This window comes from Acidovorax sp. GW835-FHT14G06, from assembly GCF_058793595.1.
Genome location: NZ_JBXAGA010000003.1, coordinates 403276 through 459732, shown reverse-complemented (window position 1 = coordinate 459732; position 56457 = coordinate 403276). Strand labels below are relative to the sequence as shown.

Annotated in this window: 51 protein-coding genes (2 of these 51 cut by a window edge); 35 read left to right on the top strand and 16 right to left on the bottom strand. The window is 61.6% G+C overall.

Annotation, left to right across the window (positions count from 1 at the left end; all coding sequences use genetic code 11):
• A protein-coding gene (gene zwf, locus AC1Q64_RS07320; RefSeq protein WP_291436245.1) for a glucose-6-phosphate dehydrogenase crosses the window boundary here: on the bottom strand, window positions 1–1016 show its 5' portion. 439 nt of this gene lie to the left of the window's left edge; the window shows 1016 of its 1455 coding nt (coding positions 1–1016); it begins with the start codon at window positions 1014–1016; its stop codon lies beyond the left edge, outside the window.
• 174 nt (window positions 1017–1190) lie between these two features.
• Here zwf and pgi point away from each other — a divergent pair, with 174 nt between their 5' ends.
• The 3 genes from pgi (at window position 1191) to AC1Q64_RS07305 (ending at window position 4460) form a co-directional block, all read left to right on the top strand.
• Window positions 1191–2759: a glucose-6-phosphate isomerase gene (pgi, locus tag AC1Q64_RS07315; RefSeq protein WP_492250892.1), complete on the top strand. Its 1569-nt coding sequence runs from the start codon at window positions 1191–1193 to the stop codon at window positions 2757–2759.
• A 113-nt stretch (window positions 2760–2872) separates the two neighbouring features.
• On the top strand, window positions 2873–4102 hold the full coding sequence (locus AC1Q64_RS07310) for an AGE family epimerase/isomerase (protein ID WP_492250891.1): 1230 nt from the start codon (window positions 2873–2875) through the stop codon (window positions 4100–4102).
• 49 nt (window positions 4103–4151) lie between these two features.
• On the top strand, window positions 4152–4460 hold the full coding sequence (locus AC1Q64_RS07305; protein WP_492250890.1) for a hypothetical protein: 309 nt from the start codon (window positions 4152–4154) through the stop codon (window positions 4458–4460).
• Window positions 4461–4538: 78 nt separating this feature from the next.
• Here the strand turns inward: AC1Q64_RS07305 and AC1Q64_RS07300 are convergent, their stop codons facing one another.
• The gene (locus AC1Q64_RS07300; protein WP_492250889.1) at window positions 4539–5468 is read right to left on the bottom strand and encodes an SMP-30/gluconolactonase/LRE family protein; all 930 of its coding nucleotides are present in this window, start codon (window positions 5466–5468) and stop codon (window positions 4539–4541) included.
• 98 nt (window positions 5469–5566) lie between these two features.
• On the opposite strand from AC1Q64_RS07300, the gene edd reads away from it, so the two are divergent.
• From edd to AC1Q64_RS07285, 3 genes are all read left to right on the top strand, one after another.
• Window positions 5567–7336, top strand: a complete 1770-nt coding sequence (gene edd / locus AC1Q64_RS07295) for a phosphogluconate dehydratase (protein WP_492250888.1) — start codon at window positions 5567–5569, stop codon at window positions 7334–7336.
• Window positions 7327–7983, top strand: a complete 657-nt coding sequence (gene eda, locus AC1Q64_RS07290) for a bifunctional 4-hydroxy-2-oxoglutarate aldolase/2-dehydro-3-deoxy-phosphogluconate aldolase (protein WP_291436255.1) — start codon at window positions 7327–7329, stop codon at window positions 7981–7983. The genes edd and eda overlap by 10 nt, the downstream gene beginning before the upstream one ends.
• A 227-nt stretch (window positions 7984–8210) precedes the next feature.
• Window positions 8211–8510, top strand: a complete 300-nt coding sequence (locus AC1Q64_RS07285; RefSeq protein ID WP_056744079.1) for a DUF805 domain-containing protein — start codon at window positions 8211–8213, stop codon at window positions 8508–8510.
• A 129-nt stretch (window positions 8511–8639) separates the two neighbouring features.
• Here the strand turns inward: AC1Q64_RS07285 and groL are convergent, their stop codons facing one another.
• The 3 genes from groL to argC all read right to left on the bottom strand — a co-directional run bounded on the left by groL (window position 8640) and on the right by argC (window position 11807).
• A complete protein-coding gene (gene groL / locus AC1Q64_RS07280) occupies window positions 8640–10292 on the bottom strand; it encodes a chaperonin GroEL (protein WP_056058489.1) in 1653 nt (550 codons plus the stop codon).
• A 97-nt stretch (window positions 10293–10389) separates the two neighbouring features.
• Window positions 10390–10680 (bottom strand): co-chaperone GroES, encoded by a 291-nt coding sequence (locus tag AC1Q64_RS07275; protein ID WP_108615608.1) that lies wholly within the window; start codon window positions 10678–10680, stop codon window positions 10390–10392.
• Window positions 10681–10871: 191 nt separating this feature from the next.
• Window positions 10872–11807, bottom strand: coding sequence for an N-acetyl-gamma-glutamyl-phosphate reductase (gene argC, locus AC1Q64_RS07270; protein WP_291436266.1), 936 nt, complete (start codon window positions 11805–11807; stop codon window positions 10872–10874).
• Between the two features lie 108 nt (window positions 11808–11915).
• Between argC and AC1Q64_RS07265 the strand changes: the two genes are divergently transcribed.
• Window positions 11916–12803 carry a LysR family transcriptional regulator gene (locus AC1Q64_RS07265; protein WP_291436268.1) on the top strand — a complete coding sequence of 296 codons (888 nt, stop codon included), beginning with the start codon at window positions 11916–11918 and terminating at the stop codon, window positions 12801–12803.
• 66 nt (window positions 12804–12869) lie between these two features.
• Here the strand turns inward: AC1Q64_RS07265 and petA are convergent, their stop codons facing one another.
• Complete coding sequence (gene petA / locus AC1Q64_RS07260) at window positions 12870–13496, bottom strand: ubiquinol-cytochrome c reductase iron-sulfur subunit (protein WP_291436269.1); 627 nt, start codon at window positions 13494–13496, stop codon at window positions 12870–12872.
• A gap of 365 nt (window positions 13497–13861) precedes the next feature.
• Between petA and AC1Q64_RS07255 the strand changes: the two genes are divergently transcribed.
• The gene (locus tag AC1Q64_RS07255; protein WP_492250887.1) at window positions 13862–15217 is read left to right on the top strand and encodes a sigma-54 interaction domain-containing protein; all 1356 of its coding nucleotides are present in this window, start codon (window positions 13862–13864) and stop codon (window positions 15215–15217) included.
• Between the two features lie 89 nt (window positions 15218–15306).
• On the opposite strand, the gene AC1Q64_RS07250 is transcribed toward AC1Q64_RS07255, so the two are convergent.
• The gene (locus tag AC1Q64_RS07250) at window positions 15307–16014 is read right to left on the bottom strand and encodes a TetR/AcrR family transcriptional regulator (RefSeq protein WP_291436273.1); all 708 of its coding nucleotides are present in this window, start codon (window positions 16012–16014) and stop codon (window positions 15307–15309) included.
• Window positions 16015–16196: 182 nt separating this feature from the next.
• Between AC1Q64_RS07250 and AC1Q64_RS07245 the strand changes: the two genes are divergently transcribed.
• The 6 genes from AC1Q64_RS07245 to AC1Q64_RS07220 all read left to right on the top strand — a co-directional run bounded on the left by AC1Q64_RS07245 (window position 16197) and on the right by AC1Q64_RS07220 (window position 23701).
• A complete protein-coding gene (locus tag AC1Q64_RS07245) occupies window positions 16197–16346 on the top strand; it encodes a hypothetical protein (RefSeq protein WP_291445432.1) in 150 nt (49 codons plus the stop codon).
• Entirely contained in the window at window positions 16346–17695 is a 1350-nt protein-coding gene (locus AC1Q64_RS07240) for an NAD(P)-dependent oxidoreductase (RefSeq protein WP_492250886.1), read from the top strand. Before AC1Q64_RS07245 ends, AC1Q64_RS07240 begins: the two co-directional genes overlap by 1 nt.
• 33 nt (window positions 17696–17728) lie before the next feature.
• Complete coding sequence (gene preA, locus AC1Q64_RS07235) at window positions 17729–19042, top strand: NAD-dependent dihydropyrimidine dehydrogenase subunit PreA (protein WP_492250885.1); 1314 nt, start codon at window positions 17729–17731, stop codon at window positions 19040–19042.
• Window positions 19043–19429: 387 nt separating this feature from the next.
• Window positions 19430–20887 carry an NCS1 family nucleobase:cation symporter-1 gene (locus tag AC1Q64_RS07230; protein ID WP_492250884.1) on the top strand — a complete coding sequence of 486 codons (1458 nt, stop codon included), beginning with the start codon at window positions 19430–19432 and terminating at the stop codon, window positions 20885–20887.
• A gap of 79 nt (window positions 20888–20966) precedes the next feature.
• Window positions 20967–22418 (top strand): dihydropyrimidinase, encoded by a 1452-nt coding sequence (gene hydA / locus AC1Q64_RS07225; RefSeq protein ID WP_291434815.1) that lies wholly within the window; start codon window positions 20967–20969, stop codon window positions 22416–22418.
• 26 nt (window positions 22419–22444) lie between these two features.
• Complete coding sequence (locus AC1Q64_RS07220; RefSeq protein ID WP_492250883.1) at window positions 22445–23701, top strand: Zn-dependent hydrolase; 1257 nt, start codon at window positions 22445–22447, stop codon at window positions 23699–23701.
• A gap of 79 nt (window positions 23702–23780) precedes the next feature.
• On the opposite strand, the gene AC1Q64_RS07215 is transcribed toward AC1Q64_RS07220, so the two are convergent.
• Window positions 23781–24818, bottom strand: coding sequence for a bifunctional nicotinamide-nucleotide adenylyltransferase/Nudix hydroxylase (locus AC1Q64_RS07215; protein ID WP_492250904.1), 1038 nt, complete (start codon window positions 24816–24818; stop codon window positions 23781–23783).
• Between the two features lie 558 nt (window positions 24819–25376).
• Between AC1Q64_RS07215 and AC1Q64_RS07210 the strand changes: the two genes are divergently transcribed.
• Window positions 25377–26618, top strand: coding sequence for a diguanylate cyclase (locus AC1Q64_RS07210; RefSeq protein WP_291434811.1), 1242 nt, complete (start codon window positions 25377–25379; stop codon window positions 26616–26618).
• A gap of 34 nt (window positions 26619–26652) precedes the next feature.
• Here the strand turns inward: AC1Q64_RS07210 and AC1Q64_RS07205 are convergent, their stop codons facing one another.
• The 3 genes from AC1Q64_RS07205 to metK form a co-directional block, all read right to left on the bottom strand.
• Window positions 26653–27111: a hemerythrin domain-containing protein gene (locus AC1Q64_RS07205; RefSeq protein ID WP_492250882.1), complete on the bottom strand. Its 459-nt coding sequence runs from the start codon at window positions 27109–27111 to the stop codon at window positions 26653–26655.
• A gap of 41 nt (window positions 27112–27152) precedes the next feature.
• Complete coding sequence (locus tag AC1Q64_RS07200) at window positions 27153–27338, bottom strand: DUF1328 family protein (RefSeq protein ID WP_492250881.1); 186 nt, start codon at window positions 27336–27338, stop codon at window positions 27153–27155.
• 384 nt (window positions 27339–27722) lie between these two features.
• Window positions 27723–28904, bottom strand: a complete 1182-nt coding sequence (gene metK, locus AC1Q64_RS07195; RefSeq protein WP_291434808.1) for a methionine adenosyltransferase — start codon at window positions 28902–28904, stop codon at window positions 27723–27725.
• 132 nt (window positions 28905–29036) lie between these two features.
• Between metK and AC1Q64_RS07190 the strand changes: the two genes are divergently transcribed.
• Window positions 29037–29900 (top strand): lysophospholipid acyltransferase family protein, encoded by an 864-nt coding sequence (locus AC1Q64_RS07190; protein ID WP_492250880.1) that lies wholly within the window; start codon window positions 29037–29039, stop codon window positions 29898–29900.
• A 5-nt stretch (window positions 29901–29905) separates the two neighbouring features.
• Window positions 29906–30778, top strand: coding sequence for a lysophospholipid acyltransferase family protein (locus AC1Q64_RS07185; RefSeq protein ID WP_492250903.1), 873 nt, complete (start codon window positions 29906–29908; stop codon window positions 30776–30778).
• Window positions 30779–30829: 51 nt separating this feature from the next.
• Here AC1Q64_RS07185 and AC1Q64_RS07180 read toward each other — a convergent pair whose 3' ends face one another.
• Both AC1Q64_RS07180 and yihA read right to left on the bottom strand, forming a co-directional pair.
• Window positions 30830–31735 (bottom strand): alpha/beta fold hydrolase, encoded by a 906-nt coding sequence (locus AC1Q64_RS07180; RefSeq protein WP_492250879.1) that lies wholly within the window; start codon window positions 31733–31735, stop codon window positions 30830–30832.
• Between the two features lie 50 nt (window positions 31736–31785).
• Window positions 31786–32544 carry a ribosome biogenesis GTP-binding protein YihA/YsxC gene (gene yihA, locus AC1Q64_RS07175; RefSeq protein ID WP_492250878.1) on the bottom strand — a complete coding sequence of 253 codons (759 nt, stop codon included), beginning with the start codon at window positions 32542–32544 and terminating at the stop codon, window positions 31786–31788.
• A 72-nt stretch (window positions 32545–32616) separates the two neighbouring features.
• Between yihA and AC1Q64_RS07170 the strand changes: the two genes are divergently transcribed.
• The 5 genes from AC1Q64_RS07170 (at window position 32617) to msrQ (ending at window position 38787) form a co-directional block, all read left to right on the top strand.
• Window positions 32617–33246 carry a c-type cytochrome gene (locus AC1Q64_RS07170; RefSeq protein ID WP_015012649.1) on the top strand — a complete coding sequence of 210 codons (630 nt, stop codon included), beginning with the start codon at window positions 32617–32619 and terminating at the stop codon, window positions 33244–33246.
• Between the two features lie 138 nt (window positions 33247–33384).
• Window positions 33385–35538 carry a cytochrome c biogenesis protein ResB gene (locus AC1Q64_RS07165; RefSeq protein WP_492250877.1) on the top strand — a complete coding sequence of 718 codons (2154 nt, stop codon included), beginning with the start codon at window positions 33385–33387 and terminating at the stop codon, window positions 35536–35538.
• Entirely contained in the window at window positions 35535–36884 is a 1350-nt protein-coding gene (gene ccsB, locus AC1Q64_RS07160; protein WP_492250876.1) for a c-type cytochrome biogenesis protein CcsB, read from the top strand. Before AC1Q64_RS07165 ends, ccsB begins: the two co-directional genes overlap by 4 nt.
• Window positions 36885–37070: 186 nt before the next feature.
• Window positions 37071–38075: a protein-methionine-sulfoxide reductase catalytic subunit MsrP gene (msrP, locus tag AC1Q64_RS07155; RefSeq protein WP_291434791.1), complete on the top strand. Its 1005-nt coding sequence runs from the start codon at window positions 37071–37073 to the stop codon at window positions 38073–38075.
• 61 nt (window positions 38076–38136) lie between these two features.
• Window positions 38137–38787, top strand: coding sequence for a protein-methionine-sulfoxide reductase heme-binding subunit MsrQ (gene msrQ / locus AC1Q64_RS07150; protein ID WP_291434789.1), 651 nt, complete (start codon window positions 38137–38139; stop codon window positions 38785–38787).
• Between the two features lie 73 nt (window positions 38788–38860).
• On the opposite strand, the gene AC1Q64_RS07145 is transcribed toward msrQ, so the two are convergent.
• Together AC1Q64_RS07145 and lptM are read right to left on the bottom strand one after the other, a co-directional pair.
• Complete coding sequence (locus tag AC1Q64_RS07145) at window positions 38861–39688, bottom strand: oxygen-binding di-iron domain-containing protein (protein WP_291434787.1); 828 nt, start codon at window positions 39686–39688, stop codon at window positions 38861–38863.
• Between the two features lie 115 nt (window positions 39689–39803).
• A complete protein-coding gene (lptM, locus tag AC1Q64_RS07140) occupies window positions 39804–40010 on the bottom strand; it encodes an LPS translocon maturation chaperone LptM (protein ID WP_291434785.1) in 207 nt (68 codons plus the stop codon).
• Window positions 40011–40022: 12 nt separating this feature from the next.
• On the opposite strand from lptM, the gene cyaY reads away from it, so the two are divergent.
• Entirely contained in the window at window positions 40023–40352 is a 330-nt protein-coding gene (cyaY, locus tag AC1Q64_RS07135) for an iron donor protein CyaY (protein ID WP_291434783.1), read from the top strand.
• Between the two features lie 53 nt (window positions 40353–40405).
• On the opposite strand, the gene AC1Q64_RS07130 is transcribed toward cyaY, so the two are convergent.
• The gene (locus AC1Q64_RS07130; protein ID WP_291434781.1) at window positions 40406–42799 is read right to left on the bottom strand and encodes a penicillin-binding protein 1A; all 2394 of its coding nucleotides are present in this window, start codon (window positions 42797–42799) and stop codon (window positions 40406–40408) included.
• Between the two features lie 266 nt (window positions 42800–43065).
• Here AC1Q64_RS07130 and AC1Q64_RS07125 point away from each other — a divergent pair, with 266 nt between their 5' ends.
• The 12 genes from AC1Q64_RS07125 to AC1Q64_RS07070 all read left to right on the top strand — a co-directional run.
• Window positions 43066–44145, top strand: a complete 1080-nt coding sequence (locus tag AC1Q64_RS07125; protein WP_056640973.1) for a pilus assembly protein PilM — start codon at window positions 43066–43068, stop codon at window positions 44143–44145.
• The gene (locus AC1Q64_RS07120; protein WP_291434776.1) at window positions 44142–44762 is read left to right on the top strand and encodes a PilN domain-containing protein; all 621 of its coding nucleotides are present in this window, start codon (window positions 44142–44144) and stop codon (window positions 44760–44762) included. Before AC1Q64_RS07125 ends, AC1Q64_RS07120 begins: the two co-directional genes overlap by 4 nt.
• A 1-nt stretch (window position 44763) precedes the next feature.
• Window positions 44764–45426: a type IV pilus inner membrane component PilO gene (locus AC1Q64_RS07115; RefSeq protein ID WP_291434774.1), complete on the top strand. Its 663-nt coding sequence runs from the start codon at window positions 44764–44766 to the stop codon at window positions 45424–45426.
• Window positions 45426–45968 (top strand): pilus assembly protein PilP, encoded by a 543-nt coding sequence (locus AC1Q64_RS07110; RefSeq protein WP_291434772.1) that lies wholly within the window; start codon window positions 45426–45428, stop codon window positions 45966–45968. Before AC1Q64_RS07115 ends, AC1Q64_RS07110 begins: the two co-directional genes overlap by 1 nt.
• Complete coding sequence (locus AC1Q64_RS07105) at window positions 45965–48100, top strand: type IV pilus secretin PilQ (protein ID WP_291434771.1); 2136 nt, start codon at window positions 45965–45967, stop codon at window positions 48098–48100. Before AC1Q64_RS07110 ends, AC1Q64_RS07105 begins: the two co-directional genes overlap by 4 nt.
• 26 nt (window positions 48101–48126) lie before the next feature.
• Window positions 48127–49635 (top strand): Ig domain-containing protein, encoded by a 1509-nt coding sequence (locus AC1Q64_RS07100; protein WP_291434770.1) that lies wholly within the window; start codon window positions 48127–48129, stop codon window positions 49633–49635.
• Between the two features lie 376 nt (window positions 49636–50011).
• Window positions 50012–51115 (top strand): 3-dehydroquinate synthase, encoded by a 1104-nt coding sequence (gene aroB / locus AC1Q64_RS07095; RefSeq protein ID WP_291434768.1) that lies wholly within the window; start codon window positions 50012–50014, stop codon window positions 51113–51115.
• Between the two features lie 68 nt (window positions 51116–51183).
• Entirely contained in the window at window positions 51184–52359 is a 1176-nt protein-coding gene (locus AC1Q64_RS07090) for a deoxyguanosinetriphosphate triphosphohydrolase (protein ID WP_492250875.1), read from the top strand.
• A 300-nt stretch (window positions 52360–52659) separates the two neighbouring features.
• Window positions 52660–53322 (top strand): DUF1415 domain-containing protein, encoded by a 663-nt coding sequence (locus AC1Q64_RS07085; RefSeq protein ID WP_291434824.1) that lies wholly within the window; start codon window positions 52660–52662, stop codon window positions 53320–53322.
• Window positions 53319–54254: a class I SAM-dependent methyltransferase gene (locus AC1Q64_RS07080; protein ID WP_492250874.1), complete on the top strand. Its 936-nt coding sequence runs from the start codon at window positions 53319–53321 to the stop codon at window positions 54252–54254. Before AC1Q64_RS07085 ends, AC1Q64_RS07080 begins: the two co-directional genes overlap by 4 nt.
• 147 nt (window positions 54255–54401) lie before the next feature.
• The gene (locus AC1Q64_RS07075; RefSeq protein ID WP_492250873.1) at window positions 54402–55127 is read left to right on the top strand and encodes a transposase; all 726 of its coding nucleotides are present in this window, start codon (window positions 54402–54404) and stop codon (window positions 55125–55127) included.
• Between the two features lie 152 nt (window positions 55128–55279).
• A protein-coding gene (locus tag AC1Q64_RS07070; RefSeq protein WP_492250872.1) for a glutamate synthase-related protein crosses the window boundary here: on the top strand, window positions 55280–56457 show its 5' end (the start). 3556 nt of this gene lie beyond the right edge of the window; only the first 1178 of its 4734 coding nucleotides appear in the window; the start codon lies at window positions 55280–55282; the stop codon falls past the right edge of the window.

Here is a 56457-nt window from a genome sequence, read left to right as displayed (position 1 = left end):
CGCCCCGCCAGCCGCTTGCCGGTGCGGATGTAAAACGGCACACCCGCCCAGCGCCAGTTGCTGATCTCGGTGCGCAGCGCCACAAAGGTTTCGGTGGTGCTGCTGGCGGCCACGCCTTTCTCTTGCGCGTAGCCGGGCACGGGCTGGCCCTGGTGGTTGCCGGCCGCGTACTGCCCACGGATCACGTGCTGGCCGATGGTCTCCAGCGTCCAGGGCTTGAGCGACTGCAGCACCTTGAGCTTTTCGTCGCGGATGGCGTTGGCGCTGGAGTTGATGGGGGGCTCCATGCCGATCGCGCACAGCAGCTGCAGGGCGTGGTTCTGCACCATGTCGCGCAGTGCGCCGGTCTGGTCGTAGAACGCGCCGCGCGACTCCACACCCAGCTCCTCGGCAATCGTGATCTGGATGTTGGCAATGTTCTCGCGCCGCCACAGGGGCTCAAACAGTGCGTTGCCAAAACGCAGCGCAAACAGGTTCTGCACCGAGGGCTTGCCCAGGTAGTGGTCGATGCGAAAGACCTGCTCTTCCTTCAGCACGCGGCGCAGCGTGTCGTTGATGGCCTGGTTGGACTGCAGGTCGTGGCCCAGAGGTTTTTCCAGCACCACGCGGGTGGTGGGGCCGTTCAGGCCCACGGCGGCGATCTGCTCGCACACGTTGGTGAACAGGCTGGGAGCTGTGGCCACATACATCACCACCGAGTCGGCGCCGCGCGCCTTCAGGGTATCGGCCAGGCGCTCGTAGTCCTGGGTTTGGGACAGGTCCATGCGCAGGTAGTGCAGCAGCGCGGCAAAGCGTGCAAACTCGTCCGGACTAGGGCGCTTGGCCAGCTCCACGCTGTCGAACCGCGACTGGATCAGGCTGCGGTATTGTTCGTCGCTCAGGTCGTCGCGTGCCACCGCGATGATGCGTCCCCCCTCAGGCAGCGTGCCATGCCGAAAGGCCTGAAACAATGCGGGCATGAGCTTGCGCCAGGCGAGGTCGCCGGTGCCGCCGAACAGGACGAGGTCAAAACTCATGGTGTCTCCGTGATGGGGTGGTTCGTTTTGTTGCGTGGGATTGTAATCACGTTACATGATTTTCCAAAGGAGAGTGCCTTGTTTCTACCGCTTGTAACCCAAAAGAACCTGTTAATAGGCCACTTCGTCTTGTAATCAAGTTACTATCTCGGCGCTTTTCACCTTACCCGTTTGATGACCATGCCTCTCCGTTGCGACCAGTCTGCGCTGTGGCCTCAGTTGGCAGCCCACTACGCCTCCCACGGCCAGCACCTGGACATGCGCCAGGCTTTTGCGCAGGACGCCCAGCGGTTTGCAGCCTTCAGCCAGTCGGCCCCGCATGTATTTGCCGACCTGTCCAAGAACCTGTGGGACCGCGACACCGAAGCTCTGCTGCTGGACCTGGCCCGCGACTGCGGCCTGGTGCAACACCGCGATGCGATGTTTGCAGGCGACGCCATCAACACCACCGAAAACCGCGCCGTGCTGCACACGCTGCTGCGCCGCCCTGCGGGCGTGTCTTTGCCCGGTGATGCGCCCGAGACCGCGCAACGCCTGGCCGACGTGCACCACACGCTCGATGCCATGCTGCATTACGCCGAGCAGGTGCGCAGCGATGCAGACATCACTGACGTGGTGAACATTGGCATCGGCGGGTCGGACCTGGGGCCGCACATGGCCGTGCGTGCGCTGGAAGAGTTCCGCATCCCCGGCAAGCGCTTTCACTTTGTCTCGAACGTGGACGGGTACGAGCTGTACCACGTGCTCAAGGGTCTGCGGCCCGAGAGCACGCTGTTCCTGGTGGCGTCCAAAACCTTCACCACGACTGAGACCATGACCAACGCGCGCTCTGCCCTGGCGTGGTTTGGTGCCCAGGGCGGGCGCGATGTGGCCCGCCACTTTGCTGCGCTGACCACCAACATCGAAGCTGCAGGTGCGCTTGGCATCACCACCACCTTCGGCTTTTGGGACTGGGTGGGCGGCCGCTACTCGCTGTGGTCGGCGATTGGCCTGCCGATCGCCATCGCGATTGGTGCGCAAGGTTTCCGTGAATTCCTCGCGGGCGCGCATGCCATGGACGAACACTTCCGCACCGCGCCACTCGCGCAGAACCTGCCGGTGCGCCTGGGCCTGCTGGATGTCTGGTACCGCAACTTCCACGGCTTTACCAGCCGCTGCATCGCGCCCTACCACGCAGGGCTGGGGCGCTACTCGGCCTACTTGCAGCAGTTGGAGATGGAGAGCAACGGCAAACGTGTGGCGCAAGACGGCAGCACGCTCGCCTGCGTGACCTCTCCCGTGCTGTGGGGCGAGCCCGGCACCAACGGCCAGCATGCGTTCTTCCAGATGCTGCACCAGGGCGCCGACGTGTTACCACTGGAGATCGTGGCCGTGCGCAAGGCCTCGCACCCGCTGCCCGGCCACCAGCAAAAGCTGCTGGCCAACGCGCTGGCGCAAACGCAGGCGCTGATGGTGGGCAAGGCCAGCGACGACGGCCACCGACACTTCCCGGGCAACCGCCCCAGCACGCTGATGCTGCTCGAATCACTCACCCCCACATCGCTGGGCGCGCTGATTGCACTGCAGGAGCACCGCGTTTTTGTGAGTGGCAGCCTGTGGGGCATCAACAGCTTTGACCAGTGGGGCGTGGAACTGGGCAAGGTGCTGGCCAAGGACCTGGAGGCCCGGCTGGAGAGCGGTGATGTGGCGGGGCTCGATGGCTCCACCGCTGGCCTGCTGGGCCTGCTGCGCAACCGTGCCTGACCCTCACGGCACAGCACAGTCCTTGGGGTAGCTCTGGCGGAAGACCGGGCGCCCCACCGGCAGAAACCGGCACGGTTGCTGGCCGACAGCCAATGCATCAGGAGACACACCCCATGGCGATTCCGCCCCTGCCGGACTTCCGGTCCGCTGCCTTTTTGCGCCAGCATCTGCGTGACACCATGGCGTTCTATGCCCCCGTGGCCACCGACCCGAGCGGCGGGCAGTTCCACTTCTTTCTGGACGACGGCACGGTCTACAACACGCGCACCCGCCATCTCGTCAGCGCCACCCGTTTTGTGGTCACGCACGCCATGCTTTACCGCACCACGGGTGAGGCACGCTACCAGGCGGGCATGCAGCACGCGCTGCAGTTTTTGCGCACCGCATTCCTCGACCCCGCGACGGGCGGATATGCGTGGCTGATCGACTGGAATGATGGCCGTGCCACCGTACAAGACGCCACACGCCACTGTTACGGCATGGCCTTTGTGATGCTGGCCTGTGCCCGCGCTTACGAGGCCGGAGTGCCCGAGGCACGCGAGGGGCTGGCCCAGGCGTTTGACGCTGCCGAACAGCACTTCTGGCAACGCAGCACAGGCTTGTATGCCGACGAGGCCAGCCCTGATTGGCAGCTCACAGGCTACCGGGGCCAGAACGCCAACATGCACGCCTGCGAGGCCCTGATCTCGGCCTTTCGCGCCACGGGAGAGTGCCGCTACATCGAGCGTGCCGAACAACTGGCGCAAGGCATCTGCCAGCGGCAGGCCGCGTTGTCCACACGCGCCCTTGCGCCCGCAGCCGAAGGTTGGGTGTGGGAGCACTTCCATGCCGACTGGTCGGTGGACTGGGACTACAACCGCCACGACCGCAGCAACATCTTCCGCCCCTGGGGCTATCAAGTCGGCCACCAGACCGAATGGGCCAAGCTGCTGCTGCAACTCGATGCGCTGCTGCCCGCCGACTGGCACCTGCCATGTGCGCAGCGCATGTTCGATACCGCTGTGGAGCGCGGCTGGGATGCTGAACACGGCGGCCTGTACTACGGCATGGCGCCTGACGGCAGCATCTGCGACGACGGCAAATACCACTGGGTGCAGGCCGAGAGCATGGCCGCCGCTGCCGTGCTGGCTGTGCGCACGGGCGACGCGCGCTACTGGCAGTGGTACGACCGTATCTGGGCCTACTGCTGGACCCACTTTGTGGACCACGAACATGGCGCGTGGTTTCGCATCCTGCGCCGCGACAACCGGAACACCACCCGCGAGAAGAGCAATGCGGGGAAGGTGGACTATCACAACATGGGGGCGTGTTGTGACGTGCTGGGAGCGTTGGGGGAGGTGTGAGTGAGAATGGTGGCTATCGGCGGCGGAAGCCGCCTATCGAAGGATCCGAATGCACGCATCCGAATTTGTGGGGAATTGGTATTCCCTCAAAGGCGAATTGGTAGCAGCCTTTACCAAAGCCGATAGCGAGACATCTAGGAAGATAGTTGCCTTGAATTTGACGCCTAGTCAGTACAAGCAGGTCGAAAGCATCGTTGATGACGTTATACGCGACACCATGTACACGCTGCTGCTGGGACTTGATGGCGCTGCCAGGATTGGGAAAGATCAACAGCACTTCACAATTGCGTGCGAGGATGGTCACCCGATCGAAAATCTTGCGGACGAGGCTTGGAAGCGCTTCCAAGGCAATCGGTAGCCAAGGGCTTCGGTCTGCTATGGGCCCAAACCCGAAGCCCGGAACCTCTCTCTCTGTGCAGAAACCCGTACCACGCACTCAGCCTGCGAAGAAATTCACCGGTAGTCCCTCCATCTCCACCCGAATGCTGAACAGCGAGCCTGCCGGAATCGCTGCCTCCTGCTCCTCAATCGGCCTCCCCGCCCTTGCCGACGTGATGAACAACGTCCGCAAATCCTCCCCCCCAAAACACACCATCGTCGGGCACTGCACTGGCACTGCAATGCACTGCAGTACATCCCCCGATGGCGAGAGCTGCAGCACACACGCCCCTTCATACATCGCGACCCAGTAGTTCCCCTCCACATCCACCGCCGCGCCATCGGGCCGCCCGCCGTAGGGCTGGCCTTCCACCTTGCGGTCAAACTGCACCCAGGGGCGGCGGTGGGTGATCTCACCCGTGGTCACATCAAAGTCAAACCGATCGATGCGATGCTCCGGCGTGTTCGACCAGTACATCGTGCGGTTGTCGGGGCTGAAGGCCAGGCCGTTGGCGGTGAAGTTGTCGCCCGCCATGTGGCCCACGCGGTAGCCCGTGGCGCTGGCCGGGTCGGCCTGCAGGCACCACAACGCGGCATCAGGCGCAGTGCGGGGCGTGATGACCGAGCCCGCCCAGAAGCGGCCTGCGGTGTCGCACCGGCCATCATTCAGGCGCAGCACAGCGGTGTCGTGCTGCTCAGGTGGCAGCAGGGCCAGGCAGGTGAGGGCGGTGGGGGCCGCGCTGTCCTTCGTCGTATCCAGAAGATAGAAACCGTTTCGTAACCCGATTACCAACCCGCCGCCCGCCGCAGGGACGCAGCAGCCGGGCTCGCTGGGCACGGCCCATTGCCGGTGTTGCCCAGTGCTGGGGCTCCAAGCATGCACGGCAAAGCCCTGAATGTCGCACCAGTAGAGCTGTTGCTCCTCGGGGTGCCAGAAGGGGGATTCGCCCAGTTCGGACGGCGGCAGGGGCAGCGTGTGCAGGGTCATGGGTTGAAACGGGGTGGTTATCGAGTTACATTTTAGGGCCTCAGACAACAGGCCTTGGCGCAATGCACGGGCCGAGCCACCCACCGATGGAGACTTCCATGCACCCAGTTGTAGCGCGCGTGACCGAGCGCATTGTCCAGCGCAGCGCAGACACCCGCGGCGCTTACCTTGGCGGCGTTGACGCCATGATCGCCCGCAAGCCCGCGCAAGACCGCATGGGCTGCGCCAACCTGGCCCACGCCTATGCGGCGCTGCCGGGCTCGGACAAGTTCAAGGTCACCGTCGAAAAGGCGCCCAACATCGGCGTGGTCACGGCCTACAACGACATGTTGTCAGCCCACCAGCCCTACCAGAGTTACCCTGCCGTTTTGCGCGACGAAGCTGCCCAGCACGGCGCGACGGTGCAAGTGGCCGGCGGTGTGCCTGCGATGTGCGACGGCGTGACGCAGGGTACGCCCGGCATGGAGCTGTCGCTGTTCTCCCGCGATGCCATTGCCATGGCCACTGCGGTAGCGCTGTCCCACGATGTGTTCGATGGTGCGCTGCTGCTGGGCGTGTGCGACAAGATCGTGCCGGGCCTGCTGATCGGTGCGCTGCACTACGGCCACCTGCCCTGCGTGTTTGTGCCCGCAGGCCCCATGGGCACGGGCCTGTCGAACAAAGACAAATCCAAGGTGCGCGAGCAGTACGCACAAGGCCTGGTGGGCCGCGAAGAGCTGCTCAAGGCCGAGTCCGCCGCGTACCACAGCCCTGGCACCTGCACCTTCTACGGCACTGCCAACAGCAATCAGATGCTGCTCGAAGCCATGGGCCTGCATGTGCCCGGCGCGGCGTTTGAAGCGCCTGGCACCGAAGCGCGCGAGGCCTTCACCCGCCAGGCGCTGCGCACGGTGCTCGACATCGGCAAGCGCGGCAGCCGCTTCACACCCATTGGCAAGCTGGTGGACGAGCGCTGCATCGTCAACGCCATGGTGGCGCTGCTGGCCACAGGTGGCTCCACCAACCATCTGATCCACTGGGTCGCCATTGCGCGCAGCGCGGGCATTCTGATTGACTGGACGGACTTTGACGAACTCTCGTCCGTGGTGCCGCTGCTGGCCCGCGTGTACCCCAATGGCGATGCCGATGTGAACCAGTTCCAGGCGGCAGGCGGCCCGGCGTGGATCCTGCGCGAGCTGCTGGCGGGGGGCTTCATGCACCCCGATGTGATGAGCGTGAACGCAGGCGGTATTGCCGATGGCGGCAAGAGCGCGCCCGCCGTGTCGGGCGACACCTCGGTGCTGCGCCCCGTGAGTGAGCCCTTCTCGCCCACGGGCGGCCTGCGCCTTCTGCAAGGTCGCCTGGGCCGTGCGGTGATCAAGGTGTCTGCCGTGCCCGAAGACCGCCACGTCGTCCAGGCCCCGGCCCGTGTATTCGATTCGCAAGAGGCCTTGCTCGCCGCTTTCAGTGCGGGCGAGGTGAACCAGGACATGGTGGCCGTGGTGCGCTTTCAGGGCCCGCAGGCCAATGGCATGCCTGAGCTGCACAAGCTCACGCCGCCGCTGGCGGTGCTGCAGAACCAGGGCTTCAAGGTGGCGCTGGTTACCGATGGCCGCATGAGCGGCGCGTCGGGCCGCGTACCCGCTGCCATCCACGTCACGCCCGAGGCACTGGCCGGGGGCCCGCTGGCCAAGGTGCGCGATGGCGACATCGTGCGGGTGGATGCGGTGGCTGGCACGCTCGATGTGCTGGTGGATGACGCCGAGTGGGCGGCACGCGCCCTGGCACCCTACAACGCCCCTGCACCGACCGGCTTCGGCCGCGAACTCTTCACCAACTTTCGCCGCCACGCAGGCGGTGCCGAACAAGGAGCCTGTACATGGCTGTAACCACAACACCCGCCCCCATGAACCCGCTCGACATCGCCAGCCACGGCCCTGTCATCCCCGTCATCGTGATCGACCGCGTGGAAGACGCGCTGCCCCTGGCGGAAGCACTGCTGGCTGGGGGTGTGAAGGTGCTGGAAGTCACGCTGCGCACCGCTGCGGGCCTGCCCGCCATTGAAACCATTGCGCGCCACCTGCCCGAAGCCGTGGTGGGCGTGGGTACCGTGCTCAACGCCGATGACGCCCGCCGCGCGAGCGAAGCCGGCGCGCGGTTTGCCGTGAGCCCTGGCTACACCTCGGCCGTGGGCAGCGCCTGCAAGGGCCTGAACCTGCCGCTGCTGCCCGGCGTGGCCACGTCGAGCGAGATCATGGCGGCGCTGGCCGATGGGTTCTCGTTCCTCAAGCTGTTCCCGGCCGAGGCCGTGGGGGGGATTCCGCTGCTCAAGTCCTGGGCCAGCCCGTTTGGTCAGGTGAGCTTTTGCCCCACGGGTGGCATCACCAATGCCACCGCCCCCAATTACCTGGCGCTGCCCAACGTGCGCTGCGTGGGTGGCTCTTGGCTCACGCCCACCGATGCAGTGCGTGCGGGCGACTGGGCGCGCATCACGCAACTGGCGCGTGACACCCAGGCGCTGCGCAAAGCGGCTTGAGCGGTCGCTGCAGCGGGATTGGTAGCGAAAACCGCTGGATGCGCTAGTGCAATATGCACTGATAGCTATAAAAATAAGAGCAATTGACGCCTCGTCGCGTGGCATTGGCGGCACAGCGAGGCTGCTGTGCACGCCAAGCCCGCTGGACTTGTCGTAGCGCCCCCCTATCATGGCCACGCGGGGTAACCCGTGACCAAGCAATGATTGTTCAAGAGAGGGAGTTCGCTATGGATTTTGTTTCGGCTGTCAAAAGCTGCTTTGCGCAGTACGCAGGGTTTTCGGGCCGTGCGCCACGTTCCGAGTTCTGGTGGTTTGCTTTGTTCCAGTTCGGGGTGCTGGTGATTGCCACCATGATCAGTCAGGTGCTTTACGGCATTGCCGCCCTGGCCCTGCTGCTGCCTGCGCTGGCCGTGGGGGCTCGACGCTTGCATGACATTGGCCGTTCTGGCTGGTGGCAACTGCTGTCGCTCACCGGTATCGGCACCCTGGTGCTGATTTACTGGTGGGTGCAACCCAGCGGGGAGTAAAGCCACGGCATGCCAGCGTCTTGAGTTGGCCCTGTAGAAAAAGAAAAAGCCCGCAGACCGTAAGGCCTGCGGGCTTTTGTGTGATGGGCTGCGCAGTCAGCACCAGGCCGCTGCGCAGGGGCCTGGCAATTACATGCCCATGCCGCCCATACCACCCATGCCGCCCATGTCTGGCATGCCGCCGCCAGCACCGGCTTCTTCCTTGGGTGCTTCTGCAACCATGGCTTCGGTCGTCAGCAGCAGCGATGCCACGGAGGCCGCGTTTTGCAGAGCCGTGCGGGTGACCTTCGTGGGGTCCAGAATGCCCAGTTCGAGCATGTCGCCGTAGGTGTCGTTGGCAGCGTTGAAGCCAAAGTTGCCCTTGCCAGCCAGCACTGCGTTCACCACCACGGAGGCTTCGCCACCGGCGTTGTTCACGATTTCGCGCAGGGGAGCTTCCACCGCCTTCAGCACCAGCTTGATACCGGCGTCTTGGTCAGCGTTGTCGCCCTTGATCGAGTCGCCCACGGCTTGCTTGGCACGCAGCAGCGCCACGCCGCCGCCAGCCACAACGCCTTCTTCCACCGCTGCACGGGTAGCGTGCAGTGCGTCTTCCACGCGGGCCTTCTTTTCCTTCATTTCGACTTCGGTGGCAGCGCCGACCTTGATCACGGCCACACCGCCGGCCAGCTTGGCCACGCGCTCTTGCAGCTTTTCGCGGTCGTAGTCGGACGTGGCTTCTTCGATCTGCACGCGCACTTGCTTCACGCGGGCTTCGATGTCAGCAGCAGCGCCGGCGCCGTCGATGATGATGGTGTTTTCCTTGCCCACTTCGATGCGCTTGGCCTGGCCCAGGTCGGCCAGGGTCACCTTCTCGAGGGTCAGGCCCACTTCTTCAGCGATGACCTTGCCGCCCGTCAGGATGGCGATGTCTTCCAGCATGGCCTTGCGGCGGTCGCCGAAGCCAGGAGCCTTCACAGCCACAACCTTCAGGATGCCGCGGATCGTGTTGACCACCAGCGTAGCCAGGGCTTCGCCTTCGACTTCTTCGGCAATGATCAGCAGCGGACGGCCGGCCTTGGCCACTTGCTCCAGCGTGGGCAGCAGGTCGCGGATGTTGCTGATCTTCTTGTCGAACAGCAGCACGAAGGGGTTGTCCAGAATCGCGGATTGCTTTTCGGGGTTGTTGATGAAGTAGGGCGACAGGTAGCCGCGGTCAAACTGCATGCCTTCCACGACGTCCAGTTCGCTGTCCAGCGACTTGCCGTCTTCCACGGTGATCACGCCTTCCTTGCCAACCTTGTCCATGGCGTCAGCGATCAGCTTGCCGATGGTTTCGTCGGAGTTGGCGGAGATCGAACCCACTTGGGCGATTTCCTTGGAGGTGGTGGTGGGCTTGGAAGCCTTCTTCAGCTCGGCAACCAGGGCCGTCACAGCCTTGTCGATACCGCGCTTGAGGTCCATCGGGTTGATGCCAGCGGCCACGTACTTGAAGCCTTCGCGCACGATGGCTTGTGCCAGCACCGTGGCGGTGGTGGTGCCGTCACCAGCGTTGTCGCTGGTCTTGGAGGCCACTTCCTTCACGAGCTGGGCGCCCATGTTCTGCAGCTTGTCCTTGAGTTCGATTTCCTTGGCCACGGACACACCGTCCTTGGTCACGGTAGGGGCGCCGAACGAGCGCTCCAGCACCACATTGCGACCCTTGGGGCCCAGCGTGACCTTGACCGCGTTGGCCAGGATGTTCACGCCTTCAACCATGCGAGCGCGGGCTTCGCCGCCGAAAACTACGTCTTTTGCTGCCATTTTGGAGCTCCTAAATTTGGTTCAAATTGGCTGCTGGCGCTTATTCAATAAGCACTAGCAGCTATGAAAAGATGAGTGATTCAGAGGGGAAGAGAAATTACTTCTCAACCACTGCAAACAGGTCGTCTTCCTTCATGACCAGCAGCTCGTCGCCGTTGACCTTGACGGTCTGGCCCGAGTATTTGCCGAACAGAACGCGGTCACCGACCTTCACGTTCAGGGCGAGCACTTCGCCCTTGTCGTTGCGCTTGCCGGGGCCGACGGCCAACACTTCACCTTGATCGGGCTTTTCGGCGGCGTTGTCAGGGATCACGATGCCGGAAGCGGTCGTGGTTTCGCTTTCAATACGCTTGACGATCACGCGATCGTGCAGAGGGCGAAGGTTCATTGCAATGCTCCTGTTTTCAGTAAAAAAAGCTGAGGGACTCAATCAGCCCCGGCCATCCGGGGCCACCAAACTGCCAGCAGAGAGCACAGTGTTAGCACTCGTCTGCGGTGAGTGCTAATGATACGGGCATTTGTGGCCATTTCAAGACACCCCCCAGAACATGTGGGGGAAGTTTCTTGTCTCCGCGGCTTTCAGGTGGTGCCATCCAGCATCAGATCCAGGTTCTGCACCGCTGCCCCCGAGGCCCCCTTGCCCAGATTGTCAAACACGGCGGTCAGCAACATCTGACCGTGACGGGCGTTGCTGAACACACCCAGCTGCAGCCGGTTGGTGCCGTTCAGGGCTTGCGGGTCCAGATGCTCGGTTGCTTCGGTGGTGGCGATGGGCATCACCTCGACGAAGGCGGCGTCGGCGTAGTGCTGCTGCAGGCAGGCGTGCAGGTGTTCGCCTTGCGTACCCGGCGCGAGCTGCCGCAGATGCAGCCCGATGGTCAGCACGATGCCCTGGCGGAATGCGCCGTACGAGGGCAGGAAAAACGGGCGCTGCGACAGCCCGGCGTGTTGCGCGATCTCGGGCGTGTGTTTGTGCTCCAGCTGCAGCCCGTAGACCTGGAGGGCGGGCGCATGGGCTGCCTTGGGGCCTTCGTGGGCTTGCACCCGGGCACGCCCACCGCCGGAATATCCCGACACCGCGTGGATGTTGAGCGGGTGGTCGGCAGGCAGCAGGCCGGCCTGCACCAGGGGCCGCAGCAGGGCCACGGCGCCGGTGGGGTAGCAGCCGGGGTTGCTGACGCGTTGCGCCTTGGCGATGCGTGCGGCCTGCGCCGCATCCATCTCCGGAAAACCATAGACCCATTGCGGGGCCGTGCGGTGGGCCGAGCTGGCGTCAATCACGCGCACGGCGGGGTTGTGGATGGCGGCGACGGCTTCACGCGCAGCGGCGTCGGGCAGGCACAGGATGGCGATGTCGCAGCTGTTGATGGCCTCGGCGCGGCGCGTGGGGTTCTTGCGGTCGGCCTCGGGCAGTGTCAGCAACCGCAGGTCTGTGCGGCCGTGCAGGCGCTGGTGGATTTGCAGGCCGGTAGTGCCTTGGTCTCCATCAATGAAGACGAGAGGTCGGGTGGTCATGGTGCGGACTCCTGGCAGGGGTGGGGGTGGGATGTGGAATCTTCAGCCCCGATCTAAAATTTGAAAAGTTGAATTTCACAAACATCAAGATCAGTTCTGCTGAACGTCATGCGCGAACTCAATCTCGACCGGCTGCGCACCCTGGTCACCATCGCTGACCTCGGGTCCTTTGCGGAAGCTGCCCGCACGCTGCACCTGGCACCGCCCACGGTCAGCCTGCACATTGCGGACCTGGAGGCGCTGATTGGTGCGCCGTTGCTGGTGCGCAAGCGGGGCGAGGTGCGGCCGTCCGGCGCGGGGGAGGTGCTGGTGGAGCGGGCCCGGCGCCTGCTGGCCGATGCCGATGAGGCGATGGACCTGGTGCTGCGCCAGGTGCAGGGGCTGGAGGGGCGTGTGCGGTTGGGCGCCTCCACCGGCGCCATTGCGCACCTGCTGCCCCAGGCGCTAGAGGTGCTGGGCCAGCACCACCCCGGCATTGATGTGCAGGTGGTGGTGCTTACATCGCAAGAGACGATGTCGCGGCTGGCCCTGGGTACGCTGGATGTGGGGTTGGTCGCCTTGCCGATGGCCTCGGTGCGCGGGGTGACGGTACTGCCGTGGCGGCGCGACCCGGTGATGGCGTTCGTGCCGTCCGCCTGGACAGCACCCCGGCGGGTCACGCCGCAATGGCTGTCCGGTCAACCGCTGATCCTGAACGACAACGGCACCAGTCTGTCGCGCCTGACAAGCGATTGGCTGGCCCTGGCGGGCGAACACCCCAAGGCGCGCATCCAGCTCAACTACAACGATGCCATCAAGAGCCTGGTGGCGGCCGGGTATGGGGCCACGCTGCTGCCCCACGAGGCATCAACCGCCACGCCGCTGGATCCGCGCATCCGCATGCTGCCTGTGCAGCCCCGGCTGTGGCGGCCCCTGGGCATTGCGCACCGTGCGGGGGCTGTGGAGCGCGCTACCCAGCATGTGCTGGACGTGCTGTGGCAACAAAAGCAGGTGTGACACCAGTCCATGTAACCCGCTGAGGGCAGCGTCACCGGCCTTCTTCCCATGGCTGCTGGCCACTGCTCAGGCTGCGTCATCCCCGATGCGCAATTGGGTGTCGGACACATAGCGATGTGGCGGCACCTCCAGATTGGTGGGCGCAGGCTTGTTCTTGAAGACGCGGCCCGCCAGGTCGAAGGTGGAGCCGTGGCAAGGGCAGAAGAAACCACCTTGCCATTGGTCACCCACGCTGGGGTTGGCAGTGCCAGCAGCCACGGCCGTGGGCGAGCAGCCCAGGTGGGTGCAGATCCCCACCGTGACAAACACTTCCGGGCGGATGGAGCGTTGCGGGTTGCGGGCGTACTCGGGTTGCTGGTCCTTGCGCGAGGCGGGGTCGGCCAGTGCTGCGTCTTGCTGCGGCAGGGCGGCCAGCATCTCGGGCGTACGCCGCATGACCCACACGGGCTTGCCGCGCCATTCCACCGTCTTCACGCCGCCGGGCGGCAGGTCGCTGATGTCCACCTCCACACTGGCGCCCATGGCCCGCGCGCGTTCGCTGGGGGCAAAGCTGGACACCAGGGGCACGGCAACCCCCGCAGCTGCCACGCAGCCAGCGGCGGCCGTCAGCAGCACCAGCTGCCTGCGCTCTGCATCGCGGTCGCCGTCAGGGCCTTGCAGGCGACCATTGGGGGTGGCAGGAGTGAGGGGCATGGGGCGCTTTCAGAGAGGTGGAATGGGGCCCGCCATCGCAGGAAAAATGCTTTTCCGACTGGGGGAGGGCTGCCGTCCGCAACGTTGCCGGGCGGCAATCGCTTACCGCAAACGGCGTGCCATTACCCACCAGCTGCACGACACGCTGGGCGCCGTGCATGAAAAGCCTTTGCATTCAATGGGTTGCATGGGTGGAACGGTCGGGACCGTTGTGCTGTCAGGCCGGTGGGTGCCAGACTCACTGCCATCGGGGCTGCCAAACCGACTGCCAACTGCCATCCATTGCAGCCCACATGGCATAGATCAAATGTCCGCTGGCGAAACGGGTGCACCGTCGGTGCACTTGCATGTACCGAGGTTTTGCCATGTCCCGTCTTCCCGCTCCGCCTTCCGAACTGGTGTCTTTTCTGGAAGGGCTGACCGAGCCGCACATCTTGCTGGACGACCGCCACCACATCCTGGCAGCCAATGGCGCCTATCGCCGCCAGTTCGGCGTTGCAGGCTGCGTGGTGGGCCTCACTTGCCACGCCGTGTCCCACCATGCCAGCGTGCTCTGCGATCAGGCGGGCGAGTCCTGCCCCATGGCGCAGGCGCGCGCCTCGGGGCAACGCGAAAGGGTGCTGCATGTGCACTACACGCCCCAGGGTGAGAAATATGTACAGATCGAACTGACCCCGGTGGCAGGGGTGGAGGGCGCCCCCGGCTTCTTTGTGGAAAAAATGCTGCCCCTGCCCGTCGCGGCGCAGCCGGTGTCTGCGGCGCAAGGGCTCATCGGGCGTTCGCCCGCGTTCCAGAAGATGCTGGGCCTGGTGGCGCGGGTGGCGCCGTCGCGCGCTGCGGTGTTGCTGCTGGGTGAGTCGGGTACGGGCAAGGAGCTGGTGGCCCATGCCGTGCACCAGGGGAGCGTGCGGGCGCGGCGTGCGTTGGTGCCGGTGGATTGCTCCAGCATGCCCGAAGCGCTGTTCGAGTCCAAGCTGTTTGGGCACGAAAAAGGGGCGTTCACCGGTGCGACCCAGGCCCGGCCGGGGCTGATGGAGGCCGCAGACGGCGGCACGCTGTTTCTGGACGAGGTGGGGGACATCCCCCTGCCGCTGCAGGTCAAGCTGCTGCGCCTGCTGGAGACCGGCACCTACCGCCGCGTTGGCAGCACCGAGCAGCGGCACGCCGACCTGCGCGTGGTGTCTGCCACACACCGCAACCTGCAGCACATGGTGGCCGAAGGGCGCTTTCGTGAAGACCTGTACTACCGGTTGAGCACCTTCCCCATCCACCTGCCTCCGCTGCGCGAACGTCAGGGCGACACAGCCCTGCTGGCACGCGCGTTGCTGGAGCGCGTGTCACCGCCACCCCGCATGCTGCACTTGTCCGGTGCTGCGCTGGCCTTGCTGGATGCACAGCCCTACCCAGGCAATGTGCGTGAGCTGCGCAACCTGCTGGAGCGCACCGCCTTGCTGTGCGATGGCGACACCATCGACGCGGAGCATGTGCAGCAAGCGCTTGCCTGTGGCCTGCCACCGCTCGCGGGCGGGGTGGCGCAGGGCGCAGGGGGGGCGCCTGGCTTGGCTGCTTTGGCGGGGTTGCCACGCCGCCGCCCCGCGCTTGACGACGAGGCCCTGCGCCATGCCGTGGCTGCCCACCAGGGCAGCCGTGTGGCGCTGGCGCGGCGGCTGGGCATCAGCGAGCGGTCGCTGTACCGGAGGCTGAAAACATTGGGTGCTTGACGCCGAAAAGTGAAGGAATTGGCCCCAAGCGCATATATTGATTATGCTGGTTGCTATTGTTTATATAGCATCTGGTGTACCGTTCTCGCTTACACCACTGCATCGGTCGCCAGCGCGCTCAGCACCATGCGCACGATCAGCTCCTCGGCCTTTTCGTAGTCACGCTCGGTGAGCGCAGGCTTGCCCAGCAACAGGGCGAACTGGGCTTCCTGCTCAGCATACGCCTGGGTGACCGACCAGATGATGAACATCAGGTGTGTGAAGTTGACCTTGGCAATGCGGCCCTCGCGCGCCCAGCGCTCGAAGGTGCGCACCTCGGTCTTGAGCAGCGGTGCCACGCGTTCGGTGATGGCCGTGCCATACCGTGGTGCGCCCGCAATCACCTCTTTGGTGAACACCTTGGCGCCCTGGGGGCGCGTGCGCGAGTAGTGCAGCTTGGCGCGGATGTAGCGCCGCAGCGCCTGCTGGGGATCGTCGCTGTGCGACAGGTCTTCCATGCCCGCCAGCCACTGGGTGAGCACATCGTCCAGCACCCGCTGGTACAGCGCCTCCTTGCTCGGGAAGTAGTACAGCAGGTTGTGGCGGCTGATGCCGATGGCGGCGGCAATGCTCTCCAGCGATGCCCCCTCAAAGCCGAATTGCGCAAACTGGTTCTCTGCCTCGGTGAGGATGCCCTGCTCCTTGAGCAAGCGCGAAGCCGTGGGGGCGCGGGGCGCGGTCTCGTCATTGGCGGGTGGACGGACCGCCTTGCGGGGGCGGGGAGGCGGGTTGGCAGGGGACGGGCGGGCTGCAGTCATTGCACCATTGTGGAACAAGCTGGGGCCTGAAAACTGGCCGTTGGCTGGCTGGAGGCTGGCACGCGGTTTGCTGTAGGGATTTTACCAATTGGTAAATTTTTACGGGTTGGTAAATTGATCCACAACGCAGGGCACTGCTGCAACAACGCAGCGGGCACCTGCCCCCCACAGCGAGGACCACGATGAAACCTCCGAAGTTTGCGGGCACCAGCATTCACGCCGGTGCCGCATTGGTTGGCGCCACTGGCTGGCGCTCCAACGCTGCGCGGCGTGCGCTTGCACGCCCCCTGGGCGCCCAGACCCCCACCCTGACCCTCTCGGAGGAAACCTGATGGACACACCCGCAAGCCGTGCCTGCGGCATTCATGCCGCACGCCTGAACCTGGCCGACTACGCCGTGAACTTCAGCGACGCACACCCGCCGCTCACCCGCCCGCAAGCGCTGATCGAGGCCGAGCGCTGCTATTACTGCCACGACGCTCCCTGCGCCACGGCCTGCCCCACCGGCATCGACATCCCGTCGTTCATCCACCGCATTGCGCAGGACAACAACCGGGGCGCGGCCCGGGCCATCCTGGAGGCGAACCCGCTGGGCGGCATGTGCGCCCGCGTGTGCCCCACCGAGGTGCTGTGCGAACAGGCCTGCGTGCGCAACACCAACGAGGACAAGCCGGTGGAGATCGGCTCGTTGCAGCGCTACGCCACCGACGCCTTCTTTGCCCAGCCCGGTGCACCGCTGTTCCAGCGTGCAGCCGCCACCGGCAAGCGCGTGGCCGTGGTGGGCGCCGGGCCGGCGGGCCTGGCCTGCGCGCATGGCCTGGCTGTGCGTGGGCATGACGTGGTGCTGTTCGAGGCGCGCCCCAAGCTCGGCGGCCTCAACGAATATGGCCTGGCCAGCTACAAGACCACGCACAACTTCGCGCAAAAGGAAGTGGAGTGGCTGTTGTCCATCGGCGGTATCGAGGTGCGCACCGGCCAGCAACTGGGCCGTGACATCACGCTCGACAGCCTGCTGGGCGCGTACGACGCTGTGTTCCTGGGCTTGGGCCTGCAGGGCGTGAACGCGCTGGGCGTGGCTGAGCCCACGGTCACCGGTCTGCGCAATGCGGTGGACTTCATCGCCGAGCTGCGCCAGAGCACCGACCTCTCGACCCTGCCGGTGGGCCGCCGCGTGGTGGTGATTGGTGGCGGCATGACGGCGGTGGATGCTGCCGTGCAGTCGCGCAAGCTGGGCGCCGAAGAAGTGACCATCGTCTACCGCCGCGGCGCCGAGGCCATGTCGGCGTCTGCTGTGGAGCAGCAGTGGGCGCAGACGAACGGCGTGACGATCCGCCACTGGGCGGCACCGAAGGAGGTGCTGAGCGAAAACGGTGCGGTGACGGGTGTGCGGTTCGCCGCCACGGCGCTGAGCGGCGGCAAGCTGGTGGAAACGGGCGAAACCTTCACGCTGGACGCCGACATGGTGCTCAAGGCCATTGGCCAGACCTTTGTGGCCGAACCCGTGGGCAACCGCATTGCACTGGAGGGCGGGCGCATCGCCACCGATGCCGAAGGCCAGACCAGCCTGCCGCGTGTATGGGCGGGTGGCGACTGCCGTGTGGGCGGCCGCGACCTCACGGTGGAAGCGGTGGAGCACGGCAAGGTCGCCGCTGTGTCCATCCACGCCGCACTGATGGCTTGAACCCCTTCACCCCAGTTTTCACGGGAGCACCCCATGGCAGACATTCGCAGCAATTTCCTGGGCATCCAAAGCCCCAACCCCTTCTGGCTCGCGTCCGCACCGCCCACCGACAAAGAGATCAACGTCACCCGCGCCTTTGAAGCGGGCTGGGGCGGCGTGGTGTGGAAGACGCTGGGCGAAGACCCGGCCGTGGTCAACGTCAACGGCCCGCGCTACTCCACACTCATGTCGCAAGACCGCCGCGTGATCGGCCTGAACAATATCGAGCTGATCACCGACCGGCCTCTGCAGACCAACCTCGAAGAGATTAAACGTGTCAAACGCAACTGGCCGGACCGCGCGATGATCGTTTCGCTCATGGTGCCGTGCGAGGAGCAGAGCTGGAAGGCCATCCTGCCGCTCGTGGAAGACACCGGCGCCGACGGCATTGAACTCAACTTCGGCTGCCCCCACGGCATGAGCGAGCGCGGCATGGGCGCGGCCGTCGGTCAGGTGCCCGAGTACATCCAGATGGTCACGGCCTGGTGCAAGCACTACAGCAAGCTGCCAGTGATCGTGAAGCTCACCCCCAACATCACCGATGTGCGCCAACCCGCGCGCGCGGCCAAAGCGGGTGGCGCCGATGCCGTGTCGCTCATCAACACCATCAACTCCATCATGGGCGTGGACCTGGACCGCATGGTGATGAGCCCGAGCACCGACGGCTGGGGCTCGCATGGCGGCTACTGCGGCCCGGCCGTCAAGCCGATTGCGCTGAACATGGTGGCCGAGATTGCACGCGACGCGCAGACCGCGGGCCTGCCCATCAGCGGCATCGGCGGCATCACCACCTGGCGCGATGCGGCCGAATACATCGCGCTGGGCTGCGGTACGGTGCAGGTGTGCACCGCCGCCATGGTCTATGGGTTCAAGATCGTGCAGGACATGTGCGATGGGCTGTCCAACTTCATGGACGAGCACGGGTATGCCACGCTCGACGACTTCAAGGGCCAGGCCGTGCCCACGGTGAAGGACTGGAAGAACCTCAACCTCAACCACATCGAAAAGGCCGTCATCAACCAGGATGCCTGCATCCAGTGCGGCCGCTGCCATGTGGTCTGCGAAGACACCTCGCACCAGGCCATCACCTTCACCAAGGAGGGCGGCGTACGCAAGTTCGAGATCAACGAGGCCGAATGCGTGGGCTGCAACCTGTGTGTGTCGATCTGCCCCGTGCCCGAGTGCATCACGATGCGCGCGCTGGAGCCGGGTGAAGTCGATGTGCGCACGGGCAAGACGGTGACGGGCGAATATGCCAACTGGACCACGCACCCCAACAACCCGCAGCGCGTGTCTGCCGCAGCTTGATATGCGCCCCCTGCGTGCGTTTGCCACAGACCTTGCAAGGCGTTGTGACTGCACCCGTTGTGGTGCCGATTTGCAACGCATGCTGCACTGCATCTGGTGCAGTTCTTGCGTGATCTCTAGCATCGCTCGCTTCCCTTTGCCCGCCATCTGCCAGCGCTGGGAGCCTGTCGGACTTGGAGCGTCGATCGCGAAAATTGGCCCCAGCGAGGACAGTTTTTGCCGACTTTGCAGCCCCATAGCTTGGCTATGGGGCAAGAAGGCGGTGAAGACTGGACCGCTGCGGTCAATTTGCAGCCGACGATTTCCAAGTCCGACAGGCTCCTGGGGCGCTGGACCAGACAGCGGGTTGTGTGCAACCCCAACGACGTCTTTGACAGGAGTACAGGCATGACCAACAGTACCGGCAGCGCGGCCCATGTGGCGGGGCTAATGCCCGGCGGAGCATCCAACACGCTCGCCAATGAAGATCTGCTCCCCACCACCGCCGCGCAGCGACACTGGACCTGGAAAGACTTTGCCGCACTCTGGGTGGGCATGGTCGTGTGTGTGCCCACCTACACCATGGCCAGCTCCATGCTGGACCAGGGCTTCACCTGGCAGATGGCGGTGTGGCTGGTGTTCCTGGCCAACTGCATCGTGCTGGTGCCCATGGTGCTCATCGGGCGCGTGGGGCCCAAGTACGGCGTGCCGTTTCCGGTGCTGGCGCGCGCATCGTTTGGCGTGAAAGGCGCCAACTTGCCCGCTGTGCTGCGCGGCCTGGTGGCGTGTGGCTGGTTTTCCATCAACTGCTACTTTGGCGCGCTGGCGCTGCATGGTTTCCTGAACATCCTGGGCATGGGGCTCGCGGGGCCGGCGGATGGGCAGACCATCAGCACCTCGCAGTTCATGTGTTTCCTCGCGTTCTGGGCGGTGCACATCTACTTCATCTGGAAGGGCCCTGAGTCCATCCGCAAGCTCGAAGTGATTGCTGCGCCGCTGATGATCATTGCGTCCATCGTGCTGGTGGTGGTGCTGATGATGAAGGTGCCCTCTGGGCAACTCTTCAACCTGCCCGCCAAAGTGGTCGAGGGTGGCCCCAAGACCTGGGCGGCGTTGACGGGGCTGGTCGGCTTCTGGGCCACGCTCGCGCTCAACATTCCCGACTTCACGCGCTTTGCCAAGACGCAAAAGGACCAGGTCATGGGCCAGGCCATCGGCCTGCCAATCCCCATGGCGCTGTTCTCCATGGTGGGCGTGATCGGCTTCTCGGCCTCGGCCATCCTGTATGGCAAGGCCCAGCTGTTCCCCGACGGCCTGCTCACCCAGATGGGCAGCGTGGCTGCGGGTCTGGGCCTGCTGGTGATCCTGCTGGCCAACCTGACCACGAACGTGGCCGCCAACCTGGTGTCGCCTTCGTACGACTTCAGCCAGTGCGCCCCATCCAAGATCAGCTTCCGCATGGGCGGCCTGATCGCTGCAGGGCTGGGTTTGCTGTTCATGCCCTGGAAGCTGCTGGCCACCTCGGGCGGCTACCTGTTCACCTGGCTGGGCGGCTACGGCACCCTGCTGGGCGCCATCGCGGGCATTCTGCTGGTGGACTACTACCTGGTGCGCAAGAGCGAGCTGAAGGTGGACGACCTGTACCGCCGTGGCGGCGAGTACGAGTACAGCAACGGCTGGAACCTGCATGCACTCATCGCCTTTGCGCTGGGCGTGCTGCCCTGCCTGCCCGGCTATCTGGCGGTGTCGGGCGTCGTGGACAAGGCGGGCATGCCTGCGGTCTGGCTCACGCTGTTCGACTCGGGCTGGTTCTTCAGCCTGGCGGTGGCTGGCACCTACTACTACCTGACAGCCAAGAAGAAGTGACCCCCTGGACCCCGCCTGGGCCTGGTGCCAGTGCAGGGTCCCTTTTTTGAATTGATCCGTATCCCTGAAGGAGACCCCCATGAGCCAAGCCCTTGTGATCCGCGGTGGCACCGTGGTCAACGCCGACCGTGAACAGCGCGCCGATGTGTTGTGCGTCGATGGCCGCATCGTGGCCGTGGGGGATGACGCTGCGGCCCAGGCCCCCGCTGGCGCGCAGACGCTGGATGCCAGCGGCCAGTACGTGCTGCCCGGCGGCATCGACCCGCACACGCACATGCAGCTCCCGTTCATGGGCACCGTGACCATGGACGACTTCTTCACCGGCACGGCCGCCGCGCTGGCGGGCGGCACCACGAGCATCATCGACTTCGTGATCCCCGACCCGCAAGAACCCATCCTGGACGCCTACCGCAAGTGGCGTGGCTGGGCGGAGAAGTCGGCCGCCGACTATTCGTTTCACGTCGCTATTACCTGGTGGAGCGAGCAGGTGCGCGCCGACATGGGCACGCTGGTGCAGGAGGAGGGCGTGAACAGCTTCAAGCACTTCATGGCCTACAAAAACGCCATCATGTGCGACGACGAAACCCTGGTGAACAGCTTCAAGCGCGCGCTGGAGCTGGGCGCCATGCCCACGGTGCATGCCGAGAACGGTGAGCTGGTGTACCTGTTGCAGCAGGAGGTGGCCAAGATGGGCATCACCGGCCCCGAGGGCCACCCGCTGTCGCGCCCGCCCATGGTCGAGGCCGAGGCTGCCAACCGTGCCATCGCCATTGCCGACGTGCTGGGCGTGCCCATCTACGTGGTGCATGTGAGCTGCATGGAATCTGCCGACGCCATTGCCCGCGCCCGTGCGCGCGGCCAGCGTGTGTACGGCGAGGTGCTGGCCGGCCACCTTCTGGTGGACGACAGCGTGTACCGCGACCCCGACTTTGCCAAGGCCGCCGCCTATGTGATGAGCCCACCCTTCCGCCCCAAGGGCCACCAGGAGGCGCTGTGGCGCGGCCTGCAATCGGGCCAGCTGCACACTACGGCCACGGATCACTGCACCTTCTGCGCTGCGCAAAAGGCCATGGGCAAAGAGAACTTCGCCAAGATCCCCAACGGCACGGGCGGTGTGGAAGAGCGCATGGCTGCGCTGTGGGACGGTGGCGTGAACACCGGGCGCCTCACGCCATCCGAGTTCGTGGCCATCACATCGGCCAACGCGGCGAAGCTGTTCAACATCTACCCGCGCAAGGGCTTCATTGGCGAAGGCGCCGATGCCGACCTGGTGCTGTGGGACCCGCAAGGCACCAAGACCTTCTCGGCCCAAACCCAGTTCAGCAAGGGCGACTTCAACATCTTTGAAGGCCGCACTGTGCGCGGCATCCCCAGTCACACTGTGAGCCAGGGCCGCGTGGTGTTTGCCAACGGCGACCTGCGGGCCGAGCAGGGCACAGGCCGCTACATCAAGCGCCCTGCGTTTGGCGCCAACTTCCAGGCCGTGCAAAAGCGTGCAAAGGACCTGGCCCCTACCGCCGTTGCGCGCTGACCGCTGCAATGCATCCGGAGAACACCATGGACACCAAAGTGAAGACTGACATCGAGAACCTGCGCATCAACGGAGACCGCCTGTGGGCGTCGCTCATGGAGCTGGCGCAGATCGGCGCCACCCCCAAGGGCGGCGTGTGCCGCCTCACCCTCACCGACCTGGACAAGCAGGGCCGTGACCTCGTCACCCGCTGGGCGCGCGAAGCAGGCATGACGGTGACCATCGACAAGATCGGCAACGGCTTCATGCGCCGCCCGGGCCGCAACAACAGCCTGCCACCCATCATGACCGGCAGCCACATCGACACCCAGCCCACCGGCGGCAAGTTCGACGGCAACTACGGCGTGCTGGCGGGCATCGAGGTGGTGCGCACACTGAACGACCACGGCATCCAGACCGAGGCACCCATCGAAGTCGCCTTCTGGACCAATGAAGAAGGCAGCCGCTTCGTGCCCGTCATGATGGGCTCGGGCGTCTTTGCCAAAGCCTTCACGCTGGAGCACGCCTACGCCGCCACCGACACCGAAGGCAAGACCGTGAAGGGTGAGCTGGAGCGCATCGGCTACATCGGCGACCAGGAGCCCGGCGACCACCCCATCGGCGCCTACTTCGAAACCCACATCGAACAAGGCCCGGTGCTCGAAGACAACAACAAGACCATCGGGGTGGTCAGCGGCGTGCTCGGCATTCGCTGGTTCGACTGCACCGTGACCGGCATGGAAGCCCACGCAGGCCCCACCCCAATGGCCCTGCGCAAGGACGCGATGCTGGCCGCCACGCGCATCATGCAAGACGTAGTCGCTGCCGCCCACCGTCACCCGCCGCACGGGCGCGGCACCGTGGGCATGGTGCAGGTGTTCCCCAACAGCCGCAACGTCATCCCCGGCCGCGTCAAGTTCAGCATCGACCTGCGCAACAGCACCGATGCGCTGGTGGATGCGATGGCCGCCGAGGTCAAGGCCTTTGCCGATCAGGTGGCCCAAGAACACGGCGTGCAGGTGCACATCGAGATGGTGTCGAGCTACCCGGCGCAACTCTTCCAGCCCGAGTGTGTGGAGGCCGTGGGCCGCGCTGCCGCCAAGCTGGGCTACAGCCACATGCCTGCCGTGTCAGGGGCGGGGCACGACGCGGTCTACATGGCCAAGCTCGCCCCCAGCGGCATGATCTTCATCCCCTGCAAGGACGGCATCAGCCACAACGAGATCGAGGACGCCAAGCCCGAGCACATCGAGGCGGGGTGCAATGTGCTGCTGCATGCCATGCTGGAGCGGGCTGGGATGTAATGCTATTTAAATGATAGCTTTCGGCGCTTTGTGCGCAAACGCTAGAGTCTGTTTTTGCTTGAAATCCGGCTGTGCGTTGTCAGTGCAACTCCGTCAGTCCCAGAAAGTGATCCAGCATGTGGAAGTGGTCTTCAAAGAACTCCTCTTCCAATCCGGCCAGCTGGTCGATGGGCGTCCACTGCACCAGCGCCGCATCGTCATCGGCCAACACCGCAGGAAAGGATGCGTCCCCCAAGTCAAAGTAGTGCGCGTGGGTGATGGTGCGCCCGCGCTGGCTGCGGTCGGGGTGGTCGAACACGGCGACCGATTGCAGCGCGCTGCGCATTCTGGCCTCGGGCAGGCGGCAGTGGGTTTCTTCCACCAGCTCGCGCAGGCACGACTGCCACACGGTTTCGCGCTGCTCGATGAATCCCCCGGGCACGGCCAGCTGGCCCTTGCCGGGCGCGTGGGCGCGGCGGATCAACAGCACGTGGTCCTGGCAGCGCAGCACGGCGTCCACCGTCACGAACACAGGCGGGTAGGGCGCGGCTGCCCAGGCTTCGCGGTAGCCGCGCAGCATGCGCCACTCTTCCTGCAGCGCGGGGTAGTGTGGGGTCTGCGCAAAGTGCTCCAGCGTGGCGACGGTGCTCTCGGGAATCTCGTCGGCCAGTGGCGCCACGGCAGCACGCGCGGTGGCGGAGGTGGCGCCAAAGTACGCGTCGCGGATGGCGGTAGCATCAATGCGGCCCTGGCGTTCTAGGTGGATGAGCTGCCAGCCAGGAAAGGCGCTGAGGTAGCCGCTGGTGGCGTCCTTGAAGTGGCCCACCAGGCCGATGCGTGCGTCTGGCGCAGTCATGTGCGCCACGCCACGCCGCACGGCCTGCACCCACACGGTTTCGTTGTAATAGTCGCGCATGGGCAGCACCTGCATACGGGCACTGTCTGCAGGGGCCAGGGCCGCGCGCAGCATGGCTTCGCGCTCTTGCCAGGTGAAGGGGTTCTTGGGCGAGCGCGCCTGCCACGCCGAGCCGATCACCACAATGACCTGCGGGGCGCTGTCCAACGCGCGTTGCAGCAGTGCCATGTGGCCGCTGTGCACGGGCTCAAAGCGTCCGATGTAAATGGCGGTATCGACCATATGTCTCCGGCTGGTGGTGCGCATCAGGGCCCTTCACTTCGCTGGCGTTGGGGTTGCCCGGGTCCTTGCGCTGGCCGTGGTTCAGCCAGGTCTGATCCGGGCGTTGAAGCGGCTTACGAGCAGGTTTTGCGAGCTTTTTGGCTGGATGCGCAGGATTTGTATGTGCTGGCAGCTATCTTTTTTGTAGTGATTTTACAGCCAGCCGGGGCGCGACTGGGTGACGGCTATGGAGGTTGCGGCCGGGCGGGCTGTTGCCGCCCTGGTAGCCACTGCGTGTCTCATGGTGGTGCGGTCTGGCCTGTCACGTGAAGGGCTGGGGCCTTGGCGTGTACAACCGACTGGCAAAAAAGGGGTGGACCGGCTTATGCAAACGTGGCGACAATGCGCCGCTTGCACGCTGCGCGCAGTGTTTCTTCAGCGCGAACCCGTCCTTTTCACGCGGTGGTCCTGCGATGCGGCGTGCAAGCTCACCTGTGTGAACCGGGGGACTGCGCCCGATGTGGCGTGTCCGCACCTCCAATATCAGGCCCGCTGTGTGCGGGCCGCCGAGGGAGATCCATGTCGTTGCGGCTCAAATTCAATCTGGTGCTGGCGGGTGTGCTGCTGCTGGCCGTGCTGGGCGCGGGCGCCTATGTGCACCGCTTTTTGCAGCAGTCGGCCATCGAGGAGGTGCAGCACAACTCGCAGATCATGATGCACGCGGCCATGGCCATTCGCGACTACACCACCGAGCTGGTCAAGCCCCACCTGGACGTGACGCTGGCCGAAAAATTCCTGCCCCAGACCGTGCCTGCCTACGCGGCCACCGAAACCCTGCGCCGCCTGCAGAACCGGTTTCCGGGCTATGAGTACAAGGAGGCGGTGCTCAACCCCACCAACCTGCGCGACCGGGCCAACGAGTGGGAGGAACGCATCATCGGCGACTTCCGCGAAGGCCGGGCCGACCCCAAGAAGGAGGTGACCGGCGAGGTGGGCGAGGGCATGCACCGTGCCATGTACGTGGCCCGCCCCATCACCATCAAGCAGGCCCAGTGCATGGCCTGCCACAGCACACCGGCAGTCGCACCGCCCACCATGCTCAAGGTCTATGGCGACAAGAACGGCTTTGGCTGGGGCATGAACGAAACGGTGGGCATCCAGGTGGTGAAGGTGCCGATGTATTTCCCGCTGGAGAAGGCGCGTCAGACCTTCAATACGGTGATGGCGGCGCTGGTGGGCAGCTTTGTGTTGCTGTTTGTGGGCCTCAATCTGTCGCTGTCGTCGCTGGTGATCGAGCCTATGGCGCGGCTCAACCGCAAGCTGGAAGACCTGGCCACCAAGGACTTCCTGACTGACCTGGTGAACCGCCGCCGCTTTTTTGAGAGGCTGGAGACCGAGATGGCTGACACCCGCATCAAGAAGGGTAGCCTGTCGGTGGTAATGTTTGACATCGACTTTTTCAAGCGCATCAACGATACCTTTGGGCATGACTCGGGCGATGTGGTGCTCAAGAGCACGGCGCTGCGTGTTCGCGAATTGCTCCGGTCGTCCGACTGCGCCGCGCGCTTCGGGGGCGAGGAGTTCATCATCCTGCTCAAGGAAACCCCGGTGGATGCTGCCATGGCCATGGCCGAAGCCGTGCGTGCGCGCATTGCAGGTGCGCCGTTTGACGCCGTGGGCCATGTCAGTGCCAGCTTTGGCGTGGCCACCTGGGACCACAAGGAAGACAGCCACGCCCTGATCAAGCGCGCGGACACGGCGCTGTACAAGGCCAAGTCCAGCGGTCGCAACTGTGTGGTGCAGGCCGAAGAGGCAGTGTGATCCCGGGCGTGTATACGGTCCGAGCCCGGCGCGTTCAGGCCATGGCGGCCTTGGCTTCCTCATAGTCCGCCCGGTAGTCCGCCGCCAGCGCGGTTTTCTGCTTTTCCGTCAGCAGCTTGCCGGCCATCTGGAAGAAGCGGTGCTCTTCTTCCTTCAGATGGTGGTCCACCTTCTCGGCCAGCTTCTTGGCCAGTGGCAACCAGGCGGGGCTCGACGGCTCGGTCTCTTCCAATGACTCCACCAGCTCATCGATCTGGTGGTGCTCTGAAATGGCATGGCGCGACAGGTCAATGCCCGCATCGTGCGCCATCAGCGGTACATAAAAGTGGCGGTCCTCGGCCTGGGCGTGGGCGGCGAGTTCCTTTTTGAGTTGATCGAACAGATCGCGTCGCTCGGGCGTATCCCCGCTGGTGTCGGTCAGTGCGCTGTAGAGCGCACGCTGGCGTTCGTGGCTCTCGCGCAGGGCTTCAAAGATGTTGGTGGTGTCGGTCATGGTGGGCTGGTGTTTCATTGAATTGACAAAGGTGTGAAGGACTACTGGAGCACCTTGCGCGCGGCGCCCACCCCGATGGCCGCCAGCACCACGAACACCACGGCAACCACCAGGAACAGCACAAACAGCACCTTGGCAATGCCCGCTGCGCCTGCGGCGACACCGCTGAAACCCAGGGCCCCGGCCACGAGGGAGATCAGGGCAAAAATGATGGCGTACTTCAGCATGGGGGCGCTCCTTGCGGTGGGTGGTGAGGCAGCGCGGGGCTGCAAAAGGTTGTGCAGGAACGATACCGGCGGTCCATGGGGCGTGCCGTCAGTGCAGGCGGGCGGTGGGTGTAGGAGAGCGCCGCTGAGGAACCCAGGGGTGCCCCAAAAAGAAAAGCCGCAACGCGGAGCGTTGCGGCTTGGGAGGTGGTGCGGCTCTGACGGTGTTTTGGTCTCCAACCACAGTGCTGCGCAATATGAGCTTCGTCCACGTACGGAAAGCCGCGCGATGCGCGGAGGGCTTACAGCCCTGCTGCCTTGTCCGTACCTTGGTCTTCGTTCATATCGCTGGCGCGATATGAACTGCGCCCGAAGACCGAAAACCGCGCTATCACGCGGCGGGCTTTACAGCCCGGCGGCAGCACGCAGTGCCGCCGCTTTGTCGGTCTTCTCCCAGCTGAACTCGGGTTCTTCGCGGCCGAAGTGGCCGTAAGCTGCCGTCTTTTCGTAGATCGGGCGCAGCAGGTCCAGCATCTGGATGATGCCCTTGGGGCGCAGGTCGAAATGCTCGCGCACCAGTGCGGCCAGGCGGTCGTCCGACACCACTCCGGTGCCTTCGGTGTACACGGTGATGTTCATGGGCTCAGCCACGCCGATGGCGTAGGCCACCTGGATCTGGCACTGGCGCGCGAGGCCCGCGGCCACGATGTTCTTGGCCACATAGCGGGCAGCGTAGGCAGCCGAACGGTCTACCTTCGTTGGGTCCTTGCCGCTGAAAGCACCGCCGCCGTGGGGGCAGGCGCCGCCGTAGGTGTCCACGATGATCTTGCGGCCGGTCAGGCCACAGTCGCCCTGGGGGCCACCGATGACGAAGCGGCCGGTGGGGTTGATCAGGTAGCGCGTGTTCTGCAGCCATTCCTTGGGCAGCACGGGCTTGATGATCTCTTCGATGATGGCTTCGGTGAACGAGGCCTTCATCCTGGTCTGGGTTTCGCTCTGGTCGGGGTGGTGCTGGGTGGAGAGCACCACGGTATCAATGCTGTGGGGCTTGCCGTCCACATAGCGCATCGTCACTTGCGACTTGGCGTCGGGGCGCAGGAACGGCAGGCGGCCGTCCTTGCGCAGCTGGGCCTGGCGCTCGACGAGGCGGTGCGCGTAGTAGATGGGCGCTGGCATCAGCTCGGGCGTTTCGTCGCAGGCATAGCCGAACATCAGGCCCTGGTCGCCAGCGCCGGTGTTCAGGTGGTCGTCGCTCGCGTGGTCCACGCCCTGGGCGATGTCGTTGGACTGCTTGTCGTAGGCGACGAGCACGGCGCAGCCTTTGTAGTCGATGCCGTAGTCAGTGTTGTCGTAGCCGATGCGCTTGATGGTGTCGCGCGCCACCTGGATGTAGTCCACGTGGGCATTGGTGGTGATCTCGCCCGCCAGTACCACGAGACCGGTGTTGGTCAGCGTTTCAGCGGCGACACGCGAGCGGGGGTCTTGTTTGAAGATCGCATCGAGAATCGCGTCCGAGATCTGGTCGGCCACCTTGTCGGGGTGGCCTTCGGAGACGGATTCCGAGGTAAAGAGAAAGTCGTTCGCCATTTGAATAAACTCCTGTGTTCCGGCATTTGGGGCGTTGCCCTCACCCCGAAGGAGATCTGGCGAACGCTTTAGCAGATTTTTTTAACGTCGCCCTGCAAGTTGCTCATTTAACTCAGCGACCCCGTCATTTTAATGCCAGTCGTCTTTCGATTCTTTTCCGTATTTCCACTGTGGTTGCTGCATGTCATGGGCGCGGCCATGGGCTGGGTGGCGTTTGTCGCATCCCCCACGTACCGGCGCCGGTTCCTCGCCAACTCGGCACTGGCGGGCTACGCGTTTGGGGATGTGCGTGCCGCCGTGGCCCATGCCGGTCGCATGGTGTCCGAGCTGCCGCGCCTGTGGCTGGGCGCCGCCATGCCGTGTGCACTCACAGGCGAAGCCTGCGTAGAGCAGGCCTATGCCGCCGGCCGTGGCATCGTGTTTCTGACCCCGCACCAGGGGTGTTTTGAACTGTCGGCCCAGGCCGCTGCGCGCCGCTGGAGCGCGGAGCGTGGCCCTATCACCGTGTTGTACCGCCCCGCGCGCCAGGCTTGGCTGGCCAAGGTGATGGAGACCGCACGCAACCGCCCCGGCATGCTGGCCGTGCCCACCACGCTGGCAGGCGTGCGCCAGATGATCAAGGCCCTGCGCCGGGGCGAGGCCGTGGGCCTGCTGCCCGATCAGGTGCCGCCTGAGGGGCAAGGACAATGGGCGCCTTTTTTTGGCCGTGACGCCTACACCATGACCCTGGCTGCGCGCCTGGCGCAGCAGACCGGTGCGGCCGTAGTGCTGGTGCGCTGTGAGCGCCTGCCGCGGGGCCGTGGTTACGTCACACATTTCGAGCCCTTGTCCCAGCCGCTGTCCGACCAGATGGACCAGGCCGTGCTGCAAATCAACCAAGCCATGGAACATCTCATCCGCCAATGCCCTGAGCAATATCTGTGGGGCTATGGCCGCTACAAGCAGCCGCGTGGCGAGGCAGCGCCTGCTGAGCCTGCAGCGGGGGGCGCAGCATGAAGGGCCTGACGGGGCGTTTGGGCGTGTGGTTCATGCGGGTGCTGGCGCTGCTGCCGCTGCCGGTGTTGCGCGGCATGGGATGGCTGCTGGGGCAGGTGGCCTTTGTGCTGGTGGCGCCCCGCCGCAGGGTGGCGTTGCGCAATCTGGCGCTGTGTTTTCCTGACTGGACCGAAGCGCGCCGCCGTGCCGTAGCGCGGGCCAGCTTTGTCGCGTTCTGCCAGACCTGGCTGGACCGCAGCTGGCTGTGGGCCGCACCGCGTTCTGTGGTGGAGCAGCGTGTGCGTTTGACGGGGGCCGTGCACGAGCTGGAAGGCGACACGCCCACCATTTTGTTTGCGCCGCATTTCTACGGCATGGATGCAGGGGGTCTGGCCTTGCCGCTGCGCAGCGGTCGTGCGTTCACCTCCATCTTTGCCACCCACCCTGATCCGGCGGTGGATGCCTGGTTCATGGCCGGGCGCCAGCGTTTTGGCGATGTGCGCATGCTCAACCGCTCGGACGGCGTCAAGCCCATCATCGCCAACCTGCGCAAGGGTGGCCTGTTGTACCTGCTGCCCGACATGGACTACGGCCGCAATGATTCGGTGTTTGTGCCGTTCTATGGCGTTACGGCGGCCACCATTCCGTCGCTGTCGCGGTTTGCGCGCCTGGGCCGCGCCAAGGTCGTGGGCGTGTATTCGCGCATGACGCCCACCGGTTACGTAGCCGAGGTCTCCCCGGCCTGGGCCAGCTACCCCACCGACGACGCCGAGGCCGACACGGCCCGCATGAACCGCGAGCTGCAGGCCGTGATCGACACCATGCCCGAGCAGTACTACTGGGTACACAAGCGTTTCAAGACCCGCCCGGAGGGCGAGCCCTCGGTGTATTCCCGCTGAGCTATCAGTAAAAATGGCCTGAATCGCTAGTACATCATGCGCTGGCAGCTATTATTTGGATAGCAAAAATCGCTGCAGTTCCATGGTCACGCGCTCGGGGTGCTCGTGCACGATCCAGTGCGAAGCCTGCTCCACCTGCTGCACCTGTAGCTGGGGAATCCAGCCAGGCAGGCCGTCCAGCAGGCCGGGCAGCAGGGCGGGGTCGTCCATGCCCCAGAGCACCAGCGTAGGCACATCCACCGTCAACATCGACTCGGGCAGGGTGATGGCCTGGGCGCCGGGGTCGCCCTCGCGCGGCGGGCGGATGGGGCTGGCCCGGTAGTAGTTGCAGGCACCCTGCAACCCCTTTTGCCACAGGGCCCGGTACTGGGCGCGCACCTCGTCGGTCAGCCATGCAGGGGCGCTGCCGTCCGGGGCGTTGAAAAAGGCAAACAGGCGGCGGAAGTCGTCTTCGGCCAGCAGGGCCTCGGCATCGGGCCTGCACAAGAAATGCATGTACTGGCTGCCCGCCTGCTGGGCGGCGTTGTGCGACAGCTCGCGCACAAAGGCGCCGGGGTGGGGCGAGTTGATGATGGCCAAGCGCTTCATCAGCTGCGGCTGCTGGTTGGCCAGGTTCCATGCCACGGCGCCGCCCCAGTCATGCGCCACCAGGCATTCCAGCGCACTGCCGGGGCATTCGTGGGCGATCAGCGCGACCAGGTCCTGCACCAGGTGCTTGGCGCGGTACGCATCCACCGCCTGCGGGCTGCTGGACGGGCCAAACCCGCGCAGGTAGGGCGCCACGCAGCGGTAGCCGCCGTTCTCGGGGCGGGCAAAGTACAGCAGCAGTTCGTCCCAGATGAAGGCCCCCTCGGGGAACCCGTGCAGAAACAACAGCACCGGGCGCCCGGGGATGCCGCTCACGCGGCAGTGCAGGGTGATTCCGTGGGGGAGGTCAACAGGGCAATCTTGGATCATGACGCTATACATTTTGTAGCTGCCAGCGCATGATTAGATTGCGCTTGAGGCTAGTTGGACTCGGATTCGCCGGGGGGAAGTGGCTGGGCGGGGCTGCTGCTGTCGGTGGCCGCTGCTGGGGGCTCCTCGGCCAGGGGCTTCACCGGGTGCGCCCACTGCCACAACAGCTGGGCCACTTCATCCACCCCTTGCTTTTTGAGGGCCGAGAACATCTTCACCTCGCCGCCGCCAGCGTGCAGTCGCGTAATCGACAGCACCTTGGCCTGTTCGGCGCGCGTGAGCTTGTCGGCCTTGGTCAGCACGATGAGGAACTTGAGGCCCTCCTCGACGCGGGGGCCCACTACTTCGAGCAGCGCTTCGTCCAGCTCCGTCAGGCCCAGTCGGGGATCACACAGCAGCACGATGCCCGTGAGGCCGGGGCGGCTGACCAGGTAGTTCACCATCACCTGTTGCCAGCGCACCTTGTCCGAGCGCGACACGGCGGCGTAGCCATAGCCCGGCAGGTCGGCCAGCACGGCGTCCATCACCCCCTGTTTGCCCAACGAGAACAAATTGATGTGCTGGGTGCGCCCCGGCTTCTTGGAGGCAAACGCCAGCTGCTTTTGCTGGGTGAGGGTGTTGATGCACGTGGATTTGCCCGCGTTGGAACGGCCCACGAAAGCGATTTCAGGCACGTCGATGGGCGGCAGGTGGTGCAACTGCGCCGCCGTGGTCAAGAACCTGGCGGTGTGCATCCAGCCCATGGCGATTTTGGCGTCAGGTGCGGGCGGGAGAGAGCCAGCAACTGGCGCGGAGGGGGGTGTCGTCATGGGGAGTTGGGAGAGAAAGAACCATCATTGTAGAATCGCGAGGTTTTGCGCACATAAACACACACCCTCGATATGAAGTTGCTCGCCTCATTGCTGACGGCTGCCGCACTGGCAGCACCTGTTTTTTCGGCCTTTGCAGCGGGTGATGCACCCAAAGCGGCCAAGCCGGATCTCGTCAAAGGCGAGGCCAGCTTCACTGCGGTGTGTGCGGCCTGCCACGGCGCAGACGGCAACTCGGCCATTGCGGCCAATCCCAAGCTGTCGCAGCAACACCCCGAATACCTGGTCAAGCAACTGCAGGAATTCAAGTCCGGCAAGCGCAACAACGCCATCATGAAGGGTTTTGCCACGGCCCTGTCGGATGATGACATGCGCAACATCGCCTACTGGCTCACGTCCAAGCCCGCCAAGGCAGGCTTTGCCAAGGACAAGGACCTGGTCGCCATGGGCGAGCGCATCTACCGCGGTGGCATTGCAGACCGCCAGATCGCCGCTTGCGCGGGCTGCCACAGCCCCAATGGTGCTGGCATCCCGGCGCAATACCCCCGCCTTTCGGGCCAACACGCTGATTACACGGTGTCGCAGCTGAACATGTTCCGCGACGGCTCGCGTGCCAACAGCATCCAGATGACCCAGGTGGCGGCCAAGCTCAACGACAAGGAAATCAAGGCCGTGGCGGATTACATCGCCGGCCTGCGTTGATTGATTTTTGTCAGAGCCAGGCCTGTTTGACCGGGCCGCACGGAACCTACCGCCAATAACAACCCCAAAAAGGGCGGGTCCATCGCAGCGATGGTCCCGCCCTTTTTCTTTCGCGCTTCGCAGACACCGCTCCCATCCATGTCCGACAACACCCAGGGCCTTAGCATGAAGTCCGGCTCCCAGGCCCTGCGCGCCGGGGTCGAGTTGCTGTCTTCGATGCGGTTCGCCATCTCGCTGCTGACGGTGATCTGTATCGCCTCGGTGATCGGCACGGTGCTCAAGCAGCACGAACCGGCGGCCAACTATGTCAACCAGTTCGGGCCGTTCTGGGCCGAGTTGTTCGGTGCCATCCAGCTCAACGCGGTGTACGGCGCCTGGTGGTTCCTGCTGATCCTGGCGTTCCTGGTGACCAGCACTTCGCTGTGCATTGCCCGCAACACACCCAAGATCCTGGTGGACCTCAAGACCTACAAGGAAAACATCCGCGAGCAAAGCCTCAAGGCGTTTCACCATAAAGCGCAGGCCGATCTGCCGGAATCGGCCGAGGCCGAAGCGCGCCGCATTGGCACGCTGCTGGCCGGTGGCGGCTGGAAAGTGCGCCTGCAGCAGCGCGATACGACCGCAGGCCCTGGCACGGGCTGGATGGTGGCGGCCAAGGCGGGTGCCGCCAACAAGATCGGTTACATCGCCGCGCACAGCGCCATCGTGCTGGTGTGCGTGGGCGGGTTGCTGGACGGTGACCTCATCGTGCGCGCGCAGATGTTGCTGGGCGGCAAGTCGGTCTATACCGGTGGCGGGTTGATCGCCGACGTGAAGCCCGAGCACCGTCTGTCCGAGCGCAACCCCACCTTCCGGGGCAACCTGCTGGTGGCCGAAGGCACACAGTCGAGCACGGCCATCCTGAGCCAGTCCGACGGGGTGCTGCTGCAGGATCTGCCGTTTGCGATCGAACTCAAGAAGTTCATCGTGGAGCACTACTCCACGGGCATGCCCAAGCTGTTCGCTAGCGAAATCATCATCCATGACAAGGCCACGGGCGAGAAGATACCCGCCCGCGTTGAGGTGAACCACCCCGCCAGCTACAAGGGGATCGAGATCTACCAGTCGAGTTTTGACGACGGCGGCTCGCACCTCAAGCTGCGCGCGGTGCCCATGGTGGCGGGCGCCAGGCCTTTTGACGTCGAGGGCGTGGTGGGCAACTCCACCCAGCTCACCAACCAGGGCGGGGGGGCCGGCAGTGAAACGCTGACGCTGGAGTTCACGGCGCTGCGCACCATCAACGTCGAGAACTTTGGCGGCGCCGGCCCTGGCGGCAGCGGTGCAGACGTGCGCAAGGTGGACCTGCGCGAGTCGGTGGAATCGCGCTTGGGCGCAGCCAACAAGACCGTCACCAAAAAAGAACTGCGCAACGTGGGCCCGAGCGTCAGCTACAAGCTGCGTGATGCGGCCGGCCAGGCCCGCGAGTTCCACAACTACATGCTGCCAGTGGACACAGGCGACGGCGTGCCGGTGTTCCTGCTGGGTGTGCGTGAGTCTCCGGCAGAGCCCTTCCGTTACCTGCGAGTTCCAGCCGACGACAAGGGCAGCATGGATGGTTTCATGCGTATGAAGGCTGCGCTGGCGGACCCCCAGGCCCGGGAGCAGGCGGTGCGCCGCTATGTGTCCCAGGCCATGGATGCCTCGCGCCCTGAGCTGGCCGAGCAACTGCAGCAGTCGGCCGTGCGTGCACTGGCGCTGTTCGCTGGGCGGGGCATGGTCGATGGCAAGCCCACGGGCGGGCTGCAGGCCGTGTCGGACTTCATGGAGGCCAACGTGCCAGAGGCCGAGCGCGCGCGCGCAGGCGAGGTGCTGGTGCGCATTCTGAACGGCACGCTGTTCGAACTGGCCCAGCTGTCGCGCCAACGGGAGGGCCTGCCGCCGTTGCCGCAGGACGAGCAGACCCGGGGCTTCATGACACAGGCAGTGCTCTCGCTCAGCGACGCACAGATTTACCCTGCGCCCATGGCGTTTGAGCTCAAGGACTTCACGCAGGTGCAGGCCAGCGTGTTCCAGGTGGCGCGAGCCCCTGGCAAGAATGTTGTCTATCTGGGCTGCGCCTTGCTGATTCTGGGCGTTTTTGCCATGCTCTACGTGCGCGAGCGGCGCCTGTGGGTCTGGGTGGCGCCGCAGGACGGCCGCACCCACGCCACCATGGCCCTGTCCACCAACCGCAAGACCATGGACGGCGACCAGGAATTTGTCCAGCTCGCACAAAAACTGATCGGGGCATCGCCCCGCGAAGGCACCGCATGAACACCGCGACTTCTTCCTCGACCGTTACCACCATCACCCTGAACGAGGGGTTCTTCTCTCGCCGCAACTGGTTTGACTGGCTGTTTGCCGCCATCGTGGCCGTGGGGGCGTTGTATGCGCTGCAGCGCTACGGCGCCTTCATGGATGTCTATGAAAAAGGCATTTTGCTGGGTGCCATTCCGTGCACGATCTGGTTGTGCTGGTTCTGGCGCCCCTTGCGTGCGCTGATGCTGATCGTGGCTGCGGTGGCGCTGTTGGCCATCGGCCTGTACCAGCAGGACGGGGCAGGCAGCCTGGCGCGGGCAGACACGGTGTTCGGCCTCAAGTATTTCCTGTCGAGCCAGTCCGCCATCCTGTGGATGAGCATGCTGTTCTTCATCAGCACGGCGTTTTACTGGGTGGGCATGTTCTCGCGTGGCGAAGGCAAGACCATGAGCATGCTGGGCTCGCGCATTGCGTGGGTGGCGGTGGCCATGGCGCTCATCGGCACTCTGGTGCGCTGGTACGAAAGCTATCTCATTGGCCCGGACATTGGCCACATCCCGGTCAGCAACCTGTACGAGGTGTTCGTTCTGTTTTGCTGGATGACGGCCGCGTTCTATCTGTACTACGAGCAGCAGTACGACACGCGCGCGCTGGGTGGTTTTGTGATGCTGGTGGTCAGTGCCGCCGTGGGCTTTTTGCTCTGGTACACCGTGGTGCGCGAGGCGCATGAGATCCAGCCGCTGGTCCCTGCGCTCAAGAGCTGGTGGATGAAGCTGCATGTGCCTGCCAACTTCATCGGCTATGGCACGTTTGCCCTGTCTGCCATGGTGGCATTTGCCTTCCTGATCAAGCAGCAGGCCACCGAGACCCGCTGGTACAAGCTGGCGCCGCTGTGGCTGCTGGGCGTGGTGCTGTGTTTTGAACCCATCGTGTTCCGCCAAGGCGCGACGGAGAACGGCGGCAGCTACTGGATGGTGTACTTCGGTATTTCGGCGTTGATCGTGGCAGGCATCCTGCTGGGGCGCAAGCGCATCGCGGCACGCCTGCCGTCGTTCGAGATTCTGGATGACGTGATGTACAAGTCCATCGCGGTGGGCTTTGCGTTCTTCACCATCGCCACGGTGCTGGGTGCGCTGTGGGCGGCCGAGGCCTGGGGTGGCTACTGGAGCTGGGACCCGAAGGAGACTTGGGCGTTGATCGTCTGGCTCAACTACGCGGCCTGGTTGCACATGCGTCTCATGAAGGGCCTGCGCGGTACAGTCTCTGCCTGGTGGGCCTTGGTCGGTCTGGCGGTGACCACATTCGCGTTCCTGGGCGTCAACATGTTCCTGAGCGGCTTGCACAGCTACGGCACGCTGTGATGACATAAGGCCAGCTTGGCGACTCCTTGCGAGATCATCAACAGGCTCTGAGGGCGTGTCGGGCATCGACAGGCGCACAGCAACTATTGCGTCTTCGGTGTAACCTGAGCGGTCTAGGGAACGAATTAACAGTTGTTCTGCTCTATCGCTGCAGCTGTTTTGATCCCACCATGACCGGAGCCCTCCATGCTGATCCCCCCGCGCGATTCGGGTTTTAACCACCCGCACTCCTCCGAAATCACTCCCCGCTCGGTCTATGAAGACCGTCGCCAGATGCTCAAGCTTATGGCGGGCGGTGCCGCAGGTGCCGCGATCGCGGCCTGGGCGGGCCGCGAGGCGCTGGCGCAGCAGGCTGCCGTCGCGCGCCCTGGCAAGCTGGCTCCACTGGCGGGTGCCAAGTCGGCAGTGGCGGGGGCTGTGTCTATGGAGAAGCTCACCGACTACAAAGACGCCAGCACCTACAACAACTTCTACGAGTTTGGCACCGACAAGGCTGACCCTGCTCGCAATGCGCATACCCTCAAGACCACACCGTGGACGGTGGAGGTCGAAGGATTGGTCAAGAAGCCCGGCAAATACGGCATCGAAGACTTGATCAAGCTCAGCGCGCAGGAAGAACGCATCTACCGCTTGCGTTGCGTGGAAGGCTGGTCCATGGTCATCCCCTGGGTGGGATATTCGTTGGCAGAACTGATCAAGCGTGTAGAGCCACAAGGCAGTGCAAAGTACGTCGAGTTCGTCACGCTGGCCGACAAGGCGACCATGCCTTTTGTCGGCTCGCGCGTGCTGGACTGGCCTTACGTGGAAGGCCTGCGCATGGACGAAGCCATGCACCCGCTGACCTTGCTGGCTTTTGGCATGTACGGCGAAGTGCTGCCCAACCAGAACGGCGCGCCGGTGCGTCTGGTGGTGCCATGGAAGTACGGCTTCAAGAGCGCCAAGAGCATTGTGAAGATCCGCTTTGTCGAAAAGGAACCAGGCACGGCGTGGAACAAGGCGGCCCAGCAGGAGTACGGGTTTTATTCGAACGTGAACCCCAATGTGGATCACCCCCGCTGGAGCCAGGCGACCGAGCGGCGCATCGGCGAGGATGGCTTGTTTGCCAAGAAGCGCAAGACGCTGATGTTCAACGGCTACGAAGCCCAGGTCGGCCAGCTCTACGCGGGCATGGACCTCAAGAAGTTCTACTGATCGCCCGGGTCTCGCTGCCACCTTGGGCGGCCTGCGAGACCAAGGTGGTTCTTGAATCGCGATGCGAAAACTATTGCTCCACCCCGTCGCCAAGCCGGTGGTGTTTGTGTTGTGCCTTTTGCCGTTGGCATGGCTGGTCTATGCGGCGGTGGCGAACCAGCTGGGTGCCAACCCTGCGGAGGCATTGATCCGGGCAACCGGTGACTGGACGCTGCGGGCGCTGTGTGTGGTGCTGGCCATCACTCCGCTGCGGGTCATTACCTCCACCCCGCAACTGGCGCGCTATCGGCGCATGTTGGGGTTGTTCGTGTTTTTCTATGGCGTGCTGCACCTGCTGAGTTACAGCTGGTTCGACATGGGTTTCGATATCCCGGACATCCTGCGCGACATTGCCAAGCGGCCATTCATTCTGGTGGGCTCATTGGCCCTGGTGCTGCTGGCCTTGCTGGCCGCCACGTCGTTCAACCGCGCCATCAAGGCCCTGGGCGGCAAACGCTGGCAGGCGTTGCACCGCGCCGTCTATGCGGTGGCCGGGTTGGCCGTTCTGCACTTTTTCTGGATGCGTGCTGGCAAGAACAACTTTGGTGAAGTGGCGGTCTACGCCAGTATCCTCGGCGTGCTACTGGGTTGGCGGCTCTGGCACCGACTTCATAAGCGCGCCGCCGCATCGGCGGGTGCTGCCGCGGGGCGGTCAGCGGTGGGTTCACCCTGATGGGGCTTTGCTATAAAAATAATAGCTGCTAGCGCATGTTTTTGTTGCGCTAGCAGCCGATTTCTTTTGATTTTTAGCCGTTGACTGCCCGCAGCGCGGGACGCATCTGTCGGGTCACAGGGTCGATGTACGCGGTAGGAATCTGGTACGCGCGGTCATCGAACAGGTCAATGCCACACATCAGGTTCTCGATCCAGTCAAAGAAGTCGTTGATGGCTTCCTTGCCCATGATGGGGGCACCGTGCTGCGGCACCAGCATGGCAATGTCGAGTTGCCGGGCCATGCGTGCCCACAGGCGCAGTATCTTGTTGGACACCATGTAGCGGCGGTGGAAACCTTCCATGCGCGGGATGTGCGCCTTGAGGTCGGTCACCGGCACGCGGGCTTCGGCCCCCGACATCATGGACACCCCCAGGTCGCCCGTGAACAGGATGCGGCTGACCGGGTCGTAGAAGTGGAAGTTGCCTTCGGAGTGCATGAAGTGCGCGGGCAGCAGCACCAGTTCATGGCGCCCCAGGGGCAGGTGGCCGCCACCGTCCGGCACGCCGATCACCCGGTTTTCTGTCTTGCCCACCTTGGTGAAGTGCGGCGCAAACCTCTCCCACACACGCGATATCACCAGGTTGGCCTTGGTGCTGGTCATCCAGCGGTCCAGCGAGGCAATGATGTCCGGGTCCGCATGCGAAGCGATCAGGTACGACAGCTTGTGCGGCGGGAAATGTTTGGTCATCCCCATGAACAGTTCGTTGAACGCGAGGTTGCCGCCCGGGTCGATGATGGCGCCGGTGTCATCGTCCACGATCAGGAACTGATTGGCCTGCACGGCCTGTCCATCCTCCTCAATGAGGTCGGTGAACATCAGGCAAGCATGATTTTTGTCGCGGTAGAGTTCCAGGGCCATGGCCATCCTGCGGTGCAATAAAGCGCAGACTGTACGAGTACCCCTAGAGTTTGTGCTTGATGGAAATCAAGCGAAACCGCATTGCCTGGCGATCCTGCGCAGGCGGCTGGGTGTGTCAGCGTGGCTGGGAAGCGGTGGCGGCGGGTGTGGGCGCACTGCTGGCGTCTTTGCCCGGGGTCAGTGTTTGCGGCAGCGTGGCGCGCTGGCTTGCCGCAGGGCCGGTAGGCAGATACAACGGCCCCCGCTGACCGCAGCCGAAGAGGGCCGCCGCACTGGCAGCAAGGACAAGCGTCCTGACTAGAATTTGGGGAGCTTTCAACATGCGCAAATTGTAATGACCGACCTCGAATTCATGGACCACGCCGAACAACTGCTGCTTGCCGTCGAACGCAGCTGTGATCGCATCAACGACACTTCGGATGCCGATGTGGACAGCCAGCGCTCGGGGGGCATGGTGACTTTGACTTTTCCCAACCGCAGCCAGATCGTGATCAACCTGCAAAAGCCGCTGCACGAGGTGTGGATGGCCGCCCGGTCTGGCGGCTATCACTATCGTTTTGATGGCAGCCACTGGCAGGACACCAAGGGCGCTGGCGAATTTTTTGCGTGCCTCACGCGCGATGCGTCGCAACAGTCCGGGATGCCGCTGCAGTTTGCCCCTTAACTTACTCCGCGCTCGCCCAGCTCAAGAGGGCGGCGCTGCGGAGTACGAAGGGCTCAGTTCCGGAACAAATCGAGGATGCGGCTGCGTTCTTCAGAAGGCGGCGGTGCTTGGGGCGTTACTGCGGAGGAGGCAGAACGATCATCTACACCCACGCTTGAGACGCCCGCGTTGCGCGCGTATTCTTCATAGAACCACTCGCCACCCACATTCACTACGCCGGGTGGCACGGTGGGCTCCATCACTGGCACGCCCTTGAGTGCGCGCTCCATGAAGCTGATCCACACCGGCAGGCTGAGGCCCCCGCCGGTTTCCCGACTGCCCAGATTGCGCGGCGTGTCGTACCCGATCCAGGTGACAGCCGCGATGGTGGGCTGGAACCCCGCGAACCACGCGTCCACCGAATCGTTGGTGGTGCCGGTTTTGCCATAAAGATCGGGGCGCTTGAGGGTGGACTGGGCCCTTGCTGCAGTGCCGGTGCGGGTCACCTCCTGCAACAGGCTGCTCATCACAAAGGCGTTGCGCGCGTCGATGGCCCGGGGCTGCTCGTTGAGCGCGGGTGGCGTGATCTCTGAAATGACCCGGCCCTTATGGTCGGTCACCTTCGCGATCAGCCAAGGATTGACGCGGTAGCCCCCGTTGGCAAACACGGAATATGCGGATGCCATTTGCAGGGGCGTGACCGAGCCCGCACCCAGCGCCATGGTCAGGTAGGCCGGGTGCTTTTCAGGGTCGAATCCAAATCGCCCCACCCATTCCTGCGCGGTTTTGGGGCCCACGGCCTGCAGGATCCGGATAGAAATCATATTTTTGGACTTCGCCAAGCCTGTGCGCATAGTCATGGGGCCGTCGTACTTGCCGTCGTAGTTCTTGGGCTCCCACGGCTGACCACCAGTGACACCCGCGTCGAAGAACAGCGGAGCGTCATTGATCACGGTGGCAGGCGTGAAGCCTTTTTCTAGCGCTGCTGAGTAGATGAACGGCTTGAAGCTCGAACCAGGCTGGCGCCATGCCTGCGCTGCGTGGTTGAACTTGTTCTTGTCAAAGTCGAATCCACCCACCAATGCACGGATGGAGCCATTGCGGGGGTCGAGCGCGACAAAGGCGCCTTCTACCTCGGGCAGTTGTGTAATCTCCCAGGAGCCCTTGGGCGTCTTGACCACGCGGATGACGGCACCGCGCCGGATCTTGATATTGGGCGGCGCCTTGTCGCTGAGCCCCGACTGCGCAGGTTTGAGTCCATCGCCGGTGATCTCCAGCGAGTCGCCATTGGCACGAGCGGCCAGGATGCGTTTGGCGGATGCCTCCAGCACCACAGCGGAGAGCACGTCACCGTTGTCGGGGTGGTTGGCAAGCGCGTCGTCAATGGCGTCCTCCACTTCCTGGGCTGCTGTAGGCAACGCCACGAACTTCTCCGGTCCCCGGTACTGCTGGCGCCGCTCGTAATCCATGATCCCGCGCCGCAGCGCAACATAGGCGGCCTCTTGCTCTGCCGCATTGAGGGTGGTGTAAACGTTAAGGCCGCGCGTGTAGGCCTCATTGCCGTATTGCGCGAAGATGAGCTGGCGGGTCATTTCGGCAACGTACTCCGCGTGGATGCGTGTGTTGTCGGGTCCCGTACGGATTTTCAACTCTTCCTTCTTGGCTTGCTCTGCTTGTTGCGCAGTGATGAAGCCGTTTTCCTCCATCCGCTCGATGATGTACTGCTGGCGAGCGCGGGCACGTTTGGGATTGCTGATGGGGTTGTAGGCAGATGGTGCCTTGGGCAAACCCGCAAGCATTGCAGCTTCAGCGATGGAAACGGATTTAAGCGGTTTGCCAAAATAAGCCTCGGAGGCAGCCGCAAAACCATACGCACGATTGCCAAGGAAAATCTGATTCATGTAAATCTCAAGAATCTGATCCTTGCTCAGCAGGTGCTCCAATTTAAAAGTCAGTAAGATTTCGTAAATTTTGCGAGTAAATGTTTTCTCAGATGAAAGATAAACATTACGTGCTACTTGCATGGTGATCGTCGAGGCGCCTTGGCTTTTCACCCGCCCCAAATTGGCAAGGCCCGCACGCAGCACACCTTTGTAGTCCACGCCACCGTGCTGAAAGAAGCGAGAGTCTTCGATCGCCAGCACTGCGTCTTTCATGACTTGCGGAATCTCGTCGATGGGAGTGAGGTTGCGGCGCTCCTCACCAAACTCGCCCAGCAAAGCACCCTCAGCGGAGTACACGCGCAGCGGCAACTTGGGACGGTAGTCCGCCAAGTCTGAAATATCTGGCAGGTTGGGGTAGGCCACTGACAATGCCACTGCGATCGTGAGCGCCAAGCCCATCGCCGCAGCAGCCGCCAGCCCGGTGATCCAGAGCGCGATGCGAACCAACCAGCGAAGCCAACCGGGCCGAGTGCGGGCAGGAGAGGTATCCGATTTGTCGGAGGACTTCGAGGGAGAGGGCGGCATATCGCTCCGATGGGTAAGACCGCCCATTATAAAAATGTCTGCTACAGCGGGGCGAAATCCGATTTCACGCTTGGCAGGACGCCGCCGAAAGGCTTCCTGTACTGGCCAAGTGGTATTGCCGCACCCAGAAATTTCGTCTGCTTTTGGCAACGCTCTATGGGCGTTACAGGGGGAAAAATCTTTGCTGGAGAACTATCTTACTGATAGCATTCATGTGAAGTGTTAAGTTTTGTTGCCTCATTTTGGCAAGTTACAGGGGACCAATCTTGATCTCAATGGGGTCTTTGTTCAGTCGCCAGTCTGCTCCGCTGCTGGGAATCGACATCAGCTCCTCCAGCGTCAAGCTGGTGGAGTTGGGGCGCGATAAGGCAGGTAGTCTGGTCCTTGAGCGTTGTGCGATCGAGCCGCTGGAGCGAGGCTGGATCACCGATGGCAACATCGAAAAATTTGACGAGGTCGCGGACGCATTGCGTCGACTGGTCAAGAAAAGTGGCACCAGAACCAAAAACGTGGCCCTCGCCCTGCCTCCGTCCGCAGTAATCACTAAAAAGATTACGCTGCCTGGTGGCATGACGGAGCAGGAGCTGGAGGTTCAGGTCGAATCCGAAGCCAATCAATACATCCCATTTTCACTTGATGAAGTCAGCTTGGACTTTTGCGTCATTGGTCCCAGCAAGAATGCGCCAGGGGATGTCGATGTGCTGATTGCTGCATCCCGGCGCGAAAAAGTTCAAGACAGGCAAGGCTTGGCGGAAGCTGCTGGGCTGAAGCCTGTTGTGGTCGATATTGAATCGCATGCATCGCGCTTGGCTGCAGGGCGCTTGATTGAAGCGTTGCCAAATAAGGGCGTGGACGCCATGGTGGCGCTCTTTGAAGTGGGCGCCTTGACGACCAGCATGCAGGTGATCCGGAACGAAGAAGTTCTGTATGACCGCGACCAAGCCTTTGGCGGCGCACAACTGACCCAACTGATTGTTCGCCAGTACGGCTTTTCGGTAGAGGAAGCCGAGAGCAAAAAGCGTAGCGGTGATTTGCCAGAAGACTATCAATCAGCGGTCCTTCGTCCTTTTGTTGACAGCATGGCCCAGGAAATTGGCCGGGCCTTGCAGTTCTTCTTCACCAGCACGCCGCACAATCGTGTAGACCACATCATGTTGGCCGGGGGGTCTGCTCCGCTGCCCGGGCTGACGGAAGCAGTCACCCAACAAACAGGTTTTGCATGCAGCGCCGTCAACCCATTTGATGGCATGGAAATCGGAAGTTCCGTGCGACTGAAAAAAATGGTGCGTGAAGCACCGTCGTACCTGACCTCTTGCGGTCTTGCTATGCGGAGGTTCCTGCAGTGATTCTTATCAATCTTTTGCCTCACCGCGAGGAGGCCCGTAAGCGCCGCAAGGAGGCCTTTCAGGCGACGATGTTTGCATCGTTTCTGTTGGGGCTTGCTATTGCCGGAGCCATCTACTGGTGGTTTCAGATCATGATCACGGATCAGCAGAACAAGAACGCCTTTCTTCAACAGGAAATCAAGGTATTGGAAGGGCAGATCAAAGAAATTGCCTCCATTGAAGATGAGATCGCCTCACTGCGTGCGCGCCAGAAGGCCGTGGAAGATCTTCAGTCCGATAGAAATTTGCCCGTTCACTTGCTTACTGAGCTGGTCAAGCAACTGCCCGATGGTGTGTATGTCACGGCGATCAGGCAATCTGGACAATCAATCAATATGCAGGGAATGGCTCAGTCCAATGAGCGTGTTTCTGAACTGCTGCGCAACTTGGCGAGTAATACTCCGTGGTTGGCTAAACCGGAGCTTGCGGAGATAACTGCCAGTACTGTCGCACTGAGTCAGAGGGACCAACGTCGGGTCTCATCCTTTAATTTGAAATTTCAATTGGTGCGTGCCAGTGATGCGCAAAAAACTATAGCGGCTGCCAGTGGTGCGGCCTCCTCGCCTGGGGGTAAGTGACATGGCGAAAATCAAAGAAAATTCGATCAACTTCGCTGAGCGCATCGAGTCTGTTCAGCGACAGTTTAAAAATCTTGATACTAAAGATCCCTCGGTATGGCCTGTGCTGCCAAAGGTGATTCTTTGCATTTTTATCGCAGGTGCAGTTGCGGCTATATCGTGGTTTGCATTCTTGCAGGACTATGAAGTACAGTTGGATGGAGAGCGTACCAAGGAATTGGCTTTGCGCACAGACTATCAAAATAAACTGGTCAAAGCCGTTAGTTTGGATGCTTTGAAGAAGCAAAGAGAGCAAATTCAGCAGTACGTCATACAGCTGGAAAAACAACTTCCAAGCAAGGCTGAAATGGCTGCATTGCTGTCGGATATTAACCAATCCGGCCTGGGGCGGAGTTTGCAGTTTGAGCTTTTTCGGCCGGGGCAAGTGGTAGTGCGAGATTACTACGCTGAGTTACCTATCTCTATCCGAGTAACTGGAAAGTATCATGACATCGGCGCTTTTGCATCAGATATTGCGCATCTGTCACGTATTGTAACGCTGAATAATATGACAATTGTTCCAGGGGCTCGCGATGGGTTAGTCTTGGATGCGACTGCGCGTACCTTCAGATACTTGGATCCAGAGGAAATACAAGCTCAGAAGAAAACTGGAGGAGGGAAGTAATGAGAACTCGTGTTGGATTACTTCTCGCAGGTTGTTCCATCATTCTTGCTAGCTGTGGGTCTTCAGGGGAGGATGAGTTGAGAAATTGGATGGCTGAGCAACGAGCTACTACCAAGCCTAATGTGCAGCCATTGACTGAGCCGAAAAAATTTATTCCTGAGCCATATGCTCAAGAAGGTGCTGTAGAGCCATTCAATCAAATTAAGTTAACTCAAGCATTGAAGCGCGACTCCAATCAGGTGGCTTCAAATGCAGCGTTAATTGCACCGGAGATGACTCGTCGTAAGGAGCCATTAGAGGCGTTTCCTCTTGATTCAATGGCTATGGTGGGTAGTTTAAATAAATCAGAAACGCCTACTGCTTTGATAAGAGTTGATAATTTAATTTATCAGATCAAGGTGGGGAATTATCTCGGGCAAAATTATGGAAAAGTGATCAAAATCACCGAGAATTCGATTCATCTACGCGAAATAGCGCAGGATGCAACTGGGGATTGGATAGAGCGTTCAGCATCGCTTGATCTGCAAGAGGGCAAAAAATGAAACAAAATAGTGGCAAACTTTTGAATTACTGCCGTAGGGCTGCTGTTGGCGTTTCAGTCCTTTTTGTCGCCTTTGGTGCTTTTGCTCAAGGCTCCATTAGTGCTGTTTCTGCCAGTGTTCAGGGCGGGGTTGAAACACTAAAAATTGACTTTTCAGAGCCAGTTGCAACACCTCCTACGGGATTTGCAACTCAATCTCCCGCGCGCATCGCACTAGATTTCCAGGGCGTTGTCAATGGTGCCGGAAAATCGGCGTTTGAAGCCAATTTGGGCAATCTGAAATCTGTCAATATTGTTCAAGCAGGAGAGCGGTCTCGTATTGTTCTAAATCTGAAGTCTCCCACGTCGTACAAGACTGAATTGCAAGGAAAGACATTATTTTTGTTTTTGGAGCCTGTTGCAAGTGCGTCTTCTTCAAACGTGCCGCCTGTTGCTTTTTCCGAGAGTCAGAACACTGATGTTCTTCCGCTGAAGGATATTGATTTTCGTCGCGGGGCCGATGGGGCTGGGAGGGTTGTTATTAACCTTGCGAGCAATCAAGTTGGCGTTGATCTGCAGCAGCAGTCCAAAGGAATCATTGTAGATTTCATGAAGTCCTCAATCCCAGAGGGGCTGCGCCGTCGTTTAGATGTTACGGATTTTGGGACACCGGTCCAGACGGTGACCGCTACACAGAACGGTGAGCGGGTGAGAATGCTGATCGAATCCACCGGGGATTGGGAGCACAGCGCCTACCAAAGCGACAACCAGTTTGTTATTGAGATTCGCCAGAAGAAAATCGATCTTAGTAAACTAACCCAGGGGCCTGGTTACTCCGGCGAAAAGTTATCTTTGAACTTTCAAAATATCGAGGTGAGGTCGTTGCTTCAGGTTATTGCTGATTTTACTAATTTTAATATAGTTACATCGGATACGGTGACCGGTGCACTCACTTTACGGCTCAAAGATGTTCCATGGGATCAAGCGCTCCAGATTATTATGGATGCTAAAGGTCTCGGCATGCGCAAGACAGGGTCTGTTCTATGGATCGCTCCCAAGGACGAAATAGATGCTCGTACAAAGAAGGATTTTGAGGCAGCTCAAGCTATTCAGAAGCTAGAACCTATTAAGACGCAAGCTTTTCAGCTCAATTATGCTAAGTCCGCAGATATAGTTGCACAACTCACTGCCACCTCCGGAGCAAGTGCTGGGAGCACCTCTATTCGTTTTCTGTCTGAGCGAGGAAGTGCAATTTCTGAGCCCCGCACTAACCAGATATTTGTCACTGATACTGCTAGTAAGCTTGAAGAGGTTCGTTTGTTGTTGGCCAGCTTGGATGTGGCTGTGCGTCAAGTGCTAATTGAGGCACGCATTGTTGAGGCACGTGATACTTTCGGTAGATCTTTGGGCGTCCGTCTGGGGGCAACGGACCTGCGGGCAAATCGAGGTGGTGATGGGGGGTATGGTATTGGAGGCGATAATCGCGTGGCTTTCGGTACGTCCTACAGTAACGCTGTAGCTTCAAGCGGTGCCGGTGGAACTACAAGTACCAGTGGAAATTTTGTCAACCTTCCAGCGAGTCTCTCGAATGTCAGTAGTGTTGGTAGCTTCGCTTTGTCAATATTTAACTCTGCGGCGAACAGATTTCTGACTCTGGAACTTTCTGCTATGGAGGCTGACGGTAAGGGACGTATTGTATCCAGTCCACGTATTATCACAGCGGATCAGACAAAGGCACTGATTGAGCAAGGTACTGAATATCCATATGCCGTCACCGCTCCTAATGGAGCGACAACTCTGGCATTCAAAAAAGCGGTGTTGAAGCTTGAGGTTACACCTCAGATTACGCCAGAGGGTAATATCATTCTGGATCTCGATGTCAATAAAGACAGTCGTGGAGAAACTACCACCCAAGGGGTCGCTATCGACACCAAGCACGTCAAGACACAGATTTTGATAGAAAATGGTGGTACTGTCGTTATTGGTGGAATTTTTGAGATGGAAGAAACCAATCAAGAAAACAAAATACCGTTGCTTGGTGATGTCCCTGTTGTGGGTAATTTGTTTAAAAACAGGACAAAAGAATCTACCAAGCGCGAAATGTTGATCTTTATTAGTCCCAAGGTAATTAATGATCGCACTGCGAATCGGTAAATTTAGTATCTAATTTAGGATAGCCAATGTTAAAATATTTCAAAATCTTACCTCTCGCAATGACCGTGGCATTGTCGGCTTGTGGTGGTGGCGGCGGCAGCTCTGGTGAGACCCAGGAAGCCTATACGATTACTGTTCGGGCCGAAAAAAGCCAATTGCCTTTGAATGTGGCTGGAATCGCGCCTGGAATAGGTGTCTACAGCCCCTACAGTACCACTGTGTATGTCGATGCACGCAAAGGGGGTTTCCCTATCCCTGGTGGGAGTGATATATTTGGCTGTAATATATCGGCTGGCTTGGATACTGGTGCGCTGTACTATTTGGATGGAAAGGCTGAGCACGAAACGGAAGTTGATGATGGTAACGGGGGGAAGATCAAGGTTCCCAATGCTTATCGTAGTGTTACTTTGGGTTCTAACTCTGGTGGAAATTCTTTCCACTTTTCCTCGGCTAATCAAGCCGGCACTGCGCGAATTGTTTGCTCGGTCACAGACCCTCGCGACAAGCAGCAGAAATTTGCTAGCGTTGATATTTCCGTAGGCGGGGCAACCGGTAAGCCTGCCAGTGTTCGTTTGCAGGCTCAAATACCAGGATACCTAGGTACGAAGAATAATACTAACAAGCTTCTGTCTCAAATGGCCATTCAAGCGTTTGTTTTGGATGATACCAACCAGCCCGCTTCCAGCGTGTCAGGAGGCAATGTACAGGTGCGCATTCTTTCCGGAACAGAAGCCGCACAGGGAGCGCGCTTGGTATCTGGTGCGCAGAGTGGCAGTGTGCTTCAGTTGCCTACTGTCGGTGGTGTTGCCACATTTTCATTGCTCAGTGGAGTGGAGGCGGGGCCGGTCTTTTTGGAATTGGCAACAGATCGATTCGACAACAATGTGAGCAATGGGATCACTGATCCGATCACTGCTATTTATCCAGTGCAGGTGTTGGAGGCGTTGACAAGCCCGCCGGCGATAGCAGACGTCGACTTGGGTGACGTGACAAAGGGTATTCCTTTTACAAAGTTGTTAACAGTTACCGGCGGCTTGCCTCCATACACATGGGCTGTCACTGGATTGCCCGCAGGTCTAGGCGTGGATTCCTCATCGGGTTTGCTGAACGGAACGCCAAGCACTGGGGCCCAAGAGCGTGAGTATCGTGCTAATGTTGTTGTAACTGACAAGAACAAAATTTCTGCAAAAGCAACAGTGAGACTCAACCTCGTTGGTGGCTTACCTGAAGATTTTGCTATCGGCGAATGCAATTCAAACGCAGTATGTTCAATCGGAACTGCTCCTGCAGGCGCCAACTACTCATATTCTTTCGTGTCCTCTGTAAGCAATGTAACGTGGGCCTTCACGAGCTTGCCCGCTTGGTTGGTTAGTGGAACTACCGGTTCGGCTGGTGTGCTCAACGGCAAGCCTGCTGTCGGTGACTGCGGGACTCGACAGTTTTTGGTAACGGCGACAAAGGGGGCTGCAACTGTGACTCGTACACTTAGCATCACCGTAGTCAGCGGAAGCACTCCTGCGCTTGCTTGCCCCTGATTACATTAGATAAACAGTTGCGCAGCGCATCTGGCTGTGCTTCTGATGTAACTTTGCTCTCGGGCCATTTGTAAAATCCCCGGCGTTGCCGGGGATTTTTTCTATTTTGCGCCAGACGATAACCGTCTAGTGAACCGCGCTCAGACTGGCGTGCCACTAGTGCGCTGGCGTTGAGTAGATGACATATTGGCTTGTTGCCTCCAAACTGAGTAGGACATCCACCTTGTCAACAGTCAAGCGATGTGCCTGTTGAATAAGTTTATGTTGGCTACTTCGTTTGCATAATCATCTGAGACGCAGCCTACAGATGCTTTCGAGCTGTCGCACTGCGGGGCGCAAGCTACATTGCCCCAAAATTTCATCCGTGGAAATCGTCATGTCTTCAATCGTCCAAGAAGTTTCGATTAATCTCGGCGAGCGCAGTTACAGCATCGTCATTGGTGGAGGCTTGCTAGCTGATGCAGTCTCCTACGATGGGTTACCGCGCGCTACCGCTGCTGTGATTGTGAGCAACACCACTGTTGCACCGCTTTATATCGCTCTTCTGCGGAAGGCCTTGGCTGTCCACTACGCAAAAATTTACGAGGTCCAACTGCCGGATGGTGAGGAGCACAAGAACTGGCAGACTCTGCAGCGAATTTTCGATGTGTTGCTGGAACAGGGCTGTGACCGCAAGACTCTGTTGTTCGCATTGGGGGGCGGCGTAGTGGGAGACATGACAGGTTTTGCCGCCGCCAGTTATATGCGCGGAGTGCCTTTTGTGCAGGTTCCCACGACTTTGCTTTCTCAGGTGGATTCTTCAGTGGGGGGGAAGACCGGCATCAATCACCCGCTGGGGAAGAATATGGTGGGTGCCTTTTATCAGCCTCAGCGTGTGATCTGTGATCTCGATGTGTTGGTTACGCTACCTGCACGTGAGTTCAGTGCGGGTCTTGCAGAGGTCATTAAGTACGGTCCAATTGCGGATATGGACTTCTTCGAGTGGCTGGAGCGATCAATGGATGACCTCGTAGCCCACGAGAGCGATGCTCTGGCTCATGCGGTGCGCCGTAGTTGTGAGATCAAGGCGGCTGTGGTGGGGCAGGACGAGCGCGAATCTGGTTTGCGCGCTATTTTGAATTTTGGTCACACCTTTGGTCACGCCATTGAGGCTGGTATGGGCTACGGAGTGTGGTTACACGGCGAAGGAGTCGGGGCCGGTATGGTGATGGCTGCAGAGTTGTCGCGCCGACTAGGCTTGGTGGACGAGATCTTTGTAGAGCGCTTGGTGTCGTTGATCCGCCGAGCAGGCTTGCCGGTCCGGGGACCTATTCTGGATAGCACAGACAACGCTAGTCGCTATCTGCAGCTCATGCGGGGCGACAAAAAATCTGAAGCCGGGGAGATCCGGTTTGTGCTGATCGAGAGTCCCGGCAAGGCGGTGGTTCGTTCTGCGCCCGAGGGCTTGGTGCGTGAGGTTGTCGATGCATGCTGTCAGTAGGTCCTCTGCTTTTGATGCAGTCAATTGAATATCTCTTTTGAGATGCTCACTCAGTACGAGCGACTGTTTTGACTGCACTATCTGGCCTTTCAATTTTTGCCTGCGATCCTGGTGCCACGCGAGGGCGCTGTCATCCAGAGCATCCCGCACCAACACGAACGGAGTACCAGCGTGACCGTGACCGGATCGTGCATTCCACCGCTTTCCGTCGGCTGGTCTACAAGACGCAAGTCTTCCTCAACCATGAGGGGGACTTGTTTCGTACACGGCTGACCCATTCGTTAGAGGTCGCGCAACTCGGGCGATCCATCGCTCGGTCGTTACAGATTAACGAAGACCTGGTTGAGGCCATCTCTTTGGCCCACGATTTGGGGCATACCCCGTTCGGGCACGCGGGGCAGGACGCCTTGAATGGCTGCATGGCCGACTTTGGCGGCTTTGAGCACAACTTGCAGAGTTTGCGAGTGGTGGACAAGTTGGAAGAACGTTACCCGTTGTATGACGGGCTGAATCTCACGTTCGAAACCCGTGAAGGAATTCTCAAACATTGCTCGCGCGCCCATGCTAAGCAATTGGAGGACGTGGAGCCAAACGGTGTCGGTGCGCGGTTCCTGCGCAACGAGCGGCAGAGCCTGGAGGCGCAGTTGTGCAACCTGGCCGACGAGATTGCCTATAACGCACACGACATTGATGACGGCGTACGCTCGGGGTTGATCACACTCTCCCAATTGGAGGATGTTCCCTTATTCGATGCTTACCGCTTGTCGGCGCAGGCCGAGCATCCAGCACTTGCTGAACCGTCGAGGCATCGCCGGTTGTTGTACGAGGCGATTCGTCGGATGTTGAGCGCGCAGGTGTATGACGTCATCGACACTACGAAAGCGGCATTGCGGCTGCATGCACCTGCTCATCCCGATGAGGTGCGGCAGCTACCGGTCATGGTGAGTTTCAGCAGCGACATGCGGGAACGCTCTACCGCGCTAAAACAGTTCCTCTTCAGGCATCTTTATCGACATCCTCGGGTAATGGAGACTACCGGCCATGCCCAACACATCGTGCGTGAATTGTTTGATGCATATATGACCAAGCCCCAAGACATGAAAGCAGCGTTCGCCGCGCAGGCCTTGGAGGGTGATGCGCACGGGAGAGCGCGGGCTGTGGCCGACTTTATTGCAGGGATGACCGATCGCTTTGCGGTGCGGGAGCATGAGCGCCTTACGGGGCGCCGACTGTTGCAGGAATAGCAAGAGGCTTCTCCAGGCCCAGTGCTTGGCGCACACTGATTCTTGTGATCTTTTGATGCATGCTCACGGCCATACTTGAAGGAACGATTCGTACACTGGTGGAGGCGACACCTCCCAATAAGGGTGTCTTTAATATGGTGCTTGATCCTCTCCTCGACACCATTGACTACCAATCATTTGCGAGTGCGTACCGACAAGTCCTGCCAGCTTCTGATTCAGGGGCAACGGCTATTGTGCGACCGTCAGATAACGTGCCCCGATAAAATCAAGGTCCTACCTCCAGCGCTTCCGCGCGCGTTCATGACATCCTCCATCACTGCCGCCGACCTGGCGCCCGCTTTGCCTTGCTCTACTGATACTTATATTGATGACACCATACGGTGGCTGGAGAGGGCGGTGATTGGGCTCAATCTGTGCCCCTTTGCGAAGGCTGTGCATGTCAAGGGACAGATTCACTATGCGGTCGCTTTGGCCACGACTGCACATGATGCGCTGGAGCTGCTGCGCAATGAACTCAAGGAGCTGGCAAACACACCAGCAGAGGTCAGGGACACCACCTTGCTGGTGATGCCGTACTGCTTGCCGGATTTCCTGGACTTCAACGACTTTCTGGGTGACGCCGAGGACGTGCTGCACGCTTTGGGGCTGGAGGGCACGCTTCAGTTGGCAAGCTTTCATCCGCAGTTCCAGTTTGCAGGCACCGAAGTTGACGATGTGACCAATTGCACTAATCGCTCTCCATACCCCATGTTGCATTTGCTGCGAGAGGACAGCATCGACCGTGCCGTGTCAGTGTTCCCCGAGGCAGAGGCCATCTTTGAGCGCAACATGGAAGTGCTGGAGGGCATTGGCATGGCCGGTTGGCAGGCGCTTGACGTCGGGCCCCATGGCAAAAGTGGCGAGCACGCGAGCGCAAATGCTGGAGGCGACTGGGCCCGGCCAACACAAGGCACCGTGCTATGAAGCCACAAAAGCCATCTTCAGCGGCGCCCGGCGAGCATGTCCGTGGTGTAAGAAAGCCCAAGAACGAGGGCATTGAACAGCAAGAGCTTCGCCCGGGTCAATCGATAGAGCTGCTCAAAGAGCTGCACATCCTTACGCGTGAGGGGCGTCTCAATCAGGACTCGCGTCGCAAGCTCAAGCAGGTGTACCACCTGTTCAACTTCATCGAGCCGTTGCTGACAGAGTTGTCTGTCCAGGGCAGTGGGCCTACGTTGGCGGACCACGGCGCGGGCAAGTCCTATCTGGGTTTCATCCTGTACGACCTGTATTTCAAGGCGCTGGGCCACGGGCACATCTACGGGGTGGAGACCCGGGCCGAGCTGGTGGAGAAGTCGCGGGTGCTCGCGCAGCGGCTTCACTTTGAGCGGATGTCGTTTCTCAATCTATCGGTGGCCGACTCGGCCGATGCCCGAGAGTTACCGGCGCAGATCGATGTGGTCACCGCCTTGCACGCTTGCGACACCGCTACCGACGACGCGATTGCCTTCGGGCTGCAAAAGAAGGCCCGGGCCATGGTTCTGGTGCCTTGTTGCCAAGCTGAAATGGCGGCCTGCCTGCGCCAAGGCAAGGCCCTGCAGCTGGCCCGTACGCCCCTGGCAGAGTTGTGGCGTCATCCTTTGCACACCCGCGAACTCGGCAGCCAGGTGACAAATGTGCTGCGCTGCCTTTACCTGGAGGCCAGTGGCTACCAGGTTACCGTGACCGAGCTGGTGGGGTGGGAGCACTCCATGAAGAACGAACTCATCATCGCGCGCTACACCGGACAGAAAAAACGCAGTGCAGCCGATCGGTTGCGTGCGCTTCTCGGTGAATTTGGCCTGGAGCACGCCATGGGGGCAAGGTTTGGCATGGGTGCGGCGACAGATCAGGTGGAGAACGTGGCCGCGCATTGATGCGTGCAAGCAGGTGCGCAAGGGCCGTCCAGCATCAAGCCCGCGCCCCTCTGTGTCCATGGCGGATGCTGCGCATGGCCAACTTGCATCGCTGGAAAATAGGGGACAGGTCTATGATCGTGGATATTCCATCCTTGATCAAGAACCATGGCCCGTTTGCCGCGCCTGACCCTGCCGGGTCATTTGCACCACGTCATCCTGCGGGGTAACAACCGTCAGCCCATCTTCCACGGAGCTGAGGATTTCCAGGCGCTGCTAGCGCTGTTGGTGGACAACGCGCAGAAATATGCGGTGGCCGTCCATGCCTATGTGCTGATGGACAACCACTTTCACCTGCTGGTTACCCCAGCGTCACACGACGGACTGCCCCAGATGATGCAGGCGGTGGGACGCCGGTATGTGCAGTACTTCAACCGCCGACATGCCCGTACTGGCACTTTGTGGGAGGGGCGCTACCGTTCTACGGTGTTGCAGCCGGAACGGTATTTGCTGGCGTGCATGGTGTACCTGGACCTCAACCCCATGCGGGCCGGATTGATGCAGCAGCCCGCTGACTACGTCTGGTCCAGCCATGCGCATTGGTTGGGCTTGCGTAACGACCGGTGGTTGACGCCCCATGCGCTGTATTGGGCTTTGGGCAATACCCCGTTTGCGCGTGAGGCTGCCTATGCTGCACTGGTGCAGGCGGGCCTGGGGGCGTCAGTGCAAACGGCTTTGACCGACTCGGCGCTCAACGGTTGGGCTTTGGGCGACACCGAGTTTCTCGCGGGCCTGCAACAGCAGACCCCGCGCCGCGTGACCCGGGGAATGCCTGGCAGGCCTCGAATGGCAAAAAATCATGCAAAAACCGACGGAGGCGCCGGATTTATTTGATTTAAATGCTATGAATTTTAATGTGTCCCCAATAATTTGTTTGTGTGAATAGCGGTTTCTTTAATCAGAATCTGACCCCAATTAAACTTCTTGCCAAAATATGCTGCAATGCACTAACCTCGGCTCCCCTGCGAAAAATATAGGAGTGCGCCATGACCACGGCTGCCGAGATCCAGCATCTGCAACAACACGGTTTGTATTCATCGGGTAACGAACACGACGCCTGCGGCCTCGGGTTTGTGGCCCACATCAAGGGCATCAAGCGCCACGACATCGTGACGCAGGCTCTGAAGATTCTGGAAAACATCGACCACCGTGGTGCGGTGGGTGCCGACCCGCTCATGGGCGACGGCGCCGGCATCCTGATCCAGATCCCTGACGCGCTGTACCGCGAAGAAATGGCCAAGCAAGGCGTGACCTTGCCAGCGGCTGGCGAATACGGCGTGGGCATGATCTTCCTGCCGAAGGAGCATGCTTCCCGTTTGGCCTGCGAACAGGAGATGGAGCGCGCCATCAAGGCCGAAGGCCAGGTACTGCTGGGCTGGCGTGATGTGCCGGTGAACGTGGACATGCCCATGTCCCCCACCGTGCGCAAGAAGGAGCCCATCCTGCGTCAGGTGTTCATCGGCCGTGGCAACGACGTGATCGTGCAGGACGCGCTGGAGCGCAAGCTGTACGTGATCCGCAAGACGGCCAGCGCCAACATCCAGGCCCTGAAACTCAAGCACAGCAAGGAATATTACGTTCCGTCCATGTCCAGCCGCACGGTGGTCTACAAAGGTCTGCTGCTGGCTGACCAGGTGGGCGTGTACTACAAGGACCTGTCGGACGAGCGTTGCGTGTCGGCCATCGGCCTGGTGCACCAGCGCTTCTCGACGAACACCTTCCCTGAATGGCCATTGGCTCATCCGTACCGCTATGTGGCGCACAACGGTGAAATCAACACCGTCAAGGGCAACTACAACTGGATGAAGGCGCGCGAAGGCGTAATGGCCTCGCCCGTGCTCGCGGCCGACCTGCAAAAGCTGTACCCCATCAGCTTCGCCGACCAGTCCGACACCGCCACGTTCGACAACTGCCTGGAACTGTTGACCATGGCCGGCTACCCCATCAGCCAGGCCGTGATGATGATGATCCCCGAGCCTTGGGAGCAGCACACCACCATGGACGAGCGCCGCCGCGCCTTCTATGAATACCACGCCGCCATGCTGGAGCCCTGGGACGGTCCGGCCTCCATCGTGTTCACCGACGGCCGCCAGATCGGCGCCACGCTGGACCGCAACGGCCTGCGCCCCTCGCGCTACTGCATCACCGATGACGACTTGGTCAT

Excerpts from the sequence above, each read along its gene's own strand:
- ccsB (WP_492250876.1), top strand. The coding sequence starts at position 35,535 with ATGAACACCGCGACTTCTTCCTCGACCGTTACCACCATCACCCTGAAC.
- hydA (WP_291434815.1), top strand. The coding sequence starts at position 20,967 with ATGAGCCAAGCCCTTGTGATCCGCGGTGGCACCGTGGTCAACGCCGAC.
- AC1Q64_RS07170 (WP_015012649.1), top strand. The coding sequence starts at position 32,617 with ATGAAGTTGCTCGCCTCATTGCTGACGGCTGCCGCACTGGCAGCACCT.
- AC1Q64_RS07110 (WP_291434772.1), top strand. The coding sequence starts at position 45,426 with ATGAGAACTCGTGTTGGATTACTTCTCGCAGGTTGTTCCATCATTCTT.
- AC1Q64_RS07210 (WP_291434811.1), top strand. The coding sequence starts at position 25,377 with ATGTCGTTGCGGCTCAAATTCAATCTGGTGCTGGCGGGTGTGCTGCTG.
- metK (WP_291434808.1), bottom strand. The coding sequence starts at position 28,904 with ATGGCGAACGACTTTCTCTTTACCTCGGAATCCGTCTCCGAAGGCCAC.
- AC1Q64_RS07250 (WP_291436273.1), bottom strand. The coding sequence starts at position 16,014 with ATGACTGCAGCCCGCCCGTCCCCTGCCAACCCGCCTCCCCGCCCCCGC.
- AC1Q64_RS07180 (WP_492250879.1), bottom strand. The coding sequence starts at position 31,735 with ATGATCCAAGATTGCCCTGTTGACCTCCCCCACGGAATCACCCTGCAC.
- AC1Q64_RS07085 (WP_291434824.1), top strand. The coding sequence starts at position 52,660 with ATGACATCCTCCATCACTGCCGCCGACCTGGCGCCCGCTTTGCCTTGC.
- AC1Q64_RS07220 (WP_492250883.1), top strand. The coding sequence starts at position 22,445 with ATGGACACCAAAGTGAAGACTGACATCGAGAACCTGCGCATCAACGGA.
- cyaY (WP_291434783.1), top strand. The coding sequence starts at position 40,023 with ATGACCGACCTCGAATTCATGGACCACGCCGAACAACTGCTGCTTGCC.
- AC1Q64_RS07145 (WP_291434787.1), bottom strand. The coding sequence starts at position 39,688 with ATGGCCCTGGAACTCTACCGCGACAAAAATCATGCTTGCCTGATGTTC.
- petA (WP_291436269.1), bottom strand. The coding sequence starts at position 13,496 with ATGCCCCTCACTCCTGCCACCCCCAATGGTCGCCTGCAAGGCCCTGAC.
- AC1Q64_RS07105 (WP_291434771.1), top strand. The coding sequence starts at position 45,965 with ATGAAACAAAATAGTGGCAAACTTTTGAATTACTGCCGTAGGGCTGCT.
- AC1Q64_RS07275 (WP_108615608.1), bottom strand. The coding sequence starts at position 10,680 with ATGAACCTTCGCCCTCTGCACGATCGCGTGATCGTCAAGCGTATTGAA.
- msrQ (WP_291434789.1), top strand. The coding sequence starts at position 38,137 with ATGCGAAAACTATTGCTCCACCCCGTCGCCAAGCCGGTGGTGTTTGTG.
- groL (WP_056058489.1), bottom strand. The coding sequence starts at position 10,292 with ATGGCAGCAAAAGACGTAGTTTTCGGCGGCGAAGCCCGCGCTCGCATG.
- AC1Q64_RS07215 (WP_492250904.1), bottom strand. The coding sequence starts at position 24,818 with ATGGTCGATACCGCCATTTACATCGGACGCTTTGAGCCCGTGCACAGC.
- AC1Q64_RS07230 (WP_492250884.1), top strand. The coding sequence starts at position 19,430 with ATGACCAACAGTACCGGCAGCGCGGCCCATGTGGCGGGGCTAATGCCC.
- AC1Q64_RS07300 (WP_492250889.1), bottom strand. The coding sequence starts at position 5,468 with ATGACCCTGCACACGCTGCCCCTGCCGCCGTCCGAACTGGGCGAATCC.
- AC1Q64_RS07240 (WP_492250886.1), top strand. The coding sequence starts at position 16,346 with ATGGACACACCCGCAAGCCGTGCCTGCGGCATTCATGCCGCACGCCTG.
- AC1Q64_RS07100 (WP_291434770.1), top strand. The coding sequence starts at position 48,127 with ATGTTAAAATATTTCAAAATCTTACCTCTCGCAATGACCGTGGCATTG.
- AC1Q64_RS07075 (WP_492250873.1), top strand. The coding sequence starts at position 54,402 with ATGGCCCGTTTGCCGCGCCTGACCCTGCCGGGTCATTTGCACCACGTC.
- argC (WP_291436266.1), bottom strand. The coding sequence starts at position 11,807 with ATGACCACCCGACCTCTCGTCTTCATTGATGGAGACCAAGGCACTACC.
- AC1Q64_RS07305 (WP_492250890.1), top strand. The coding sequence starts at position 4,152 with ATGCACGCATCCGAATTTGTGGGGAATTGGTATTCCCTCAAAGGCGAA.
- pgi (WP_492250892.1), top strand. The coding sequence starts at position 1,191 with ATGACCATGCCTCTCCGTTGCGACCAGTCTGCGCTGTGGCCTCAGTTG.
- AC1Q64_RS07200 (WP_492250881.1), bottom strand. The coding sequence starts at position 27,338 with ATGCTGAAGTACGCCATCATTTTTGCCCTGATCTCCCTCGTGGCCGGG.
- AC1Q64_RS07265 (WP_291436268.1), top strand. The coding sequence starts at position 11,916 with ATGCGCGAACTCAATCTCGACCGGCTGCGCACCCTGGTCACCATCGCT.
- AC1Q64_RS07190 (WP_492250880.1), top strand. The coding sequence starts at position 29,037 with ATGCCAGTCGTCTTTCGATTCTTTTCCGTATTTCCACTGTGGTTGCTG.
- AC1Q64_RS07165 (WP_492250877.1), top strand. The coding sequence starts at position 33,385 with ATGTCCGACAACACCCAGGGCCTTAGCATGAAGTCCGGCTCCCAGGCC.
- AC1Q64_RS07255 (WP_492250887.1), top strand. The coding sequence starts at position 13,862 with ATGTCCCGTCTTCCCGCTCCGCCTTCCGAACTGGTGTCTTTTCTGGAA.
- yihA (WP_492250878.1), bottom strand. The coding sequence starts at position 32,544 with ATGACGACACCCCCCTCCGCGCCAGTTGCTGGCTCTCTCCCGCCCGCA.
- AC1Q64_RS07205 (WP_492250882.1), bottom strand. The coding sequence starts at position 27,111 with ATGACCGACACCACCAACATCTTTGAAGCCCTGCGCGAGAGCCACGAA.
- AC1Q64_RS07285 (WP_056744079.1), top strand. The coding sequence starts at position 8,211 with ATGGATTTTGTTTCGGCTGTCAAAAGCTGCTTTGCGCAGTACGCAGGG.
- edd (WP_492250888.1), top strand. The coding sequence starts at position 5,567 with ATGCACCCAGTTGTAGCGCGCGTGACCGAGCGCATTGTCCAGCGCAGC.
- AC1Q64_RS07115 (WP_291434774.1), top strand. The coding sequence starts at position 44,764 with ATGGCGAAAATCAAAGAAAATTCGATCAACTTCGCTGAGCGCATCGAG.
- AC1Q64_RS07310 (WP_492250891.1), top strand. The coding sequence starts at position 2,873 with ATGGCGATTCCGCCCCTGCCGGACTTCCGGTCCGCTGCCTTTTTGCGC.
- AC1Q64_RS07130 (WP_291434781.1), bottom strand. The coding sequence starts at position 42,799 with ATGCCGCCCTCTCCCTCGAAGTCCTCCGACAAATCGGATACCTCTCCT.
- aroB (WP_291434768.1), top strand. The coding sequence starts at position 50,012 with ATGTCTTCAATCGTCCAAGAAGTTTCGATTAATCTCGGCGAGCGCAGT.
- msrP (WP_291434791.1), top strand. The coding sequence starts at position 37,071 with ATGCTGATCCCCCCGCGCGATTCGGGTTTTAACCACCCGCACTCCTCC.
- lptM (WP_291434785.1), bottom strand. The coding sequence starts at position 40,010 with ATGTTGAAAGCTCCCCAAATTCTAGTCAGGACGCTTGTCCTTGCTGCC.
- preA (WP_492250885.1), top strand. The coding sequence starts at position 17,729 with ATGGCAGACATTCGCAGCAATTTCCTGGGCATCCAAAGCCCCAACCCC.
- eda (WP_291436255.1), top strand. The coding sequence starts at position 7,327 with ATGGCTGTAACCACAACACCCGCCCCCATGAACCCGCTCGACATCGCC.
- AC1Q64_RS07080 (WP_492250874.1), top strand. The coding sequence starts at position 53,319 with ATGAAGCCACAAAAGCCATCTTCAGCGGCGCCCGGCGAGCATGTCCGT.
- AC1Q64_RS07245 (WP_291445432.1), top strand. The coding sequence starts at position 16,197 with ATGAAACCTCCGAAGTTTGCGGGCACCAGCATTCACGCCGGTGCCGCA.